The organism is Massilia agrisoli (genome assembly GCF_020831365.1).
Taxonomy (GTDB): Bacteria; Pseudomonadota; Gammaproteobacteria; order Burkholderiales; family Burkholderiaceae_D; genus Telluria_A; species Telluria_A agrisoli.
The window spans coordinates 225830-283500 of record NZ_JAJHPV010000004.1; the positions used below are offsets into that span (position 1 = coordinate 225830).

General features: G+C 63.0%; 50 protein-coding genes, 1 tRNA gene and 1 riboswitch (2 of these 52 running past the window's edge). Of the genes, 28 read left to right on the forward strand and 23 right to left on the reverse strand.

Annotated elements, in window-relative coordinates; all coding sequences use genetic code 11:
* The 8 genes from aptA to LMJ30_RS02480 all read left to right on the forward strand — a co-directional run.
* Nucleotides 1-1141: the 3' portion of an omega-aminotransferase AptA gene (aptA, locus tag LMJ30_RS02445; RefSeq protein ID WP_229430749.1), read on the forward strand. The gene continues 176 nt to the left of window position 1, outside the view; the window shows 1141 of its 1317 coding nt (coding positions 177-1317); its start codon lies beyond the left edge, outside the window; it ends in the stop codon at nt 1139-1141.
* Between the two features lie 2 nt (nt 1142-1143).
* Nucleotides 1144-2646, forward strand: coding sequence for a CoA-acylating methylmalonate-semialdehyde dehydrogenase (locus tag LMJ30_RS02450; RefSeq protein ID WP_229430750.1), 1503 nt, complete (start codon nt 1144-1146; stop codon nt 2644-2646).
* 145 nt (nt 2647-2791) lie between these two features.
* On the forward strand, nt 2792-4159 hold the full coding sequence (locus tag LMJ30_RS02455) for an NAD(P)-dependent oxidoreductase (protein ID WP_229430751.1): 1368 nt from the start codon (nt 2792-2794) through the stop codon (nt 4157-4159).
* Nucleotides 4159-5460, forward strand: coding sequence for an NAD-dependent dihydropyrimidine dehydrogenase subunit PreA (preA, locus tag LMJ30_RS02460; RefSeq protein ID WP_229430752.1), 1302 nt, complete (start codon nt 4159-4161; stop codon nt 5458-5460). Before LMJ30_RS02455 ends, preA begins: the two co-directional genes overlap by 1 nt.
* A gap of 158 nt (nt 5461-5618) precedes the next feature.
* Entirely contained in the window at nt 5619-7103 is a 1485-nt protein-coding gene (locus LMJ30_RS02465; protein WP_229430753.1) for an NCS1 family nucleobase:cation symporter-1, read from the forward strand.
* 23 nt (nt 7104-7126) lie between these two features.
* Nucleotides 7127-8518: a dihydropyrimidinase gene (gene hydA, locus LMJ30_RS02470; RefSeq protein ID WP_229430754.1), complete on the forward strand. Its 1392-nt coding sequence runs from the start codon at nt 7127-7129 to the stop codon at nt 8516-8518.
* Nucleotides 8519-8534: 16 nt separating this feature from the next.
* Nucleotides 8535-9776, forward strand: a complete 1242-nt coding sequence (locus tag LMJ30_RS02475; protein ID WP_229430755.1) for a Zn-dependent hydrolase — start codon at nt 8535-8537, stop codon at nt 9774-9776.
* A gap of 109 nt (nt 9777-9885) precedes the next feature.
* Nucleotides 9886-11046 (forward strand): zinc-dependent alcohol dehydrogenase, encoded by a 1161-nt coding sequence (locus LMJ30_RS02480; protein ID WP_229430756.1) that lies wholly within the window; start codon nt 9886-9888, stop codon nt 11044-11046.
* Between the two features lie 52 nt (nt 11047-11098).
* Here LMJ30_RS02480 and LMJ30_RS02485 read toward each other — a convergent pair whose 3' ends face one another.
* From LMJ30_RS02485 to LMJ30_RS02495, 3 genes are all read right to left on the reverse strand, one after another.
* Nucleotides 11099-12376 carry an MFS transporter gene (locus LMJ30_RS02485; protein WP_229430757.1) on the reverse strand — a complete coding sequence of 426 codons (1278 nt, stop codon included), beginning with the start codon at nt 12374-12376 and terminating at the stop codon, nt 11099-11101.
* Nucleotides 12377-12453: 77 nt separating this feature from the next.
* On the reverse strand, nt 12454-14205 hold the full coding sequence (locus LMJ30_RS02490; protein ID WP_229430758.1) for an allantoate amidohydrolase: 1752 nt from the start codon (nt 14203-14205) through the stop codon (nt 12454-12456).
* 91 nt (nt 14206-14296) lie between these two features.
* Entirely contained in the window at nt 14297-15235 is a 939-nt protein-coding gene (locus LMJ30_RS02495) for a LysR substrate-binding domain-containing protein (RefSeq protein WP_229430759.1), read from the reverse strand.
* A 124-nt stretch (nt 15236-15359) separates the two neighbouring features.
* Here LMJ30_RS02495 and LMJ30_RS02500 point away from each other — a divergent pair, with 124 nt between their 5' ends.
* Nucleotides 15360-16577: a urate hydroxylase PuuD gene (locus LMJ30_RS02500; protein WP_229430760.1), complete on the forward strand. Its 1218-nt coding sequence runs from the start codon at nt 15360-15362 to the stop codon at nt 16575-16577.
* 8 nt (nt 16578-16585) lie between these two features.
* The gene (locus LMJ30_RS02505; RefSeq protein ID WP_229430761.1) at nt 16586-17815 is read left to right on the forward strand and encodes an ArgE/DapE family deacylase; all 1230 of its coding nucleotides are present in this window, start codon (nt 16586-16588) and stop codon (nt 17813-17815) included.
* Nucleotides 17816-17965: 150 nt separating this feature from the next.
* On the opposite strand, the gene LMJ30_RS02510 is transcribed toward LMJ30_RS02505, so the two are convergent.
* The 3 genes from LMJ30_RS02510 to LMJ30_RS02520 all read right to left on the reverse strand — a co-directional run bounded on the left by LMJ30_RS02510 (nt 17966) and on the right by LMJ30_RS02520 (nt 21928).
* On the reverse strand, nt 17966-20236 hold the full coding sequence (locus LMJ30_RS02510) for a S9 family peptidase (RefSeq protein WP_371872962.1): 2271 nt from the start codon (nt 20234-20236) through the stop codon (nt 17966-17968).
* 254 nt (nt 20237-20490) lie between these two features.
* Nucleotides 20491-21171: a PEP-CTERM sorting domain-containing protein gene (locus LMJ30_RS02515; protein ID WP_229430763.1), complete on the reverse strand. Its 681-nt coding sequence runs from the start codon at nt 21169-21171 to the stop codon at nt 20491-20493.
* Between the two features lie 157 nt (nt 21172-21328).
* Complete coding sequence (locus tag LMJ30_RS02520) at nt 21329-21928, reverse strand: PEP-CTERM sorting domain-containing protein (protein ID WP_229430764.1); 600 nt, start codon at nt 21926-21928, stop codon at nt 21329-21331.
* Between the two features lie 252 nt (nt 21929-22180).
* A riboswitch (cyclic di-GMP riboswitch) is annotated at nt 22181-22269 on the forward strand.
* Between the two features lie 220 nt (nt 22270-22489).
* Between LMJ30_RS02520 and LMJ30_RS02525 the strand changes: the two genes are divergently transcribed.
* A complete protein-coding gene (locus LMJ30_RS02525; RefSeq protein WP_229430765.1) occupies nt 22490-24190 on the forward strand; it encodes a S8 family serine peptidase in 1701 nt (566 codons plus the stop codon).
* 335 nt (nt 24191-24525) lie between these two features.
* Here the strand turns inward: LMJ30_RS02525 and LMJ30_RS02530 are convergent, their stop codons facing one another.
* The 3 genes from LMJ30_RS02530 to LMJ30_RS02540 all read right to left on the reverse strand — a co-directional run bounded on the left by LMJ30_RS02530 (nt 24526) and on the right by LMJ30_RS02540 (nt 26735).
* A complete protein-coding gene (locus tag LMJ30_RS02530) occupies nt 24526-24786 on the reverse strand; it encodes a hypothetical protein (RefSeq protein WP_229430766.1) in 261 nt (86 codons plus the stop codon).
* A gap of 248 nt (nt 24787-25034) precedes the next feature.
* Entirely contained in the window at nt 25035-25982 is a 948-nt protein-coding gene (locus LMJ30_RS02535) for a hypothetical protein (RefSeq protein WP_229430767.1), read from the reverse strand.
* A gap of 3 nt (nt 25983-25985) precedes the next feature.
* Complete coding sequence (locus tag LMJ30_RS02540) at nt 25986-26735, reverse strand: DUF6345 domain-containing protein (RefSeq protein WP_229430768.1); 750 nt, start codon at nt 26733-26735, stop codon at nt 25986-25988.
* A 579-nt stretch (nt 26736-27314) separates the two neighbouring features.
* On the opposite strand from LMJ30_RS02540, the gene LMJ30_RS02545 reads away from it, so the two are divergent.
* Nucleotides 27315-28196, forward strand: a complete 882-nt coding sequence (locus LMJ30_RS02545) for an OST-HTH/LOTUS domain-containing protein (RefSeq protein ID WP_229430769.1) — start codon at nt 27315-27317, stop codon at nt 28194-28196.
* Nucleotides 28197-28981: 785 nt separating this feature from the next.
* Here the strand turns inward: LMJ30_RS02545 and LMJ30_RS02550 are convergent.
* Nucleotides 28982-29058: transfer RNA gene (locus LMJ30_RS02550), tRNA-Pro, on the reverse strand.
* Between the two features lie 46 nt (nt 29059-29104).
* Nucleotides 29105-30088, reverse strand: a complete 984-nt coding sequence (gene ispB / locus LMJ30_RS02555; RefSeq protein ID WP_267869516.1) for an octaprenyl diphosphate synthase — start codon at nt 30086-30088, stop codon at nt 29105-29107.
* Nucleotides 30089-30317: 229 nt separating this feature from the next.
* Here ispB and rplU point away from each other — a divergent pair, with 229 nt between their 5' ends.
* From rplU to LMJ30_RS02585, 6 genes are all read left to right on the forward strand, one after another.
* On the forward strand, nt 30318-30629 hold the full coding sequence (gene rplU / locus LMJ30_RS02560) for a 50S ribosomal protein L21 (protein WP_026172134.1): 312 nt from the start codon (nt 30318-30320) through the stop codon (nt 30627-30629).
* 42 nt (nt 30630-30671) lie between these two features.
* On the forward strand, nt 30672-30944 hold the full coding sequence (gene rpmA / locus LMJ30_RS02565; RefSeq protein ID WP_229430770.1) for a 50S ribosomal protein L27: 273 nt from the start codon (nt 30672-30674) through the stop codon (nt 30942-30944).
* A gap of 102 nt (nt 30945-31046) precedes the next feature.
* Nucleotides 31047-32156, forward strand: coding sequence for a GTPase ObgE (gene obgE, locus LMJ30_RS02570; RefSeq protein WP_229430771.1), 1110 nt, complete (start codon nt 31047-31049; stop codon nt 32154-32156).
* A 2-nt stretch (nt 32157-32158) separates the two neighbouring features.
* Nucleotides 32159-32590 (forward strand): DUF4345 family protein, encoded by a 432-nt coding sequence (locus LMJ30_RS02575; protein ID WP_229430772.1) that lies wholly within the window; start codon nt 32159-32161, stop codon nt 32588-32590.
* Nucleotides 32565-33683, forward strand: coding sequence for a glutamate 5-kinase (gene proB, locus LMJ30_RS02580; protein ID WP_229430773.1), 1119 nt, complete (start codon nt 32565-32567; stop codon nt 33681-33683). Before LMJ30_RS02575 ends, proB begins: the two co-directional genes overlap by 26 nt.
* A gap of 2 nt (nt 33684-33685) precedes the next feature.
* Nucleotides 33686-34762, forward strand: a complete 1077-nt coding sequence (locus LMJ30_RS02585; protein WP_229430774.1) for a DUF4272 domain-containing protein — start codon at nt 33686-33688, stop codon at nt 34760-34762.
* 15 nt (nt 34763-34777) lie between these two features.
* Here the strand turns inward: LMJ30_RS02585 and LMJ30_RS02590 are convergent, their stop codons facing one another.
* From LMJ30_RS02590 to LMJ30_RS02630, 9 genes are all read right to left on the reverse strand, one after another.
* Nucleotides 34778-35797 carry an MYG1 family protein gene (locus LMJ30_RS02590; RefSeq protein WP_229430775.1) on the reverse strand — a complete coding sequence of 340 codons (1020 nt, stop codon included), beginning with the start codon at nt 35795-35797 and terminating at the stop codon, nt 34778-34780.
* The gene (gene nth, locus LMJ30_RS02595; protein WP_229430776.1) at nt 35794-36459 is read right to left on the reverse strand and encodes an endonuclease III; all 666 of its coding nucleotides are present in this window, start codon (nt 36457-36459) and stop codon (nt 35794-35796) included. The genes LMJ30_RS02590 and nth overlap by 4 nt, the downstream gene beginning before the upstream one ends.
* Nucleotides 36456-37163, reverse strand: a complete 708-nt coding sequence (gene rsxB, locus LMJ30_RS02600; RefSeq protein WP_229430777.1) for an electron transport complex subunit RsxB — start codon at nt 37161-37163, stop codon at nt 36456-36458. The genes nth and rsxB overlap by 4 nt, the downstream gene beginning before the upstream one ends.
* 134 nt (nt 37164-37297) lie before the next feature.
* Nucleotides 37298-38533 carry a polyhydroxyalkanoate depolymerase gene (locus LMJ30_RS02605; RefSeq protein ID WP_229430778.1) on the reverse strand — a complete coding sequence of 412 codons (1236 nt, stop codon included), beginning with the start codon at nt 38531-38533 and terminating at the stop codon, nt 37298-37300.
* A gap of 258 nt (nt 38534-38791) precedes the next feature.
* Nucleotides 38792-39889, reverse strand: coding sequence for an NAD(P)/FAD-dependent oxidoreductase (locus LMJ30_RS02610; RefSeq protein WP_229430779.1), 1098 nt, complete (start codon nt 39887-39889; stop codon nt 38792-38794).
* A gap of 114 nt (nt 39890-40003) precedes the next feature.
* On the reverse strand, nt 40004-40327 hold the full coding sequence (gene fdxA / locus LMJ30_RS02615) for a ferredoxin FdxA (protein WP_229430780.1): 324 nt from the start codon (nt 40325-40327) through the stop codon (nt 40004-40006).
* A 200-nt stretch (nt 40328-40527) separates the two neighbouring features.
* Nucleotides 40528-40812, reverse strand: a complete 285-nt coding sequence (locus LMJ30_RS02620; RefSeq protein ID WP_229430781.1) for a protealysin inhibitor emfourin — start codon at nt 40810-40812, stop codon at nt 40528-40530.
* Nucleotides 40809-42290 (reverse strand): gluzincin family metallopeptidase, encoded by a 1482-nt coding sequence (locus LMJ30_RS02625; RefSeq protein WP_229430782.1) that lies wholly within the window; start codon nt 42288-42290, stop codon nt 40809-40811. Before LMJ30_RS02625 ends, LMJ30_RS02620 begins: the two co-directional genes overlap by 4 nt.
* Before the next feature lie 138 nt (nt 42291-42428).
* Complete coding sequence (locus LMJ30_RS02630; protein WP_229430783.1) at nt 42429-43670, reverse strand: putative Na+/H+ antiporter; 1242 nt, start codon at nt 43668-43670, stop codon at nt 42429-42431.
* Nucleotides 43671-43796: 126 nt separating this feature from the next.
* Between LMJ30_RS02630 and LMJ30_RS02635 the strand changes: the two genes are divergently transcribed.
* A complete protein-coding gene (locus LMJ30_RS02635) occupies nt 43797-44078 on the forward strand; it encodes a polyhydroxyalkanoic acid system family protein (protein WP_229430784.1) in 282 nt (93 codons plus the stop codon).
* A gap of 77 nt (nt 44079-44155) precedes the next feature.
* On the opposite strand, the gene LMJ30_RS02640 is transcribed toward LMJ30_RS02635, so the two are convergent.
* Together LMJ30_RS02640 and LMJ30_RS02645 are read right to left on the reverse strand one after the other, a co-directional pair.
* On the reverse strand, nt 44156-44410 hold the full coding sequence (locus tag LMJ30_RS02640; protein ID WP_229430785.1) for an acyl-CoA-binding protein: 255 nt from the start codon (nt 44408-44410) through the stop codon (nt 44156-44158).
* A 9-nt stretch (nt 44411-44419) separates the two neighbouring features.
* On the reverse strand, nt 44420-44776 hold the full coding sequence (locus LMJ30_RS02645; protein WP_229430786.1) for an FKBP-type peptidyl-prolyl cis-trans isomerase: 357 nt from the start codon (nt 44774-44776) through the stop codon (nt 44420-44422).
* Nucleotides 44777-44913: 137 nt separating this feature from the next.
* Between LMJ30_RS02645 and LMJ30_RS02650 the strand changes: the two genes are divergently transcribed.
* The 3 genes from LMJ30_RS02650 (at nt 44914) to LMJ30_RS02660 (ending at nt 50939) form a co-directional block, all read left to right on the forward strand.
* Nucleotides 44914-45759, forward strand: coding sequence for an EI24 domain-containing protein (locus tag LMJ30_RS02650; protein WP_229430787.1), 846 nt, complete (start codon nt 44914-44916; stop codon nt 45757-45759).
* A gap of 575 nt (nt 45760-46334) precedes the next feature.
* Nucleotides 46335-49394, forward strand: coding sequence for a transglycosylase domain-containing protein (locus tag LMJ30_RS02655; protein WP_229431051.1), 3060 nt, complete (start codon nt 46335-46337; stop codon nt 49392-49394).
* 168 nt (nt 49395-49562) lie between these two features.
* A complete protein-coding gene (locus tag LMJ30_RS02660; RefSeq protein WP_229430788.1) occupies nt 49563-50939 on the forward strand; it encodes a TAXI family TRAP transporter solute-binding subunit in 1377 nt (458 codons plus the stop codon).
* 8 nt (nt 50940-50947) lie between these two features.
* Here LMJ30_RS02660 and LMJ30_RS02665 read toward each other — a convergent pair whose 3' ends face one another.
* Nucleotides 50948-51406 carry a rhodanese-like domain-containing protein gene (locus LMJ30_RS02665; protein ID WP_229430789.1) on the reverse strand — a complete coding sequence of 153 codons (459 nt, stop codon included), beginning with the start codon at nt 51404-51406 and terminating at the stop codon, nt 50948-50950.
* 300 nt (nt 51407-51706) lie between these two features.
* On the opposite strand from LMJ30_RS02665, the gene glnA reads away from it, so the two are divergent.
* The 6 genes from glnA to LMJ30_RS02695 form a co-directional block, all read left to right on the forward strand.
* Entirely contained in the window at nt 51707-53122 is a 1416-nt protein-coding gene (glnA, locus tag LMJ30_RS02670) for a type I glutamate--ammonia ligase (RefSeq protein WP_229430790.1), read from the forward strand.
* A gap of 174 nt (nt 53123-53296) precedes the next feature.
* Entirely contained in the window at nt 53297-53782 is a 486-nt protein-coding gene (locus LMJ30_RS02675) for a DUF4124 domain-containing protein (RefSeq protein WP_229430791.1), read from the forward strand.
* Nucleotides 53779-54840, forward strand: a complete 1062-nt coding sequence (gene glnL / locus LMJ30_RS02680) for a nitrogen regulation protein NR(II) (RefSeq protein WP_229430792.1) — start codon at nt 53779-53781, stop codon at nt 54838-54840. The genes LMJ30_RS02675 and glnL overlap by 4 nt, the downstream gene beginning before the upstream one ends.
* A 67-nt stretch (nt 54841-54907) precedes the next feature.
* The gene (gene ntrC / locus LMJ30_RS02685; RefSeq protein ID WP_229430793.1) at nt 54908-56383 is read left to right on the forward strand and encodes a nitrogen regulation protein NR(I); all 1476 of its coding nucleotides are present in this window, start codon (nt 54908-54910) and stop codon (nt 56381-56383) included.
* Nucleotides 56384-56437: 54 nt separating this feature from the next.
* Entirely contained in the window at nt 56438-57406 is a 969-nt protein-coding gene (corA, locus tag LMJ30_RS02690; RefSeq protein ID WP_229430794.1) for a magnesium/cobalt transporter CorA, read from the forward strand.
* 256 nt (nt 57407-57662) lie between these two features.
* On the forward strand, nt 57663-57671 hold the 5' end (the start) of the coding sequence (locus LMJ30_RS02695) for a TonB-dependent receptor domain-containing protein (RefSeq protein WP_229430795.1). It continues 2913 nt past the right edge of the window; only the first 9 of its 2922 coding nucleotides appear in the window; its start codon is at nt 57663-57665; its stop codon lies off the right edge, out of view.

Genomic DNA, 57671 nt, shown 5'->3' on the forward strand with positions numbered 1-57671 from the left:
CGCCCAGCCGAAGATCGTTGCCGCGGTGCGCGAAATGGTCGGCCAGCTCGACTTCGCGCCGACCTTCCAGATGGGCCACCCGGCCGCGTTCGACCTCGCCGAAAAGCTGATGGACTACACCGGGCGCCGCTTCGGCCACGTGTTCTACACGAACTCGGGTTCCGAAGCGGTCGATACCGCGCTGAAGATCGCGCTGGCCTACCACCGCGCACGCGGCGAGGGCGCCCGCACCCGCCTGATCGGCCGAGAGCGCGGCTACCACGGCGTCGGTTTCGGCGGCATCTCGGTCGGCGGCATCGGCGGCAACCGTCGAACCTTCGGCCCGCTGCTGCCCGGCGTCGACCACCTGCCGCACACCCACAACCTGGAGAAGAACGCCTACAGCCGCTGCGAGCCGGAACACGGCGCCAACCTGGCTGATGAACTGGAGCGCATCGTCGCGCTGCACGATGCGTCGACCATCGCCGCCGTCATCGTCGAACCGGTTGCCGGTTCCACCGGCGTGCTGATTCCGCCGAAGGGCTACCTGAAGCGCCTGCGCGAGCTGTGCACCAAGCACGGCATCCTGCTGATCTTCGACGAAGTGATCACCGGCTTCGGCCGCCTGACCACGCCATTCGCGTTCGATTACTTTGACGTCGAGCCGGACCTCGTCACCTGCGCCAAGGGCCTGACCAACGGCGTTGTGCCGATGGGCGCGGTGTTCAGCAAAAAGCATATCCACGACGCGTTCATGGATTGCCCGGCCGGCATCGAGCTGTTCCACGGCTACACCTACTCGGGCCACCCGCTGGCCTGCGCCGCTTCGCTGGCGACGCTGGAAGTATTCGAAGAACAGAAGATCCTCGATAACGCCAAGGGCGTGCTGGACTACTGGACCGACGCGGTGCATTCGCTCAAGGGCCTGCCGCACGTGATCGACATCCGCACCATCGGCCTGGTGGCCGGTATCGAACTCGAACCGATCGCGGGCAAGCCGGGTGCGCGCGCCTTCGCGGCATTCAAGAAGGCCTTCGCCGAAGGGATCCTGATCCGCACCACCGGCGACATCATCGCGCTGTCGCCACCGCTCGTGATCGAAAAGAAGCATATCGACGAATTGTTCGGCAAGCTTGCCGCTGTACTCAAGAACCTGGATTAATCATGACCGACCTCGACACCATTACCCATTACATCAACGGCGCCAAGGTGGACGCCGCCAGCGGCCGCCATGCCGACGTATTCAATCCCGCGATGGGCGAGCCCTGCGCGCGCGTGGCCCTCGGCACCAAAGAGGACGTTGACGCCGCCGTCGCCGCAGCTTCAAACGCATTTCCATCGTGGGCGGCCACGCCGGCGCTGACCCGCGCCCGCGTGCTGTTCAAGTACCTGCAGCTGTGCCAGGAGCACACCGACGAATTCGCCGCGATGCTCACGCGCGAGCACGGCAAGACCTTCCCGGACGCCAAGGGCGAAGTCGCGCGCGGCATCGAGATGGTCGAATTCGCGGTCGGCATTCCGCAGCTGCTCAAAGGCGAATTCACCGACCAGATCGCGCGCGGCATCGACGCCTGGTCGATGCGCCAGCCGCTTGGCGTAGTCGCCGGCATCACGCCATTTAACTTCCCGGTCATGGTGCCGATGTGGATGTTCCCGGTGGCGATCGCATGCGGGAATACCTTCGTGCTCAAGCCGTCCGAACGCGACCCATCGCCTTCGCTGCTGCACGCAAAGCTGCTCAAGGAAGCGGGCCTGCCCGATGGCGTATTCAACGTCATCCAGGGCGACAAGGTGACCGTCGATGCGCTGCTCGACCATCCTGAAGTACAGGCGATCAGCTTCGTCGGCTCGACCCCGATTGCCGAATACATCTACTCGCGCGGCAGCGCCGCCGGCAAGCGCGTGCAAGCGCTGGGCGGCGCCAAGAACCATATGGTGGTGATGCCGGACGCCGACATGGACATGGCGGTCGACGCCCTGGTCGGCGCGGCATACGGTTCGGCCGGCGAGCGCTGCATGGCGATCTCGGTAGTCGTGGCTGTTGGCGACGCCGGCGACAAGCTGGCCAGCGCAATGGCTGAACGTACCGCCGCACTGAAGATCGGCGACGGCATGGCGCACGATTCCGAAATGGGTCCGGTCGTCACGGCAGCTGCAAAGCAGCGCATCGAAAAGCTGATTGGCGAAGGCGTGGAGCAGGGCGCGACGTTGCTGGTAGATGGGCGCGGCTGCAAGGTGGCCGAGCGCGAAAACGGCTTCTTTGTGGGTGGCACGCTGTTCGACCACGTGACCCCGGACATGACCATCTACAAGGAAGAGATCTTCGGGCCGGTGCTGTGCATCGTGCGTTCCCCGGACGTGGCCACCGCGGTCAACCTGATCAACGCCAACGAATACGGCAACGGCGTGGCGATCTTCACGCGCGACGGCGGCACCGCACGCGAATTCGTGCGCCAGATCCAGGTCGGCATGGTGGGCGTCAATGTACCGCTGCCGGTGCCGATGGCGTTCAACAGCTTCGGCGGATGGAAGCGCAGCCTGTTTGGCGACCATCACGCATACGGTCCGGAAGGCGTGCGTTTCTACACGCGCCACAAGGCAGTGATGCAGCGCTGGCCAAACACGGCGAGCGCCGGCGCCGAGTTTTCGTTCCCGCAGATGAAATAAACAAGCCGCGTCACCGTTAGTGTGGAGCGTCGTTCCCGCGAAGGCGGGAACCTATAACCCAGACGATAGACCAGCATTTATTGGGTATGGATTCCCGCTTTCGCGGGAACGACGTGCTGGAATCAACTCCGAGACAGGGTGGAACATGATTGAATCTCTCAAGCACCTGCCGCTAGCCGCGGCGCCCGACAGCGAGCTGTCGGCGCAGTTCACCGACCTGGCGCCGCCGCTGACACAGCGGCAGGCAGCGATAGAAGCCGCGCGCTGCCTGTACTGTTACGACGCACCGTGCATGCGCGCGTGCCCGACCGAGATCGATGTCGCGAGCTTCATCCGCAATATCCATGACGGGAATATCAATGGCGCCGCCGCCGGCATCCTGAAGCAGAACATCATGGGCGGCGCCTGCGCGCGGGTCTGCCCCACCGAAATCCTGTGCGAGCAGGCGTGCGTGCGCAACCACGACGACGAGCAGCGTCCCGTCGCCATTGGCCTGCTGCAGCGCCACGCGCTTGATAACGCCACCTTTGTTTCGCATCCCTTCCAACGCGCACCGTCCACCGGCAGGACCATCGCGGTGGTCGGCGCCGGCCCGGCCGGCTTGTCGTGCGCGCACCGCCTGGCCATGCTGGGCAACGACGTCGTCGTATTCGAGGCGCGTGAAAAGGCAGGCGGCCTGAATGAATACGGCATCGCCAAATACAAACTGACCGATAGCTTCGCCCAGAAGGAAGTCGAGTTCCTGCTCCAGATCGGCGGCATTGAAGTGCGCCATGGCTTCCGGCTTGGCGACAACCTCCAGTTGCGGGACCTGCACGCGCAGTACGACGCCGTCTTCCTTGGCATCGGGCTGAACGCCAGCCGCCAGCTCGGGCTGACGGGCGAGGACGCTCCCGGCCTGACCGCCGCGGTCGAATACATTGCCGCGCTGCGCCAGGCCGAGGATCTGTCGACGCTGCCGGTGCCTAAGCGCGCCATCGTTATCGGCGCCGGTAACACCGCCATCGACATGGCCGTGCAAATCCAGCGCATGGGCGCCGAAGACGTAACCCTGGTGTACCGGCGCGGTGCGGAGGCGATGAGCGCGACGCACCACGAGCAGGAGATCGCCAAGGCCAACTTCGTGCGCATCAAGACCTGGGCGGCTCCCGATGCGGTGCTGCTGGACGAAGACGGCCGCGTGCGCGGCATGCGCTTCGAACGCACGCGCATGGAAGGCGACAAGCTGATAGGCACCAGCGCCTTCCTTGAAATTGCAGCCGACGCGGTGTTCAAGGCGATCGGGCAAAGCATGGAACCTGCCGCCTTGTCGGACCAGATGGCGCAGCAGCTCTCGCGCGACGGCGACAAGATCCGCGTCGATGGGCTGTTTCGCACATCGGTGCCTGGCGTGTACGCGGGCGGCGATTGCGTGGCGCCAGGGCAGGACCTGACGGTGCAGGCGGTCCAGCATGGAAAGCTGGCGGCAATCGTCATCCACAACGACATCCAATCCCGACTGGAGGCTGCATAATGGCTGACCTGAGCATCGAATTTTGCGGCATCAAGGCGCCGAACCCATTCTGGCTGGCCTCCGCGCCACCAACCGACAAAGCCTACAACGTGGTGCGCGCCTTCGAAGCGGGGTGGGGCGGCGTGGTGTGGAAGACGTTGGGCGAAGACCCGGCGGCCGTCAACGTTTCGTCGCGCTACTCGGCCCACTACGGGAAGAACCGGGAAGTCCTTGGCTTTAACAATATCGAGCTGATCACCGACCGCAGCCTGGAGATCAACCTGCGCGAAATCACGCAAGTGAAGAAGGACTGGCCGGACCGCGCGATGATCGTGTCGCTGATGCTGCCTTGCGAAGAATACTATTGGGCCGACATCCTGCCGAAGATCGAAGCGACCGGTGCGGATGGCATTGAACTCAATTTCGGCTGCCCGCATGGCATGCCGGAGCGCGGCATGGGCGCCGCTGTCGGCCAGGTGCCGGAGTACGTCGAGATGGTGACGCGCTGGTGCAAGCAACACACCCGGCTCCCTGTGATCGTCAAGCTGACGCCGAACATTACCGATGTGCGCAAGCCGGCGCGCGCCGCCAAGGCCGGCGGCGCCGACGCCGTGTCGCTGATCAATACGATCAATTCGATCACCCACCTCGACCTTGACCGCATGGTGGCCTTCCCGATCGTGGGCAACGCCAGCACGCATGGCGGCTATTGCGGTTCCGCGGTCAAGCCGATCGCGCTGAACATGGTGGCTGAAATCGCCCGCGATCCCGAGACGCACGGCTTGCCGATTTCCGGCATCGGCGGCATCGGCAACTGGCGCGACGCGGCCGAATTCATCGCGCTTGGCGCCGGCTCGGTGCAGGTCTGTACGGCCGCGATGCTGCACGGCTTCCGCATCGTCGAGGAGATGAAGGACGGCTTGTCGCGCTGGATGGACGAGAAGGGCTATGCCAATATCGCCGCGTTTTCCGGCAAGGCGGTACCGAATACCACCGACTGGAAATACCTGGACATGAACTACGCGGTCATAGCGCAGATCGACCAGGACAAGTGCATCAAGTGCGGCAAGTGCTATGTCGCCTGCGAGGACACGTCGCACCAGGCGATCGCGCGCCTTGTCAGCGAAACCGAGGAGCGGACCTACGAGGTGATCAAGGACGAATGCGTGGGCTGCAACCTGTGCGAGATCACTTGCCCGGTGGAGGCGTGCATCACCATGGTGCCGCAGCAGACCGGCAAGCCATATATGAACTGGACGCAGGACCCGCGCAACCCGCGGGCTGAAGTGGCGCCTGAAGTTCCGGAGCGTGTGCTCATCTGACGTCGTTCCCGCGAAGGCGGGAACCCATAGGGCGCCTGAAGGATGCTCGGCATGGGTTCCCGCCTACGCGGGAACGACGTTTCGGGGTGTCTTTATGACGGCGCTTTGCGTTAAACTGACCCAGCATTTTTGCCTCGACTAAAACGGAGAAAAACACTGTGAGCAAAGACCTGTCAGCGAACACGCAGCTTTGGAACGAAGACCTTGCCCCGACCACCGCGGCGCAGCGCACATGGCGCTGGTATCACTTTGCCGCGCTGTGGGTCGGGATGGTGATGTGCATCCCCGCGTACACGCTGTCCGCAACGCTGATCGAAGGCGGCATGTCCGGCTACCAGGCTGTGCTCACCGTGTTCCTGGCAAACGCCATCGTGCTGATCCCGATGCTTTTGATTGGCCACGCGGGCACCAAGTACGGCATCCCGTACGCCGTGCTGGCGCGGTCATCGTTCGGGACGTCAGGCGCCAAGTTGCCGGCACTGATGCGCGCGATTGTCGCTTGCGGCTGGTACGGCATCCAGACCTGGTTTGGCGGCAGCATGATCTACACGCTGCTCGGCGTGATGCTTGGTTACGAAATCGGCGGCGAAAAAATCGCCGGCCTTGGCATCAACGGCGCCCAGCTGGCCTGCTTCCTCGGCTTCTGGCTGATCCAGCTATACTACGTCGTACACGGCATCGATTCGATCCGCAAGCTCGAAACCTATACCGCACCGCTCAAGATCCTGATCTGCTTCGTGCTGCTTGGCTGGGTCTATAACAAGGCAGGCGGCTTCGGCCCTTTGCTGGACCAGCCGTCGCAGTTTGTCGAAGGCGGCAAAAAAGCTGGCCAGTTCTGGTCAACTTTCTGGCCTTCGCTGACCGCGATGGTCGGCTTCTGGGCTACGCTGGCGCTGAACATCCCAGACTTTACGCGCTTCGCCCGCTCGCAGCGCGACCAGGTCGTGGGCCAGGCTGTCGGCCTTCCTGTGCCGATGGGCCTGCTCGCTGCGCTGGCGGTCATCGTCACCTCGGCGACCGTTGTTTTATATGGCAAAGCGCTGTGGGATCCGGTCGACCTGGCCAGCCGCATGACCGGCATCGCCGTGCTGATTGCACTGATCGTCCTGCTGGTCGATACCGTCAGCGTCAACCTCGCGGCCAACCTGGTCGGGCCCGCGTATGACTTCTCGGCGCTGTCGCCGAAACACGTCTCGTACCGCATGGGCGGCTACATCACGGCTGGCATCGCGCTGGTGATGATGCCTTGGAAAATCCTGGAAACCACGCAGGGGTACATCTTCACCTGGCTGATCGGTTACTCGGCGCTGCTCGGACCGATTGCGGGCATCATGATCATCGACTACTACTTCATCCGCAAAACGACGCTGAACGTCGATGACCTGTACCGCGACAGCGGCGAATACATGTACCGCGGCGGCTGGAACATGGCGGCCATCATCGCGTTCGTGCTGGGCGTGCTGCCGAATATCCCTGGCTTCCTGAACGCCGCCTTCCCGGCAGCGTTCCCTGAAGTTGGCGACGTGTTCAAAACGATTTACACCTACGCCTGGTTTGTTGGCGTCGCAATTGCCGCCGTTGTCTACGGCGTGCTGATGAAAGGGCGTACGCAGCCTGCACTGCGCCCTGCAACCCATACCTAGTACGGATTTTTCCGGGAGATTCAATGACGACCATTATCCGAGGCGGTACCGTTGTCAATGCGGACCGCGCATTCCGCGCCGATGTGCTGTGCTTTGGCGACAAGATCGTCGCGGTCGGTGAAAACCTCGAGCCCCCGCCGCATGCCACGGTGATCGACGCGTCCGGCCAGTACGTCATGCCGGGCGGGATCGACACCCACACGCACATGCAGCTGCCGTTCATGGGCACGGTCACCGCCGACGATTTCTTTACCGGCACGGCTGCCGGGCTGGCGGGCGGCACCACCACGATCATGGATTTCGTCATCCCGGACCCGAAGCAATCGCTGCTGGAGGCGTACCACACGTGGCGCGGCTGGGCGAAGAAGTCTGCGGGCGACTATACCTTCCACGTCGCCGTAACATGGTGGGACGACTCGGTGCATGCGGAGATGGGCACCCTGGTGCGCGAGCATGGCGTCAACAGCTTCAAGCACTTCATGGCGTACAAGAACGCCATCATGGCGGACGATGAAACGCTGGTGAAAAGCTTCACGCGCGCGCTTGAACTTGGCGCCATTCCAACCGTGCACGCCGAGAACGGTGAGCTGGTATTCCAGCTGCAGCAGGATCTTCTGCGCAAAGGGATTACCGGCCCGTCCGCCCATCCGCTCTCGCGGCCTCCCGAAGTGGAAGCGGAGGCTGCCAACCGCGCCATCGCGATTGCCAACGTGCTTGGCACGCCGGTGTACATCGTCCACGTGTCGTGCGCCGAATCGCTGGAAGCCATCACCCGCGCCCGCGCCAAGGGCCAGCGCGTGTACGGCGAGGCGCTGGCGGGCCACCTTGTCATCGACGACAGCGTCTATTACAGCAGCGACCTTGAATTCGCACGCGGCCACGTGATGAGCCCACCGTTTCGCAGCAAGCATCACCAGGGTGCGCTGTGGCAGGGTCTCCAGGGCGGCAACCTGCACACGACAGCGACTGACCACTGCACGTTCTGCGCCGAACAGAAGGCTGCCGGCGCGGACAACTTCACCAAGATCCCTAATGGCTGCGGCGGGGTTGAAGACCGCATGTCGGTGGTCTGGGATGCGGGTGTCGGCACGGGCAAGCTGACGCCGTCCGAGTTCGTCCGCGTGACATCGACCAATGCGGCGCAGATCTTCAATATGTACCCGCGCAAGGGATTGATTGCAGCGGGAGCCGACGCCGATATCGTGGTCTGGGACCCGCAGGGCACGCGCACGATTTCCGCCAAAACCCAGTTCGCCAAAGGCGGCTTCAATGTATTCGAAGGCCGCACTGTGCAGGGCATTCCGACTTATACGCTTTCGGCCGGTAATGTCGTGTTTTCGAAAGGAGAACTGCGTGCGGTTGAAGGCGCGGGCAGGCATATCGACCGCCCGGCGTTCGCGCCGGTGATGGCTTAACCTACTGGAGTTGTACATGAACGAGCTGCGTATTGATGGCGACCGCCTGTGGGCCTCGCTGATGGAGCTGGCGAAAATCGGCGCGACGGCGAAGGGCGGCGTCAAGCGCCTTGCCCTCACGGACCTCGACAAGCAGGGCCGCGACCTGGTGGTCGGCTGGGCCAGGGAAGCCGGCCTGTCGGTCACTGTCGACCAGATCGGCAACGTCTTCATGCGCCGCGAGGGCAGCAACCCGTCGCTGCCGCCGGTGATGACCGGCTCCCACATCGATACGCAACCGACCGGCGGCAAATTCGACGGCAACTACGGGGTGCTGGCAGGCCTTGAAGTGGTGCGTACGCTGAACGACAACGGCATCGTCACCGAAGCGCCGATTGAGGTCGCGTTCTGGACGAATGAGGAAGGCTCGCGCTTCGTGCCGGTGATGATGGGTTCCGGCGTATTCTGCGGCGCCTTCAGCCTCGATACCGCGTATGCGGCCGTGGACACCGAGGGCAAGAGCGTCGGCGCGGAGCTGGAACGCATCGGCTACAAGGGTGACCAGGTGCCGGGGCAGCATCCTATCGGCGCTTATTTTGAAACGCATATCGAGCAGGGCCCGGTGCTGGAAGACGCAGGCAAGGTCATTGGCGTGGTGCCGGCCGTGATGGGGCTGTCGTGGTACGACTGCGTTGTCAGCGGCATGGAAGCGCACGCAGGCCCGACGCCGATGGGCCTGCGCAAAGACGCGCTGCAGGTTGCCACGCGCATCATGCAGGAAGTGGTGCATATCGCGAACCGCTACCCGCCATACGGCCGCGGCACCGTGGGCATGGTGCAGGTATTCCCGAACAGCCGCAACGTGATTCCGGGCGAGGTTAAATTCAGTATCGACCTGCGCAACGTGAACGACGAGCTGCTCAATACGATGCATGAGGAAATGCTGGCCTTCGCCGACAAGACCAGCGCCGATACCGGGCTGTCGATCAAGGTGGAGCGGGTGTCGTACTACCCGCCATGCCCGTTCCATCCCGATTGCGTGGGCGCCGTGCGCACGGCCACCGGGAAGCTCGGCTACTCGACCATGGACGTCGTCTCCGGCGCAGGCCATGACGCGATCTACACGGCCCGTGTGGCGCCTTCCGGCATGATCTTCGTGCCCTGCAAGGACGGCATCAGCCACAACGAGATCGAGGACGCCCAACCCGGCCACCTCGAAGCTGGATGCAACGTGCTGTTGCACGCGATGCTGGACCGGGCCGGCGTCGTGACCGCATAGCTTCCTCGCCGGAAATTTCGTCGGTAATATCCTACTGGCGGTAAAGCGTGTTTCCGATACGTGCGCGCACTCGACCTTGTTACGCTGTCCCTTTAACAAGGAGAATCCAATGCGCGCACTCACTTACCACGGCAGCCATGACGTCCGTGTGGATACGGTCCCTGATCCTATCCTGCAAGATCCCGACGACGCGATCCTGAAGATCACCGCCACGGCGATTTGCGGCTCGGACTTGCACATGTATCGCGGAAAGATTCCTGCTATGAAAAGCGGCGATGTCCTCGGTCACGAATTCATGGGCGAGGTTGTGGATGTGGGGCCGAATGTCACCAATCTGCAGAAGGGCGACCGGGTTGTGGTGCCGTTCGTGATTGCGTGCGGCACTTGTTTCTTCTGCGACATGCAGGCTTACTCCGCATGCGAGACCACCAATCCGGACCGTGGCTCGATCATGAACAAGAAAAGCCTGCGCTCCGGCGCGGCCCTGTTCGGGTTCAGCCACCTGTATGGCGGCATCCCCGGCGGGCAAGCCGAGTATGTGCGCGTGCCGAAGGCCAACGTCGGCCCGATCAAGGTCCCGAGCACGCTGGCCGACGAACAGGTGCTGTTCCTGAGCGATATCCTGCCGACCGGCTACCAGGCGGTGGTCAATACGGGCGTGGGCAAGGGCGGCAGCCTGGCGATTTTCGGCGCTGGCCCGGTAGGCCAGATGGCCGCTGCGAGCGCGCGCATGCTGGGCATTGAAAAAATCTTCATGGTCGACCACCACAATTTCAGGCTTGAGTTTGCGCGCGAGACGTATGGTGTCATCCCGATTAACTTTGACGATGTCGATGCGGCCGAATACATCATCGAGCACACCAATTCACGCGGCGTGGACGGCGTGGTCGATGCGGTAGGCTTCGAGGCCAAGGGCAGCACGATCGAGACTGTGCTGACCAACATGAAGGTGGAAGGCAGCAGCGGCAAGGCGCTGCGGCAGTGTATCGCCGCCTGCCGCCGCGGCGGCACGATCAGCGTACCGGGCGTGTATGCGGGCTTTATCCACGGCTTCCTGTTCGGTGACATTTTCGAAAAGGGACTGACTGTGAAGGCGGGGCAGACCCACGTGCAGAAGTTCATGCCGGAACTGCTGGCCGCGATTGAAGAGGGCAGGCTGCATCCGAATGCGATCATCTCGCACCGCCTCAAGCTGGAACAGGCGGCGGAGGGCTACAAGATGTTCGACAAGAAGGAAGACGATTGCAGGAAGGTTGTGCTGACGCCCTGATGGCCAGCATGGCGGATGCGCGCTGCGCGCTTATCCGCCGTTTTGATCTCACTTACGCATCTTCGGGAATAGGCCGAACCACCAAAAACAGGTACGACATCGCGCCCACGAAGGCGATGCCTGCGCCCGTCAACAAGGCTGGTACGAACGACCATGTCTGCGCGATGTAGCCGGTGAGGATAGGCGCCAGCGCGCCGCCAAGGAAGCCGCCGAAGTTCTGGATTGCGCCGAGCGACGCGATACGGCTCGGCGGCGCGGCCACCGTGGCGAGCGACCAGGCACATGCCGACGAGGCGTTGGCCAAAAAGATGACGATCGAGATGCACGCCACGGCCACGACATTGCTGTCGACCAGCGCAGCCGGAATCGTGAACACCACCATGCCAAGCGTGGCCACCACCACCGCATTGCGGCGGCCGGACAGCGGCGAGGAAGCGCGGCGTGCGACCCGGTCGGAAGCCCAGCCTGCTACGAGCGCGCCAGCGAAGCCGCAGAAGAAGGGGATCGAGGCCGCGATGCCGGCGTACGCAATGTCCATCTGGCGCTCGGTGCGCAGGTAACCCGGCAGCCAGGTCAGGTAGACCCAGTTGAGGTAGACCGAGCCGAAAAAGCCCAGCATCATGCCCCATGTGACGCGGTGTTTGAACAGCGCGCACCAGGCCGCAAAGTCCACCTTTGTCGCGGCCTTTGCCGGCTCATCTTCCTCCAGGTATGCGCGCTCTTGCGCACTCATCGTCCCGCGGTCCGGATCGCGGTACAGGGCGACCCAGACGACCGCCGCCACCAGGCCCATGGCGCCGGTGACGAAGAAGGCCCAGTGCCAACTGGTCGCGATAATCAACGGTGACAGGACCAGGGGCGCGAGCGCGACACCCAGCGGCGACGCCGAATTGTAGATGCCGGTCGGCGTACCGCGCGAGCGTAGCGGGAACCAGTTGCTGACGACCCGTGCCGCAGCCGGGAACTGCGGGGCCTCGCCGATACCGAGCGCGATGCGCGCGACGACGAACCAGCCAAAGGTCGCAACGAGTCCGCCTGCGGCCTGCGCCAGCGACCACACCACCAGGCCGATACCGAGCAGCCAACGTGGCCCCACCTTGTCGACCAGCGCGCCTACCGGGAGCTGGCACAAGGCGTAGCTCCACGAGAATGCAGACAGCAGCAGGCCCATTTGACCGAGCGAGAGCCCGAGGTCGGCGCGGATATACTCGTTGGCCACTGCCAGGGTGGCCCGGTCAAGGTAGTTAATAACGCCGCAGACCACGAGCAGGATAAGCGCCAGGTTCTGGCTGCGGCGGATGCGCGGAGGTGTGGCGTGATTGTTGATCATTTCAGAACGCAGGCTGCGCCGTGGGGAAAATGACGGCGAGTATAGATGACGCCGCGCTCGCGGAAAAGCAAATTGCGTCAGCCGGCCTGAAAGGCGCGGAAGAAGTCGAGCAGTACCTGTCCCGCAACCTCTGCATCATCGGCGGTCATGGTCTCCAGCCGGTTGTGGCTGATCCCCCCGTTGCCACAGCGTGTGAACAGCATCGCCACATCGGTGATCTTCGCCATCGCCATCGCATCGTGACCGGCGCCGGATGGCAGGTCATAGCGCGGCAGCCCCGCGCGCCGGACCGCCGCCCCCAGCTGGTCCATCATCCACGGCGCGCAGGGCGCCGCCGATGCCGACACCACCTGCCTGATCGCTGCCTCAACCTGGCGGCGCGCGCAAATCGCGTCGATCCCTTCAAGAATGTCCCTTACCGCCGCCAGCCGCGTCTCGTCGCTCGCCGCGCGGATATCAAGCGACAGGTTGCAGTGCCCCGGAATGACGTTCACCGAGCCATTAGGAACCTCCAGCTGGCCCACGGTCCCGACCAGCGAATCGCCCTGCTGGCAGCGTGCCTCCACCATCAGCACGATCTCGGCCGCGCAGGCAGCGGCGTCCTTTCGCATGTTCATCGGCGTGGTGCCGGCGTGGCTTGCCAGCCCGGTCAGCCCAACCAGATAGCGGGAACTGCCTGCAATCGCAGTGACCACGCCAACCGGGAGGCCTTTCTCCAGCAGGACCGGGCCTTGTTCGATATGGACTTCGACAAACCCGAGCAGGCTGGCAGGATCGCGCGCAATCGCAGGGATGGCAGTGACATCGTGGCCGCCATCGGCAAGCGCCTGGCGCATGGTGACGCCATCAGCATCCACCTGGTCCAGCTGCGCCATGTCGAAATGCCCGGTAATCGCATTACTGCCCAGGAAGGTACTCTTGAACCGCACACCTTCCTCCTCCGCGAACCCGACGACCTCAAGGTGGAAGGGCAGGCGCTCGCCGCGCGCATGAAGATGGCGCACGATCGCAATCGGCAGCAGTATGCCGAGGCGCCCGTCGTACTTGCCGCCGTCGCGCACCGTGTCGTAATGCGATCCGGTCATCAGCGTCTTTGCCGCAGGATCGGCAGCCTCGTAGCGTCCGACCACGTTGCCGACCGCGTCGACGTGCGCGGTCATGCCGGCTTCGCGCATCCAGTCGGCGATCTGCGCGGCGGTACGGCGGTGGGTCGGCGTCATGTACGAGCAGGTGAGGCCGTCTTCAAGCTCGCTCCAGGTGCCGAGGGTTTCGGACCAGCCCATTACGGTTGCGCCGAAGGCGTGTTCGACCCTCAGCAACTCGTTGAGGCGGATCTCGGCGATGCGGTGGATCTGGCGCAGGCTTTCGGCCATTTCGTCGGCGCGCTGGTTCTTCAGGCGGCGGGCGAATGTTTCGATTACCTGCTGGCGGGTCATCCCATTGCCGGTCGGGCCCTTGACGGCGAGGATGAACGGGAAGCCGAACCTGGCGTTGTAGTCCGCGTTCAGCTTGTGCAGCGTCGCATATTCTTCGGCGCTGCACAGGTTGAGGCCAGACTTGGCCTGTTCGCCGGTCGATTCGGCGGTCAGCTGGCCCGCGATTGCAGCCTTGCCGGCCAGTTCGGGATGGGCGCGGATCAGGCCAAGCTGTTCGTCCATGCTGGCGACTGATACCACGCCTTGCAGCGCCAGCTTCAACGCCGAGGGCGTGGCAAACGGACGCTGCGCGGCAGCCCGCTCGGGAATCCACGGCGAGTGTTCATAGATGCCGCGCAGGGTATCGACGAAGGTCTGCGTGTCGCAGCTGTTCAGTTCTGAAAGTGTGCTCATGGTCTCGGTGTCCGGGCGGGGCTGGCAGTGATGATAAGGCCGGGCAGGCGCCTGCACATACGGCCGGGATGATGAGGCATATAGTACGCGCTTACTTTTGAATCAGCGCCTTTGCCGCAGCGCTCAGCTGGTCGCGCAGCCATTTGTGCTCAGGCGCCTGGTGCACGCGCTCGTGCCACAGCTGGTAGAAGCGCATCGGCGGGAACTTGACCGGCACCGTGAAGGTCTTGAGCGGCAGCGTACGTTCATAGAAGCGGATGAACTGGCGCCCGGTGGTCAGCACCAGGTCGGTCTGCGTCAGCATGTACGGGATCAGGCCGAAGTAGGCCGATTCAACCGCGACGTTGCGGCGCATGCCCTCGCGCTCGAGAAAGGCGTCGATGACGCCGCGGTGGCCCGGCATCATCTGCGAAGGGGCGACGTGCGGCAGGCCGAGGTAGTCTTCGACCGTCATCGCATCGCTCGCGGTGCGCCGCGCGTAGGGAGCGTCGGCGCGCATGGTGCAGATGATCGGGTCCTCGAACAGCTTCGACATGTGCAGGTGCGGCGGCGGCTCGTCCCAGTTGGCGATGACAAGGTCCATGTCGCCGTCCGACAGCATGCGGACGTAGTCGACACCCGGGCCGAGGCTGTGGATCACCACACGGCTGTTGGGCGAGCCGCGCCGTAGCGCCGCCACCACGTTGGGCAGGAACTGGCTGTCCAGGTAGTCCGGCGCGGCGATGTTGAAAGTGCGCGCCTCCTGTTCGGGTATAAAGGGAGACTTCTTGACGAACAGGCTCTCGGTCTCGTCGAGGATGCGCTTGGCCGGCTTAAGCAGGCTCTCGCCGTGCTGGGTCGGGACCATGCCGCGCGCGCCGCGCACCAGCAGCGGGTCGCCGGTCAGTTCGCGCAGCTTGCGCAGCGAGGCCGAGATAGACGGCTGGGGCTGGTTGAGCTTGAGCGCGACCCGGGAAACATTCTTTTCGACCAGCAGCAAGTAGAGGATGCGGATCAGGTGCAAATCAAGGTGCTGGGGGAGGCCTGCCATGGGAAAACGTATATCAAATTGGTTATGTCGAATATACGCGATATTTCATGTGCCGGGAAAGGAAAGCGTTTATCTTCTGTAAATTCGCCGTACTATTGTCGTTGTTCCCGCAACAAGGAAACCCATGGAAGTTTTTGGACACCTGCTCCCCTACGGCCTCGACTGGCTCAACCTGCTGGTCCGGTGGCTGCACGTTATCACCGGCATCGCATGGATCGGCGCCTCCTTTTATTTCGTCTGGCTGGATAACACGATCCGCCCGCCGGCGCCGGGCTCCGAGCTCGCCAACAAGGGCGTGTCGGGCGAGCTGTGGGCGGTCCACGGCGGCGGCTTCTACAACCCGCAAAAATACCTGGTCGCGCCAGCCGAACTGCCGAAGGAACTCCACTGGTTCAAGTGGGAGGCGTATTCGACCTGGCTGTCCGGCTTCGCGCTGCTGACGATTGTTTACTACTTCAATGCGCAGGCAATGATGGTCGATACCGCGGTCGCCAACCTGACCAGCTGGCAGGCGATCGGCATCGGCCTTGGCAGCATTGTGCTGGGCTGGACCGTGTACGACCTGCTGTGCCGCTCGAAGCTTGGCCAGCATGACCTGGCGTTCGGCGTCGTGATCTTCGCGCTGCTGGTCGCGAGCGCGTATGTGCTGACCCATTACCTGAGCGGCCGCGCGGCTTACATCCACGTCGGCGCGATGATAGGCACGATGATGGTCGGGAACGTGCTGATGCTGATTATTCCGGGCCAGCGCAAGATGGTGAATGCGATGATGGCGGGGCAGAAGCCCGACCCGGTCCACGGCCTGAAAGCCAAGCAGCGCAGCGTGCATAACAACTACTTCACGCTGCCGGTATTGTTCATCATGATCAGCAACCACTACGCGATGACCTACCGCCATGAGCATGCCTGGGCGGTGCTTGGCGTGATCATGGCTGCGGGCGTGTTGATCCGCCACTTCTTCAACCTGCGCCACAAGGGACGCGTGGAGTGGAAATATCCGGCGGCCGGCGTGGCTTTGCTGGCCGCGCTGGCCATCGCTATCGCACCGAAAGCACCGGCCGCGCGTGACGCCGCTGCCGATCCGGCAGCGCAGTTTGCGGCTGTCCAGCAGATCATGACGCAGCGTTGCGTGTCGTGCCACTCGGCCGCGCCGACACAGCCCGGCTTTGCATCCGCGCCAGCCGGGGTCATGTTGCACGATGCCGCGCTGATCCGGCAGAACGCGGCCAAGATCTATGAACAGTCGGTGACGCTGAAAGCTATGCCGATCGGGAACCTCACCAACATGACGGACGCCGAACGCGCGCAGGTAGCGGCGTGGTTCGAAGCGGGCGCCAAATAGGAATCGATATGACGACACAAGAACAACTGACAGCATGGATCGACGAACACTTCGACGAAGAAGTGGCTTTCCTCCAGCAGGTGATTCGCGTTCCCACCGACACCCCGCCCGGCAACAACGCACCGCACGCGGACGCGGTGGCTGACATGGTGCAGGCGTTCGGATGGAACGCCGAGAAGCACGTGGTGCCTGCGCAGCTGGTGCGCGATTACGGCATGGAGAGCATCACCAACCTGATTGTACGCCGGCCGTACGATGAAGGGGGGCCGACCATCGCGCTCAACGCGCACGGCGACGTGGTGCCCCCGGGCGAAGGCTGGACCAAGCCGCCATATGGCGGCGTGGTGGAAGACGGCTACATCTACGGCCGCGCGGCGGCGGTGTCGAAGTGCGATTTCGCGACTTACATTTTCGCCGTGCGCGCGCTGGAAGCGCTGGGCGTCCCGCTGAAAGGCGGGGTGGAACTTCACTTCACGTATGACGAGGAGTTCGGCGGTTTGCTGGGGCCGGGCTGGCTGCTGGAGCAGAAGCTGACCAGGCCTGATTTCGTGATCGCGGCGGGGTTCAGCTATAACATCGTCACCGCGCATAACGCCTGCCTTCAGCTGGAGATTACCGTGCATGGCAAATCGGGCCACGGCGCGATGCCGGAAACCGGGCATGATGCGCTGCAGGCCGCGACGAAGATCCTGAATGCGATTTACGGGCAGCTGCCGGAGCTGAAGAAGATCAAATCGAAGGTGCCGGGTATCGATTCGCCAACCATGCTGGTGGGGCGCATCGATGGCGGCACCAACACCAACGTCGTGCCGGGCAAGGTGGTGATGAAGATGGACCGCCGCATGATCCCGGACGAAGATCCGGCCGCGGTTGAGGCGCAGGTGGTGGCCTTGATCGAGGATGCGGTGAAGGGCGAGCCGGGGATCCGCGTCGAGATTCGGCGCCTGCTGCTGTCGAATGCCCTGCGGCCCCTGCCGGAGGGCGAAAAGCTGGTGGCGGCGCTGCAGAAGCACGGCAGGGAAGTGATCGGCGAAGAGATCACGGCGCAGGGCACGCCGCTGTATGCGGACGCTCGCCTGTATGGCGAACATGGGATTCCGGCGGTGCTTTACGGCGCGGGGCCGCGTACGGTGCCGGAGTCGAATGCGAAGAAGGCTGATGAAAAGCTGGCGCTGGAGGACTTGCGCAAGGCGACGAAGGTGGTTGCGTTGACTCTGCTGGATTTCCTCGCGAAGTAGATTCTCCTGGCGGCGCCGTTCGGCGGATGACGCGCTTGCGCGCTCTTCCGCCCTACGCGTAGATGGCCACGGGAGGGTAGGGCGGATAAGCGTAGCGCATCCGCCGAACACCCCTCAATAAAAAAGGAGCCCTGCAAGGGCTCCTTCGTCTTACTTCTTCAGCGTCCGTTCGAACAGCTGGTAAATCCGGCGATACTGGTCATACCAGCTCTCCGGCTGCACAAACGCGTGCCGCTCCAGCGGGTAGCTGGCCATTTCCCAGTTGTCCTTCTTCAGCTCGATCAGGCGCTGTGCGATACGCACTGAGTCCTGGTAGAACACGTTGTCGTCGACCATGCCGTGCGAGATCAGCAGGTTGCCGCGCAGCTGGTCGGCGTACTCGATTGGCGACGACTTCTTGTACGCTTCAGGGTCCAGGTCCGGCGTATTCAAAATGTTCGACGTGTACTCGTGGTTGTACGTCGTCCAGTCAGTCACAGGCCGCAGCGCGGCGCCAGACTTGAACGAGTCCGGCGCGCGCATCAGCGCCATGAAGGTCATGAAGCCGCCATAGCTGCCGCCGTAAATGCCGACATTCTGCAGGTCGCCCTGGTGGTTCGCCGCCATCCAGTTGACGCCGTCGATGTAGTCTTCCAGCTCCGGATAGCCCATCTGGCGGTAGATCGCCGTGCGCCAGTCGCGTCCATAGCCCTTCGATGCGCGGTAGTCCATGTCCAGCACGATGTAGCCTTTTTCAACCAGCAGGTTGTGGAACATCTGTTCGCGGAAGTAGACCGGATAGCGCTTGCTGACGTTCTGCAGGTAGCCAGCGCCGTGCACGAACATCACGACCGGGTACTTCTTGCCTGGTTCGAGCGTGGCGGGGCGGTACAGCTTGGCCCAGATCGGCCCTGCGCCCTTGGTCGACGGTACGGCCACGTACTGCGGCTCGATCCACTTGCGCGCCTTGAATTCGGCGGTGCGGGTGTCGGTCAGCCTGGTGGCGGCGCCGCCCGAGGCAGGCACGGTGGCCAGCTGGATCGGCATGTAGCTTGACGAGTAACCGACCAGCAGCTTGCGCTGGTCTGGCGACAGCGTGAAATGCTCGACGCCTTCCAGCGAAGTCGCTTCGCGCAGCGCGCCGTCCTTGGCTGACACCGCGCACACTTCGTAGGTGCCCGGGTTCTTCGGATTGCACAGCATGTAGGCGCTGGAACCATCCGAGGTCCACTGCACGCGCGTGGCCTCCCAGTTGCCGCGGGTGAGCGCGCGCACCGCGTTTGCCGCGTTCATCGTGTACAGGTGCGAGTAGCCGGTTTCTTCCGACAGGAACCACAGCGTGCTGTTATCGGCCAGCCAGCCGAAGTCGTTGTTGCCCGAGTTGACCCATGCGGTGTCGCTCTGGCGGTGCACAGGATTGAGCTTGATGCCGGCCAGGTCGACCTTGGCGATCCAGCGGTCCTTGTTGTCGACCGCGCGCAGCATCACGGCGGCCTGCGCGCCGTTGGCGCTCCAGCGGATGCTTTCGCCGTCGTCATCGACACGCACTGTGCGGTTGCCCTTGAGCGGGTCGACCTTTTGCGCCTTGCGCAGCTCGGCCAGGGGATCGGTCGCCACGCCCGGCAGCACGTCGAACGACAGCTCGTGCACCTTGCGGGTCTTCAGGTCGACCAGCTTGAGCGCATGGGCGAGCGGCAGGTTGCGGCCGACGCGCGGGCGCTGGTCGTCGAATTCTTCGTAGCCCGACTCGGTGATATAGCGCGGCATTTTGCCGACGCGGCCCTTGTCGGCGCTTTTTGGCGCGGTCACGGCCAGCAGCCAGCGGCCGTCCGGCGACAGGGCGCTGCCATCGATAACGACCTTATCGCCCAGGTAGACCGGGCCGGGCGCACGCGTCAGGTCGGCGCGGCGTTCTTCTTCGGTGCGGTCGCGCGCGGCGTCGCGGTCGTCCTTCTGGCGCTTGAGGGTCGAGATCAGGCGCAGCTGCATCGCGCGCAGTGCGTCGTCGTCCGGCGCCGCTGCCGGGTCCTTCTCGGCGCGCAGGCGCACCACTGGCGAGACCAGCCGGTCGGCCCGGCTCCAGCTCAGCCATTCATGGCCGACGCGGAATTGCACGCTGGCGCCGTCGGACGAATACTGGGGCGCGGCCAGGCCTGTGCTGCCGCGGGTGATCTGGGTTAGCACGCCGGATTTGAGGTCGCGCTCGAACAAATCGCCGTTGCGCAGCAGGATGGCGCGCGTGCGGTCGCGGTTGTAGGTGACGTTGGGGCCGTCCATGTTCGACAGTTCCGCGTCGCCAATGCGGCGCGGCTTGCCGGGCACGGCCTGGAAGGTGTCGCGCAACTGCGAACCGGTGCGCTTTTGCTTATAGAACACTTGCTTGCCGTCCCAGCTCCACCATGCGTCTTCCGCAGGGGTGCCGATCCAGTCGGGGTGGGACATGGCCTGGTCGAGGCTGATGGGGGTATAGGCTGCGGCGGGGATTGCCCAGACTGCAGCAAGTAAGGGGAGTGCGAAGAGACGCATTTGTCCTGGCTGGTAAGGTTGGGACGGCTTGTGCCGTCGGGGAAGTTGCCGGGGCACATTCTAGCGTACTGCCATGCGCAGCGGGTATGGATGCCGGCGCCCCGGGGGCGCAAACAAAAAGGGCGGGAACCATGCAGGTCCCGCCCTTTGGGTAGCTAAAGTAGGGTGGCTTATTGAACGCGCTTCTTGCGGGCGGCGAAGAGGCCGAGCAGGCCAAGTCCCGCCAGCGCCAGCGAGCCAGGTTCGGGGATATCGGTTTCAGTTGGCGGTACGCCGTCGTCCGGGAGGACCCCGCCGAAGCCGAAATGGCTGAGGCGCGTGATGTTGCAAGACGTTAGGTCAGGCGTCTTCGGGGTCTTCGGCGGGATCGCGTCAGGAATGTAGCAGTTGCCGCCGCCGGTCAGGAAATTGACCTGGGCATCGGTCCAGACGAGCTTTGTGTTGCCGACAGCGCCGTCGTTTTTGAAGAAGAAGTGCGTATGCTGGTTGGTCGTCCCGGTACCGAATTTCAACACGAAGTATCCCGGGGTGGCCAGGCCGACGTCGATAAACCATTGACCGTTGGCGCCGACGGCCACGCCAGCGGCGGAAAGCTGGGTGCGGGTGAGGGTTGCGTCGTCGGCGTAGGCACGCAGCGCCTCGACTTCATCGTCGCCCGAATTAGCCAGCGTAGCCGAACCGAGAAGTGTGTCGACTGAATAGATTGGAGCGGCAAGGGCGAGCGGCGAAACCACGCCTGCAAACGCGAGCAATGCGCCCGCAATGTAACTGCTGATAAATTTGCAAGGTTTTTTGTTGACAGACATGGTGGATCCCCTGTTTGGAATTTTTCGGAATGCGTATGCCTGCAATAAGCAATTCCTATGCCAGCGCTCCCAAGTCATTGATTTAAATCAATTTCAATTTCCCATTTGCATCTTTTACGCGATGACTGTAAAGATTTTCGACAGCAGCAAAAAAAAGCGAGGCTAAAAAGCCTCGCCCTTGCACGACGCGTCAACCCCAACATTACTTCTTGAGGCTCCTGCGGCTAAACCACAGTCCCAGCATGCCCAGGCCGGCAAGTGCGACGGAACCTGGCTCAGGAACTTCAGTCGGAGGCCCGCCACCGTCATCATCCGCAATCAGGAAGTGGCTCAGACGGCCGATGTTGCAGGCGTTCTGATTGTTCGCGCCACAATCGCCGCCGGTCAGGAAATTAACCTGGTCGTTGGTCCAGACGAGCTTGGTCAACTCGGCGATGTTCTCGAAGAAATAGTGGCTATCAGTGACCCCGGTTCCGCCAGTGCCGAATTTGAGCATGAAATAACCTGGCTCATCCGGTGCAACGTCGATGTACCACTGGCCTTCATCGTCGAGGGCGATCAGGGCGGGATTTTCCGTGTCCACCTTCTCGATCAAGTCGAGCTCAGGATCACCGACCAGGTCGCGCAGGTAGTCCATTTCATCGTTAACGCTGGAGTTTCCGAGATTCGCCGAGCCAAGAAGCATGTCCGCCGTATACATCGGTTCAGCAATGGCAGTCGATGAAAACATACTGCCAATAACTAATGCTGTTCCGGCGATAACACTCTTTGTAATTTTGCTAGTGTTAATTAATGAAAACATGATATTTCCCCTAGGGTTGAAATCAAAATAACGGTGAGGCCGTAAATATTAAGCATTTCCTGTTCCATGTCACCTAAGTATTTGATTTTGCTCAAACTTTATTATTAATGTGCCAGATTGCTAATAAAGGCTGTAAAGCCCTTCGACATATTGTTAGCAAATGTAATTAATATGTATCAAGCTGTTGCACGGATATATCATTTCGGTTCCGAAAGTTATTGCCCTAGGTAATTAACTGAGGTACAGTAACTGCTCTGTAAAAGGCAAACCCCTCTAAAGAGGGGGACGCAAAGTCAACGGTCTAAAGGGTCGTTTTTCCCCATGACGGCAGGACTGCCAGGCAAAATCGGGCGCATTCGTTGCGCGGCGGGACCGCATTCGCACGCGGCACGCACTGGTTTGTTTAGCAATCCTGTTCATTAACTATTAGACAGGATTGTTTTCATGTTCTTTACCTCTTCCTTCTCCCTCTTCCCACTACGCGCATCCGTTCTGGCGGTTGCCTGCGCCAGCGCTCTCGCAGCCCAAACCGCGGTTGCCGCGAAGCCTTCTGAACCCGGAGTGGACGATTTCGTACGCGGTCGGATTTTGATCGAAGTCAAGCCAGGGTTGTCGCCCGAGTCGCTCGACAAACTCGTCAAACCACATGGCGGCAAGGCCAAGAAGATCGGTCAGAGTAACCTGCACATCATCGAGCTGCCGGCCAACGCGTCGGAAGTGGCGATCCTCAAACAGCTGGAGCATCGCCCGGAGTTCAAGTTCGCCGAGCTGGACCGCATCGTCGAGAGCGCGATGGCGGTCAATGACCCGTACATCGGCAGCGCATGGCACATCAACAAGATCGGCGCCAATACGGCCTGGGATTCGACCCGCGGCACCGGCGTGACCATCGCCATCCTCGACTCCGGCATGGAGCTGAGCCATCCCGACCTCAAGCCAAACCTGGTCGCCGGCCGCAATATCTATAACAACAATACCGACGTGTCCGACATCTGCGGCCACGGTACGGCGGTGGGCGGCGCCGCCGCTGCGGCGTCGAACAACGGTCTCGGCGTCGCCGGCGTTGCCGGTACCTCGAAAATCATGCCGCTGCGCATCGCGTACTGGAACACGACGTACAACTCCTGCTACGCGTCGTACAGCACGATTGCAAGTGGCATCACCTACGCAGCCGACAACGGCGCGCGGGTGGCCAACGTCAGCTATGCTCGTGTCCACAGCAGCTCGTCAGTATTGAGTGCTTCACGCTATATGAAGAGCAAAGGCGGCCTGGTTTTTGTAGCTGCTGGTAACTCCAACATCGACGAGAAGATTACCGCGGATCCGGCATTGATTGTGGTCTCGTCCACGACGAGCTCCGATACACGGTCGAGCTTCTCCAGCTATGGCTCGGCAGTGTCGCTGGCAGCTCCGGGCAGCGGCATCTGGACCACCGGCACCAACGGTAGCTACCGGACTGCAAACGGTACGTCGTTCGCGGCACCGGTTGCCGCCGGTGTGGCAGCGATGATGATGTCGGCGCGCCCGGATTTGAGCCCTGACACGATCCAGTCCTTGATGTACAAGACTGCGGTTGACCTCGGTTCTGCGGGACGTGATATTTACTACGGCTATGGCCGTGTGAATGCGGCCGCAGCGGTTTACGCAGCGAAGAGCTACGGCGGCACGGCAGACATTACCAAGCCAACGGCATCGATTTCGGCGCCGCTGGGCAGCGCGACGGTATCGGGCAACGTTGCCGTCAACGCGAGTGCTTCCGATAACGTGGGCGTGTCCCGCGTTGAGCTGAAAGCCAACGGCACCGTGGTTGCCGTCGACAGTGCCGCTCCGTACAGCTTCAGCTGGAATTCGACCGGTGTGGCCAACGGCATGGCGAACCTGGTGGCCGTTGCCTACGATGCTGCAGGCAACGCTGGAACCTCGAGCACCGTCGCGGTGAACGTCGCCAACACGACCTCGTCGGGGACGACTACGACCGCCGACACGATCAAGCCGACGGTCACGATCACCAATCCAGTCGCTGGCAATGTCTCGGGTACGGTCACCATCAGTGTCAGTGCCAGCGACAACCGCGACGTGTCCGGCCTTCGCCTGCAGCTGCTGACCGATGGCGTGCTGCGTGCCTACGGCACCGGCGGCTCGCTGTCCTGGCGCTGGGAAGCGCACAAGTACACCGCCGGCGCGCATACGCTGAAGGCGACCGCCAAGGACAAGGCCGGTAACCTGTCCGAGACCACGGTCATTGTCAACGTGGTCAAGTAAGCGGGACCGCAATCGCGCGGCGTAGGCTGCGGTGCTGGGCAGGGGGCAAAAGCCTCCTGCCCATATTTTTTTATCGGCTGTAAACGACAAAACCCGGAACTGGCCTTGTGGACCAGTTCCGGGTTTCTTTTCAACTGCACCTGGCAGCGAACGCTCCCGGCCGTTGAACGCAATCGACAGCGATGGCGCTGCGATCAGCCAGCCCTTGCGGCTGGCCGCTTCCTACGCTGCCGACTTCGCGCCGGACTTGTACTCAAAACGGAAGAACATGACGATGCGCACAACCATCGCGACAGCGGCAATTGCGCCAGGCAGGAAACCGAGCATTTCCATGATCAGCCCCGCCCAGCCAGGTTGCGCAGCTCGGCTGCCAGCGACGGCGAGATGTTTTCGCAGTCGCGTGCCATGGCGAACAGTTGCATGCGGCTCTTTTGCATGGCGCGGGCGGAACTGAGGTCCGGCTGGACGACTTCCTGCGCGACGTATTGACGTTCTTGTGCGGCGAACAGGGCTGCGGCAAAGGCGCGCGCGGCGCGGGCGACATCGGCGAAGTAGTCGCGCAGGCTGTCGTTAGCGTGGAAAGTTGCGGTAGTCATCTGAAACTCCTGTAAATGCATGTGTTGTTGCAGTGCAGTATAAGAGAGTCTGAGCTATAAGGAAAATTTTGATTTCTGATGTGGGCCATTCAAATAGCGAATATCACGCATAATATACGCATGAGCTCATCAGCGATAGTGATGAGGGGTATTTGATTGCCGCATGGAAATAATGGCAAGGCCATGTCCCGCCAGATTGCTGGCGCAGTCCGGCTCCGCCTGTCCCGCGCGGCGCCGGACTGGCCGCGCTAGCGCAACACTTCCTTGCAGTGGCCGCCGTTACTGGCGCGCGAACGGGTGCCCACTGCCTCGTTCCCGAACAGGGGCAGGTCGAGATAGTGGCGTTCGGTTGCCGGGACGGCGATGATGTAGCCCTGGGTTTCAAGCCGGTGGCGCAGCACGACCTGGGCCACGAACACTGGCGCGAGCACCCGTTGCGCCTTGCGCTTGCCCAGGTCGAGGTAGCCGAAGCGCATCGTTTGCGACGCGATCACATCGCCCGGCAGCCTCTCCTTCGCGTTGCCCAGCAAGCTGGCAAGCCTGGCGGCGACCTGCCGCGCGGCCAGTTCCGGCGCGATGATGGCCGCGTTGTCGAGCTTCTCGGACACCGCGGGGCGAATCCGCACGGACAATGCATCGAGCCTGGCGTCGCCGGCGAGCGTCAGGGCGACCGAGGCGCCGCCCAGCACCGGTATGCCGGCGATGGCATGGCGCCATGCCCCGGTGACCCGGAACAGCACCGGTTCGGAAGCGCGCGCGTTGCGGTCCGCTCCCTGTCCCTTGGACTGGAACAGCCGCTCGAAGGCAAGGCTGCCGTTGTCGCCGGCCCAGTCGCGGATGTTCAGCCGCTGCGCCGCTTCGGTGACCAGGCGCGTCAGCTGTTCACGGTCCCTGGCCTGCTCGAACGGCGCCTGCAAAGGCGCGATCCCGGCGCTGAACTGCAGCGCGCCGGAGGCGTGGTAGATGACGGCGCGCGCGCCGCCGGCCAGCTGGACCACCGTGCGGTCGTCACGCGTGACGGGGTGAAGGTGGTCATTCGAGCAGGCGTCGGCCTCGTGGATCAGGGTGATGAAGCGGTTGGCGCGGGTGCGCACCTCGTCCTGGGTGAAGGGACGCAGCGCCAGCACGTCGGCGCGGTTGGGCAGCTGGCCTTCGCAGGCGGAGGCCAGGCTGTCGATCAGGCTTTGCTCGTTCATGATTTAACCCTCCGTCCAGTACCACAGGATGCAGGCCTGCTGGGCCGGCGCCAGGTCGGCATCGACATTGCCATGCCCCCACAGGTGGTCGCGGTTCAGGTACGACAGGTCCCAGCGGATGTTGCCGTTGTTCCAGGTCGCGGCGTTCCCCACGCACACGGTGATCGGATGGTTGTCCACCCACCAGTCGGACACGCCGTTGTGCCAGGCCTGGTGGACGGTGTCGCCGTCGGTCAGGTTGTCGGCCACGTCTTCGCCGCACTCGTCGGTCGTGATGCCGTCCCACATGGTTTCCCACGCGCCGCAGTAGATGTGCATGCGGGCGAAGATGTTCCACAGTCCGGTGACGCGGTTGCGGTTCACGGTCTCGCAGGAGTAGGCCATCACCCATTCGTTGTTCCAGTCCTCGCCCAGCTGCCAGCGGTTCGAGTAGGTGCGCCATTCGGTCTGCGGCGTGTCGTAGAGCATGCGGGCGCGGCCGTCTTCCTCGTGGCCGCCGTGCGTCTCCTGCCAGTACAGGTCGACGTCATCGACCCAGTTGCGGTCGCCGCCACCCTGGTCGGCATCGCGGATGTCGTTCTCCCAACAGTCCGTATTGGCCCAATAGAACGCTCGCGTATGGCCCGCGGACCGCAAGGTTGAATCGAAACCGTTACTCCGGTTGAAGGTATAGGTCAGATCTCCGGCTGTGCTCACGCCTGCGGCGCGCGCATGACTGAAGTATCGGATCGCTTCTACTCCGAACCTTGCCATGGCAATCTCCTTGTCGACGGTGGATGTGCGCCCGTTTCGCGGCGCAGCTGTCCTTACAGTAGCGGCCTCGACAGGGCGGACACTGTCGTAGATCATCTGCTGTGAGATGGCGGCGCCGGAAATTGGAGGCGCCTCAGCCCGGGCCTGTTGGCCAGGCAAGGTAGCACGCTGGCCCGTAGCGGACGCCACGCAAGTTATCGTGCCGGCTACCGCTATTCGATCCAGAAAAGCCGCGACTAGAAGCGCAACGCCAGTGTGATCGTCAAGTAGTCGCAGCCGAACAGGTCGGCAAGTTTCCGGAGAAGCAGGTGGCCGACCGGGAATGGTGGGTACCCGCGGCGGGCGGCGAGGGCAAGTTCGCCCCAATGCGCGTCGGAAAAAACCAATTGTGTTAGCGCGACTTTCCGTACTACAGTTGGTAATTCAATAGGAAAAAGTAACCCTCAACTAGGTGTCAAGAGCGGTAAGCGCGTGGTGACGCGCGATACTCGCGCACGATATCAGGGCGGAAGAATTGGGTAACGGGAGGCATCGTAGCTTGTAACTGATGCCTTATGTAGTGCATGGCGCGCCAAGACAATGAGCTTTTTTGATATGAACAACTCGAGTGAAATTTTTCAGCATGAGGTGCAGCGCAAGCTCGGACGATGCATTCTTCGGCTTCAACAGTACGAGCGTCTCATGAAAGCAATGGTCGCAGGCATGGAAGTGAAAGGTCCGCTTGAACACCTTCAAACCGTTCGCGCCAGGCAGGAGGCCGGCGTCAGCGACAAGAGTCTGGGGACATTGGTGAGGCTGTTCACCAGCGGCCATCTGGCTCCCGCGACGTCAAAACGTGAGGCCAAACCAAGCGAGACCAGCTTTGGCGGCCAATCTGCTGATGTCGCTTCGGCCAGCATGCGCTTCACTATCTCGATGTCGCCCGAGCGCCATGCGCAAACGAAGGAGGGGCTGGCCGAACTGGTTGCGCTGCGCAATGACCTGGTCCACCACCTCATCGAGCGTTTCGACATCTCCGACGAGAAGGGCTGCCGCGCTGCAACCACTCACCTCGAAAGCTGCTACGAGAAAATTGATGGGCACTGCGAACGGCTGAAGTCCTGGGCCACCGGCCTAGCTGAGGACCAAGCGCTGATGTCGTCGTTCATCCAAACAAAGTCCTTCGAGGATGCTTTAGTACACGGTATCAACCATGATGGCACCGTGTGCTGGCCGCGGGCCACGATAGTCGAATGCTTGCGCGAAGCAGAGACGGTTTGCCGGATAGATGGCTGGACCTCCCTTAGTGCTGCGATAGCACTTATATCGACGGAAAATCGAGACCAGATACCCCGCCGATATGGCTGCAAGACATGGCGCCAGATCTTATGGAAATCTGGGCTTTTTGAACTCCGGAGTGTCACCGACCCAACTGGCAAAAGAAGACAGACCTGGTATCGGAGTCCAACGGGGCAACGCTGAGACGAGACGCCCCCCGCTGACGAGTGGATCTGGGGTTGTCTCCGTAGCGGATTGAACGGCTAGCAGGCGTGGGGTGCCCGTCACGTTGCAGAGAATAATGACGTTTTTCTTTGGCTTGAGAACGAGATAACAATGGGTTTTCCAATTTCGAGATGTACGTGTTCCAGCTGTGGCAAGGTAGAACCAGGATGGATTTGGTCACCTCGGCGGATGTATCAGCTCGAGCATGGGGTGCGGATTGCCGTCAACTATTGTTATGGCTGGTGTTCTAGTTGCGATGGAATTCAACATGTTGAAGACTTGACTATGGCCGATGCGATGGCATCACTGCGAAGGCTTTCAACTAGCCTTAGGTCGGCATCAACGCGGCGGGGATGGTTCACAAGAAAAGTTGTTCGCCGCTCCTTTCATAAACTTGATGACGGTTCCTCGATTGCTCATGAGACGAGCACTGCCGACTTGCATGAGATGGGTGAGGTCATCGAATCTGCTTACGAACGGATTAACTTTCTGTTAAGCAGAACCACCCCTCCTCGCTGTCTGAAATGCGGTAGTCAGAATCTAAGCAGGTTAACTGTTGTGGTGGATAGTGAAACCGGCGAAACGCAGGGATGGAAACACCACGGCTGCGATGGAGTATTTCTTATTTCAGTGATTGGCCACTGGAATCTCGGGGCTAGCAAAGTGAGACTTGTATACGACCATGACGGCGTCTTTTCTCATGAAGAACCCGGCGCATCTGAACGGTAACGACATCGACCCGAAAGCTGCGCCCGGGGAGATTCTGGTCGGGGTGAGAGGATTCGAACCTCCGGCCTCTGCGTCCCGAACGCAGCGCTCTACCAGGCTGAGCCACACCCCGACGGGTAGTAGATGTACTGATATGCAACGCTTAAATTCTAAAAACGCTAGTGGTTCCTGTCAACAGCGAAGGCACAGAGCTGGAGCAAGCTTTGTTTATATGGGCTTTCCGGCAGGCTTGAGATAGCGTCTGCCGCGCGCTTGGCGGCAACTTCCGCTTCCCGGCGGGTGTAGTCGAGGGCGCCGCTGGTGGTGATGGCCGACAGGATCGCGTCGAAATGCTGCTCGTCGCCTTGCTCGATGCAATTGCGCACCAGTTCGCGCTGTTCCGGCGTGCCGGTTTCCATCAGGTAGATCAGCGGCAGCGTAGGCTTGCCTTCGCGCAGGTCGTCGCCGACGTTCTTGCCGATTTCCGCGGCATCGCCCGCATAGTCGAGCACGTCGTCGATCAGCTGGAAGGCCGTGCCGAGCGAGCGGCCGTATTCGCCCGCCGCATCGATCTCCGCATCGGTCGCGCCCGAGATCAGCGCGCCCAGCTGGGCCGCCGCCTCGAACAGCTTGGCCGTCTTCGAGCGGATGACTTTCAGGTAGCTTTCCTGGGTGACGTCCGGGTCGTGCATGTTCAGCAGCTGCAACACTTCGCCTTCGGCAATTACGTTGGTAGCGTCCGACAGGATCTGCATCACCCGCATATTGTTCAGGCCGACCATCATCTGGAACGAGCGCGAGTACAAGAAGTCGCCCACCAGCACCGATGCCGCGTTGCCGAACAGCGCGTTGGCCGTCTGGCGCCCACGCCGCATCGACGATTCGTCGACGACGTCGTCATGCAGCAAAGTTGCTGTATGGATAAACTCGACCACGGCCGCCAGCTCATGGTGCGCCGAACCTTTGTAGCCGTAGGCGTTGGCAACGAGCAGCACCAGCACTGGCCTGATGCGCTTGCCGCCGGCACTGATGATGTATTCCGCAATCTGGTTCACCAGGGTGACTTCGGAATGCAGGCGTTCACGGATCACCTTGTTAACCGCCTCCATGTCTGGAGCGATCGAATGGGCAATGTTGTTCTGTTGTGGGGTAGCGGCGGACAAGGCGGACCTGCATTGGACGTTAGGTGTGGGGATTATACGACAAGCACGCGATGCCGTCCCAATGGCAACATTGGCCTTCGTGCAAGGGTAGTGACAGGAAGTTGCTGACATACCACGAACAGACCGGCTTGTGCACGCCTTTTGACGCGAAAACGCATCCCGTGTATAATTCGCGGTTCCCCGGCTTCTGGCCAGGGAAACTTTCTAACATTTGATGAGGTTTCAAATCATGTACGCGGTCATAAAAACCGGTGGCAAACAATACAAAGTTGTCGCTGGCGAAAAACTTAAAGTAGAACAGATACCGGCAGACATTGGTTCCGAAATCACCATCGATCAAGTTCTCGCAGTAGGCGCGGGCGACACCATCAAGTTTGGTGCGCCATTGGTCGAAGGTGCTAAGGTACTGGTAACTGTTGTGGCACACGGTCGTCACGATAAAGTGAAGATTTTCAAGATGCGTCGTCGTAAGCACTACCAGAAGCATCAGGGCCATCGCCAGAATTTCACCGAAATCCAAATCGTATCGATCAACGGCTAATCGCTGTTTGCCCGGTTTAATCAGCTATCAAGGAGCACCTAAATGGCACACAAAAAAGGCGGCGGTACTACCCGCAACGGCCGTGATTCAGAATCAAAGCGCCTTGGCGTGAAGGTTTACGGCGGCCAGGCTATCAATGCAGGCGGCATCATCATTCGCCAGCGCGGCACCCCAGTGCGCGCAGGCACCAACGTCGGTACGGGCAAGGATCACACCCTGTTCGCACTGGTCGACGGTACGGTGAAGTTCGTCAAGAAGGGCATCGGCTCGAAGCAGTTCGTGACCGTAGTTGCCGCTGAAGCGGTAGCAGCGTAATACGCGCTCGCGCCGTTCGCGGTGCAAATCTGTAAGGCGCAAGCCTTCCATCGAAAGGCTCTGCCCAAGGTAGAGCCTTTTTAGTTTTATGGCGGTACAAATATGAAGTTTATCGACGAAGCAAAAATCGAAGTCATCGGCGGCGACGGCGGCAATGGCTGCGCCTCGTTCTGCCGCGAAAAGTTCCGCCCGTTCGGCGGTCCTGACGGCGGCGACGGCGGCAAGGGCGGTTCGATCTGGGCGGTTGCGGATCGCAACATCAACACCCTGGTCGACTTCCGTTACTCCAAGATGCACAAGGCCAAGGACGGTGAAGCCGGCCGCGGTTCCGATTGCTACGGCAAGGGCGCGGACGACATCTACCTGCGCATGCCGGTCGGTACCCTGATCGTCGATAACATCAACGGCGAAATCATCGCCGACCTGACCGAACACGGCCAGACCGAACTGCTCGCCAAGGGCGGCGAGGGCGGCTGGGGCAACATCCACTTCAAGTCCTCGACCAACCGCGCACCGCGCCAGAAGACCGAGGGCAAGGAAGGCGAGCGCCGCGAACTGCGCCTGGAGCTGAAGGTGCTGGCCGACGTCGGCCTGCTCGGCATGCCGAACGCCGGCAAGTCGACCTTCATCACGGCCGTCTCGAACGCCAAGCCGAAGATCGCCGACTATCCGTTCACCACACTGCACCCGAACCTGGGCGTGGTGCGCGTGTCGCACGAAAAGAGCTTCGTCATCGCCGACATCCCCGGCCTGATCGAAGGCGCCTCCGAAGGCGCGGGCCTCGGCCACCAGTTCCTGCGCCACCTGCAGCGTACCGGCCTGCTGCTGCACATCGTCGACCTGGCGCCGTTTGAAACCAATGTCGATCCGGTCAAGGAAGCCAAGGCGCTCGTCAAGGAACTCGAGAAGTACGACGAGTCGCTGCTGAACAAGCCGCGCTGGCTGGTGCTGAACAAACTCGACGTGGTGCCGGAAGCGGACCGCAAGAAGGTCGTCAAGGACTTCGTCAAGCGCATGGGCTGGAAGGGTCCTGTGTTCGAGATCTCGGCACTGAACCGCGAAGGCTGCCAGGAGCTGATCAACGCGATCTACCTGCACCTCGAAGAGAAGCGCAACAGCGAGCACCGTGCGGAAGAGACCCAGATGACCGAAGAAGCGCGCGGTATTGCATCGATCGACCCGGACGATCCACGTTTCAAGATCCTGGATTAAAATTGGCAGTACCCATGCAACGGGCGCGGCTGCGTTATTCGCTGCTCAAGCTCATCGCCATCGCCAGCTCGCTGGCCGCGCTCACGGCTTTGCTCGATCCTGACCGCGTGGCGACCAGCATGGGAATGCTACTCGTTGGCGTAAACGGCTACAGCCAGTTTTTCGCTATCTATGTCGGCGTCAGGCTCGCTACCGCGGCCCTGGCGCTGCTGGCGGCAAGGCACGGCGACCAGCCACTCCTCGGCGATATCACAGCATTATTCCTCCTGGCGCAGCCGGCGGGCCGCTTCATTGCGGCGTTCGCGATCGGACTGCCCCAGGGATTTTTGTTAGTCATATGCGGGATGGAGCTGTTGGGCGGCCTCGGGCTGCTGGCGCTGCGCCCGCGACCTGTTGGAACGCGCGCCGATGAACTCAGTCATACAAAAAGCTAACCGCATCATCATCAAGGTCGGCTCCTCGCTGGTCACCAACGACGGCCGGGGACTCGACCACGCCGCCATCGCGCGCTGGGCCGCGCAAATCTCCGCATTACGCAACCTGGGCAAGGAAGTCGTGCTGGTCAGCTCCGGCGCGATCGCCGAAGGCATGCTGCGCCTGCGCTTCGACCAGCGCCCCACCGACGTCCACGAACTGCAGGCCTGCGCCGCCGTCGGCCAGATGGGCCTCGCGCAAATCTACGAAACCAGCTTCCGCGCGCACGGCCTGGGCACCGCACAGGTGCTGCTGACCCACGCCGACCTGGCCGACCGCGAGCGCTACCTCAACGCCCGCTCGACCCTCACCACCTTGCTGCGCTTTGGCGTGGTCCCGATCATCAACGAGAACGACACCGTGGTTACCGACGAGATCAAGTTCGGCGACAACGACACGCTCGGCGCGCTGGTGGCGAACCTGATCGAAGCCGACGCGCTGGTGATCCTGACCGACCAGAAAGGCCTGTTCAGCGCCGATCCGCGCAAAGATCCCGCAGCCTACCTGATCGCCGAAGGCAAGGCGGGCGACCCGTCGCTCGAAGCGATGGCAGGCGGCGCAGGCAGCAGCCTTGGGCGCGGCGGCATGCTGACCAAGATCCTGGCCGCCAAGCGCGCCGCGCGTTCCGGCGCCGACACCGTGATCGCATGGGGCCGCGAGGACGACGTGCTGACCCGCCTCGCTGGCGGAGAAGCCATCGGTACCCAGCTGCTGGCGCAGACCGGCCGCACGACCGCGCGCAAGCAGTGGATGTCGGACCACCTGCACACCGCAGGGAAGGTGGTGCTGGACGCCGGCGCGGTGGCCAAGCTGTCGAAGGAAGGCAAGTCGCTGCTGCCAATCGGCGTGGTCGAGGTCAGGGGCGAATTCGGACGCGGCGCGGTGATTACCTGCCTGTCTGAAGACGGCACGCCGATCGCACGCGGCATTAGCAACTATACTAGCTCGGAAGCGCGCCGCATCATGCGCAAGCCCTCCACCGACATTGAAACAATCCTCGGCTTCCTCGAAGGGCCTGAGCTTATCCACCGCGACAACATGGTATTGATCTGACGATGCTTGAAAAATTCCGGCGCCTTCTCCCGTCCCGCCAGGCCGCAGCCCCGGCTGCGCCTGTCGGCGAAACGCTGCTGTTCAACGCCTACTGCACCCTGGTGCAGATTCCGAAGCCGCCTTTCGCGCACGTGCTGCACCTGCGCCGCGAACTGTCCGATCCCGAGTTGCTGTCCCACCTGAATGACTTCTGCGGCTATGTGCTCGACCGCGGCGACGGCCAGATGTCGCGCGATAAATACCATGTCATCCTGCACCTGCAGCGCGTGCAGCATCATCTCGCCATCAGCATCGGCGCCGGCGATACCGCCGCGCTGTATGCGTGGGCGAAAGAAGCCAACGCGGTGCTGTTCACCAAGGACGGGCAGGTGATCGACGCCGACGGTCATGTGCTGGTCGACGCCAGCGATGGCAGCACCGATGCGCAGGCGCGCGTGCCTTATCCTGCGAAAGCGTGGGCGCGCAAGGCAGCCAGCGAAGCAGCGCTGGCCGAACGCGGCATACTGATTCCGGATACCTTGCCGCCGCTGGTCAGCGAAGACGAACTGGTGCTGCAGGACCGCGACGATATCGTGGGCCGCGCCCGCGCGCTGCTGCTCATCTCCCTGCGCGCTGAATCCGTTGCGTCGGGCGAGCCGATGAGCGCAGATACCTTGCTCTCAAAAATGCCGCTCGCGGATGACTACCTGTCGCCCGAAGAGCGCACCTTCCTTGAGAAGGACGCCCCGTCGCAGCAGGAGTGCGCACAGTTCATGTGGCGCTACGAAAGCCTCTACCTGCTGGAATGGGCGCTGGGCATGGTGGGCGAACTGCCGTTCCCGGCCGAGCCCTGCGACACCGCCACCACGGTGGCGAAGATGATAGAGATGCGCGGCCCTGCCGTGCGCGAAGGCGCCGCGATCCTCGACGCGCTGGACCTGACCTACCGCCTGCACTGGCACATCCGCCAGCAGCGTCTCAAGAAGCGCGGCGACACGCCGGGCGTGGACGCCGACGTTGTGATGGAGCGCCACCATGCGCTGAACTGGCTGGTGCGCTTCCAGCACGCCGGCTGGGACATGGTCGATACGCCGACCTGATAAGCCGATCCGCTGCTACAGTTTCGGCTGTTCCAGTGCGTCTTCGGCGGCGGTGTCGGAATTGCCCGCGCCCGGTCCTTCAGGCGCTCGCGCATCGTCGACAGCTTGCAACGCCTGCCTTGCCATCGTCTGCGCACTGTCGAACGACTTCGCGGCCGCGATAAACCTGCCGTTGTGGCAGAAGATCGCGTCTGCAACGCCGGTAACGGCGGCAAGCTCCGCATCGCGCAAGCCCGCCCAGGCTTCCGGAAGGTCGGCCCTGGCGTCGAAACTCTCTGGGTTCGCGGGCACCGTGTGCAGCATGTGGCGCTGTTCAGTGATGCTGTGGCTGATCACAAACAGCACTTTCGGCATCTCCTTGCGCACCACGGTCGTCCACGGCAGGGCGCTGTTCTTCAGGAACAGCACCCGGCCATTTTCCAGCGCCTCCGATTGCCGCACCTGTTCCAGCGCCAGCAGCGCGCCCACGCGGTACCTGACCTGGTTGACCATGACGTCGGCAAGATGCGCCATCGCGCGCCGGAACTGGCCGAGGCGGTAGTCTTCGACCGCTTCGCCGTGGCCCAGCCGCTGTTCATCGAGCCAGTTGGGATTGAAGCCCGAGATGACCGCCGACAGGCCATAGCCGCCCGGCGCGTTCCTGGCCGCGCCCACATCGGACAAGTCCAGGTACTGCACCACGTCGTCATCGATCGCGTACGCCAGCTGGCGGGCCGCGTCTTCCGTCAACTGGTGGCCGGTGTGCGCCAGTGCGAGGGCGGTGACGCAGCGCGCACCGTACTCTTTCCACACCAGGCCCGCGCTGGCGTATGGAACGCCGCTCTGGCGCGCCGCCTCGAATCCCTTCTGGTGATGGTCGAAGCGGCCGCCGGCCGGGTCCCATGTGCCGCCGACATCGATCGCGAAGTCGGCGGCGTCGATCAGCGAGGTGTCGCGGGTCCGGATGATGTCACTGCCGGGGAACAGGATGTCCAGTACTGCGACGGCCCAGGCGTCGTCGGCATGGAATTTGCCGCTGTGAGTTGCGATGATCATGTTGGTTCCTTTGGCAGCAGGTTCGCCGGGGCCGGCGTCTTGGCTTTATATTCGCATAAGTCGGCGATAACGCAGTTCCAGCACAATGGCTTACGTGCGATGCAGGTGTAGCGCCCATGCAGGATCAGCCAGTGGTGGGCGTCGAGCAGGAACTCCTTCGGCACGAACTTGAGCAGCTTGTGCTCCACCTCGTCGACGTTCTTCCCGGGCGCGATGTTGGTCCGGTTCGACACGCGGAAGATATGGGTATCGACCGCCATCGCCACTTCGCCGAACGCGGTATTGAGCACCACATTGGCAGTCTTGCGACCGACACCCGGCAGCTCCACCAGCTCTTCGCGCGTGCGCGGCACTTCGCCGCCATGCTTCTCCACCAGCATGCGGCAGGTAGCGATCACGTTCTTCGCCTTGGTGTGATACAGGCCGATGGTGGCGATGTAGGTCTTCAGCTCGTCCTCGCCCATGTCAAGGATCGCCTGCGGCGTGTTAGCCACCGCGTACAGCCTGCGGGTGGCTTTGTTCACGCCGACGTCGGTCGACTGCGCAGACAGCAGCACGGCGATCAGGAGCTCGAACGGGGTCGTGTATTCAAGTTCGGTGACGGGGTTGGGATTGGCAGCGCGCAGGCGCGAGAAAATTTCGTATCGTTTTGCAGCGTTCATTGGTCGGTGTTTTTCTGTTCGTCGGCCTTGAGGCGCGCGCGCTCCATGGCGGCGGCGATGATCGCGCGCTTGCGCTCTTTTTCGGCCAGTTCTTCTGGCGTATTGGTCGTTTCCAGGGTTACCGCTTTCAGCTTCTCGGCCGCCTTGGCGGCCAGGCGCGCATCGTTCTCGGCGCGTTCGCGCTGCAGGCGCATGGCGCGGAAATCGTGGCGCGAGCGCGCGGCGTCGGCGTCCTGCTGCGACCACGCGGACCAGCCGGTGCGCTCGCCTGTTACCGGCATCATCGTGATGCAGTCCACAGGGCAGGGCGCCACGCACAGGTCGCAGCCGGTGCACAGGCTCGGGAGGATCGTGTGCATCTGCTTGGTGGCGCCGAGGATCGCATCGACCGGGCAGGCCTGGATGCACAAGGTGCAGCCGATGCACAGCGCTTCGTCAATGAAGGCGACGGGGCGCGGACGTTCGATGCCGTTGGCCGGGTTGATCGGGATGACCGGCCGGTTCATCAAGCGCGCCAGGCGCGCCACGCCTTCGACGCCGCCGGGCGGGCACTGGTTGATGCCTGCCTCGCCTGCGGACATCGCCTCGGCGTACGGACGGCAGCCGGCATACCCGCACTTGGTGCATTGGGTTTGCGGCAGCAGGTCTTCGAGCTGGTCGGCGAGGGACTTGGTCACGGGTGTGAATATGGCTAAAACCGCCATTATCCACCACCTTCGTCGTTCCCGCGAAGGCGGGAACCTATACGACGCGAGGTCAGCATGGGCTCCCGCCTGTGCGGGAGCGACGGGCGAAAAAAATGCCGCGGGTTAGGCGGCATTTCGCGTTGCGGTGAGGCTTACCCGTGCTTGCGGATAAACTCGCCGATCTTCGGGCAGATCGTCTCGCGCCAGCGGCGGCCCGAGAAGATGCCGTAGTGGCCGGCCTTGGCGGCGACATAGTCCTGCTTCATGTCGGCCGGGATGCTGCTGCACAGGTCGTGGGCAGCTTGCGTCTGGCCGGCGCCGGAGATGTCATCGAGCTCGCCTTCGACCGTCAGCAGCGCCACCGTGGTGATGTCCTGCGGACGCACCAGCTGGCCGCCGACTTTCCAGGTACCCTTCGGCAGCGCGAAGTCCTGGAACACGGTCTTGATCGTGTCGAGATAGTACTCGGCTGGCATGTCCAGCACGGCGTTGTACTCGTTGTAGAACTGGCGGTGGCTTTCGGCCGGCTCGTCGTCGCCCGCAACCAGGTGGTTGTAGAACTCGCGGTGGCTCTGCGCGTGGCGGCCCGGGTTCATCGCGATGAAGCCGGCATGCTGCAGGAAGCCCGGGTACACGCGGCGGCCTACGCCAGGGTAGTTGCCCGGCACAGAATAAATCACCGTGTTCTCGAACCACGAGAACGGCTTTTCGGTGGCCAGGTCGTTGACCGCGGTCGGCGAGCGGCGCGGGTCGATCGGACCGCCCATCATCGTCATCGTCTTCGGCAGCTTCGGGTCTTTAGCGCTGGCCATCAGCGAGATCGCGGCCAGTACCGGCACGGTTGGCTGGCATACCGAAATCACGTGCAGGTCTGGCGCCAGGTGGCGGATGAAGTCCTGGACGTAGAAGATGTAGTCGTCGAGATGGAACGGGCCGGCCGACAGCGGCACCATGCGCGCGTCGGTCCAGTCGGTGATGTAGACGTCGTGGTTCGGCAGCAGCGCGCGAACGGTGTCGCGCAGCAGGGTCGAGTGGTGGCCAGACAGCGGCGCTACCAGCAGCACTTTCGGCTGGTCGAGCGCGGCGAATGCCTCGGCGCTTAAGTCCTTGCGGAAGTGCAGCAGACGGCAGAACGGCTTTTCGACTTCGATGTTCTCGATGATGCGCACGGTGTCGGCGCCAATCGCGACGGTGTCGATGCCAAAGGCCGGTTTTTCGTAATCTTTTCCGAGCCGGTACATCAGTTCGTAGCCGGCGGCGATGCGTTGCGAGAACGGGGTGTGCGCCAGCGGCGACACCGGGTTCGAGAAGAGTTTGGATGACGCATCAGCCCACTGCATCAGCGGCGTCAGGAATGAGCGTTGCATCTCGTGCAAGTGATAAAGCATACAGATTCCTTGGATAAAAGTGCACGGGCGTTCGTTCCTACCCTGCGCGTCAATTATAGGGCATTCGCGAGACTGCAATGCAATTAGTTATGCCCATTGGCAATCTGCCAATGAGGCAGGCAGGAGTAGGGTTCCTTTCATGTCAGGAACAGTTTTATCACGCCAGTGCAGGGTCCGTTTATGAGGCACTTAACACAAAATAAAAATGCCCCGGCTGAGCGGGGCATTTCGGTTGCGTCAAAGTTACGGAACGCTGATTTAGTCGAAAGTCGGGGATTCGACGCCGAGGATCTTGTGCAGTTTCGGCGAGGTCGTCGTGTACTGCATGTGGATCTTTTTGTCCGGGAAGATGTAGGGCGCGGCGCCAAAGGCGGCCAGCGCTGCTTCGTGGAAGCCCGACAGGATCAGCTTCTTCTTGCCCGGGTAGGTGTTGATATCGCCCACCGCAAAGATGCCTGGCACGTTGGTCTCGAACTTTTCGGTGTCCATGACCTTCAGCTGGCGGCGTTCGATGTCGAGGCCCCATTCAGCGATCGGGCCGAGCTTCGGCGACAGGCCGAAGAACACCAGCAGCATGTCGAGCGGCACGCGGCGGGTGACGCCGTCGGCGCCGGTTACTTTCACTTCGGACAGCTTGCCGTCCTTGGCGTCAAAGCCGGTGACCTGGCCGGTGATCAGCTGCATTTCGTACTCGTCGCACAGGGCCTTCATCTTGGCCACCGAGGCAGGCGCGGCGCGGAAGTCTTCGCGGCGGTGCACCAGCACCACCGATTCGGCCTTGCCGACGAAGTTCAGGGCCCAGTCGAGCGCCGAGTCGCCGCCGCCGCAGACCACCAGGTTCTTGCCTTCGAAAATCGAAGGGTCCTTGACGCGGTAGTGCAGCTGGCTGTTTTCGAACGCTTCGATGCCGTCCACCTTCAGGGTGCGCGCCTGGAACGAGCCGACGCCGGCGGCGATGAAGATGGTCTTGGTGATGAAGCGGGTCCCAAGCGAGGTTTCGACGTTGAAGCGGCTGTCTTCGCGGCGCTGCACGCCGGTCACTTCCTGGCCCAGGTGGAAGGTCGGCTCGAACGGCTCGATCTGCTTGAGCAGGTTGTCGGTCAGTTCCTGGCCGGTGCACACCGGCACGGCAGGGATGTCGTAGATCGGCTTGTCCGGATACAGTTCAACGCACTGTCCGCCCACTGCCGGCAGGGAGTCGATCACGTGGGCCTTGATTTCGAGCAGGCCGAGTTCGAACACCTGGAACAGACCGACCGGGCCCGCGCCGATAATGACGGCATCGGTTTCGATTGCGCCGGAAAAGGTACTGTTGGCAGCGACGCTGCCTGCTTCGTGGGTGGCGGAGATTGTCATACGATTACTTCCTGTTGATTTTTGATGGGTGTCGCAGGGGGCGCCAGGGTCGCGCCGCACAGGCGCTTGCGCCGGCTTGCAACAAGCCGGGCCAGGACGCGGCGCCCGGACCGCTTAGCGGATCAGTTTGTCCAGCTTGTCCTTGACGTCCTTCCACTCCTCGGCATCCGGGAGGGGCGGCTTGGTCTTGGTGATCGATGGCCAGGCGCGCGCCAGTTCAACGTTGATCTTGATGAACTGCTGCTGGTCGGACGGCACGTCTTCCTCGGCGTAGATCGCGTTGACGGGACATTCAGCCACGCAGACTGCGCAGTCGATGCACTCGTCCGGATCGATCGTCAGAAAATTCGGGCCTTCCCGGAAACAATCTACCGGGCATACATCGACGCAATCAGTGTAGCGACATGCGATGCACGATTCGGTGACAACGTGGGTCATAACAGTCCTATGAGTAAAATGGGTATTGCGGGTGGCGCTGGGAGTGCCCGCCAACCATAGCAAAGCACTGTATTTTAAGGCAATTCGGTTTTTCCCACAATTCAGGCTTAGACACTATACAAATAAGCAAATGCAGGCCGGGCCTGCAGATTTGCCATAAATTCAACAAGTTGGGCGGCGCGCCAGTGCCGCCAGGCGCCTTATCCGCCACCGCGCAGCCGGTCAATCACCGGTTTCCAGCGCGCGCAGGCCGGGCCGCCGTCCTCCGCGAACTCGACCGTGCGGCACTGCTGGCCGTCGTCGACCGTGATCTCCCAATGCGGGATGTCGGCGCCCACCACCGGCGGCGGCTCGGGCGCATGGAAGAAATCCAGGTTCTGCAACAGCGACTCGATCGCCTCGCCCTGCGCCAGCCGGGCCGTGTCGACCTCGTAGTGTTCCACCGTGCCGGCGAAGCCGCCGCTGCCTTTGACCGAGATTTTCATGGTGCGGGCAGCGCGCTGCGGTTGCCGTCGTTGGCGGTGTCGTCGCGCACCAGGGTCTCGCCGTTGCGGCCATGCTCGGCGCACCAGCGGGCCAGCGCCTGCACTTCGGCGTCGAAGACATGGTCGATGCCGTAGTACTCGGCCAGGTTCATGGTGCCGCAGCAGGCGCGCCGGTCCTGCAGCGCGCCGGGGGCGTCCTGCACGGCTGGCGCCAGCAGGGTCCCGGGCGGCAGGTCCTCGGTCAGCGCCACCGGCGACTCGACCACCTCGCGCGCGACAAAGCGGTTGCGGATGAAGTTGCGGTATTCGGCCGGACGGCCATCCTCGGTGGTGATGCGCACCATCTCGTTGACCACGTCGACATAGGTCGCCGCGCGGTCGGGCGCGCCGATCATCGCGCGCAGCACCAGGCCGCGCAGGTAGTCGCCGACCCGGTGCAGCACCGCGGCGTCGTCCAGCATGCCGGGGTCGCGCTCGTGGTTGAACATGTCGGCCAAAATGTCGTACACGGCGCCGGTGAACACCTGCGAAATCGCATGCACCTCGCTGCCGGCCTGCGACAGGGTGATGTCGTTGTCGGCGTTGCGCAGGCCGTTCGAGCGGCCCAGCGCCAGCCCGAACTGCTCGGCGATGTCGGCCAAAAAGGTCTTGTCGTGCAGGCGCGCCTTGGTCTGGGCGATGATTGCCTCGCACTGGTCGAGCTGCGACAGCGCCAGGAAGATCGCGGTCAGGTCGCCGAAGGCTTCGTGCAGGCCGCCGGTCTGGGGCGGATTGTCGGCCAGCAGCCAGTCAGGCTTGAGGCCATCGAGCACCGCGTGGCCGGTTTCGTGCGAGACGATGTCGAACGAGCGGCAGGTGTACACGCGCTCGACCGCGTCGGAGGGGATGAAGTCGCCAAACTTCAGGCAGCACTGCGAGCGGCTGTAGAAGGCGTTCATCGTATTGGGCAGGCCGTGCGGGAAGATTTGCAGCGGCGCCGTGTCGATGCTGCTGTTCCACTGCCACGGCAGCGGGGTTTCGCCGTCGCCGCCGGCCAGCGCGCGCTGGTACATGGTCAGGGTCTGGCGCACCACCGCGAAGGTATGCACCGCGTCGAACTGCGGCGTGTCGGGCGCGGTGACAAAGTCGCCGAAGGCATTCGGGCTGACCGGGGCGATGCCCGGCTCGCCGTACATGATGCGGGCGTCGCGCGGGCCGGCCAGCACAATCCCGGGCAAGAACACCTTGCGCGTGCCGATCTCGCTGACCGACGGGTCCTGCTTCCACATCAGCACGCGCGCGCCGAAGGCGTAGGGCAGGGGAACCGGCTCGGGCGCCGGCTGGTCGGCCAGGCCGATGCGCGGCTTGCCCGGCTCGAGCACCAGGGCAGCGGCCTTGCGGTGCTGGCGGTACGACGCCGTCGGCGTCGGCACGAAGCTGACGGGCGCCTGCTCGCGGTCGGGCAGGGCGGCAAGGGGCTGGTTTTCGCGATCATCCATTGTTATTTCTCCGCAAGTAGCGTGCACCAATGATGGCTGGCGGCAACGTTCACAGGGAAATAGTGGCGCTTCGCGGTCAAACTTCGTTTGATGACGCGCAAGCGCCCGGCGAAAGCGGGGTGAAATCGTGAAGCCGTGTTAAATCAGGAACATCACCACGGCCATCGCGGTCGGCAGCAGGGCGCCCAGCAGCAGGCCGCCCAGCCCGATCGATTCGTCGTTGAAGCCGTCGCGCAGCAGGGCCACGCCGGCCGGGTTGGGCGCGTTGGCGATCACCGTCAGGCCGCCGCCGGCCACGGCGCCCGCCACCAGCATGTACTTGGCGTGGTCGGACAGGCCGACGATCAGCGAGCCGAGGTAGGTCAGGGCGGCATTGTCGGTGACGGCGGTCAGGGCGACGGCGCTGAAGAACAGCGCGGTCGGTTCCAGGCTGGCGACGATCGGCTGCAGCCACCATTGCTGCATGCCGCCCAGTACCACCAGCCCGGCCAGGAAGAAGCCGACCAGCAGGCCTTCGCGCAGGATCAGCGGCGACTGGTATTTTTCGTATGCCTGGGTGAAGCCGAGGAACAGCAGGAACAGGCCGATGAAGATCACCGGATGGTGGGCGAATGCGACCACGCCGGCCAGGAACGCCAGGTGGATGGCGCGCACTGCCAGCGGGGCAGGCGTGTCGGCCGAAGTCGCCACCTCGTCGGTGATGTAGCGCTGCAGCAGGTAGGTGACGACGGTGGCGTTGACCAGCACCGCGACGGCGGCGCGCCAGCCGAAGGTGGCGGCCATGAAGGCCGAGTCCCAGCCCCAGGTCGAGGCGACCATCAGCACCGGCGGCGCGGCGAAGGAGGTCAGTGTGCCGCCGATCGAGATGTTCACGAACAGCACGCCGAGGGCCGCATACTTCAGCCATTCCGGCTTGTTCTTGGTGAACACGGTAGGCGCCAGCATCAGCGCGGCCAAGGTCATGGCGGCCGGCTCGGTAATCAGGGAGCCGATCAGCGGCACCGCCGCCAGGCACAGCCACACGCGCGCCACCGCGGTGCGGACCGGGAGCATTTTTGCGACGATCGAAATCATCCCGCGCACGGTCTCGAGCACCGGGCGCGAGGCCGCCACCACCATGATGACGAACACGAACAGGGGCTCGGTGAAGGTGCGCGATTCGGCGTACTCCACTGCCGCGGCGCCGCCTGACACGATCGCCATCGTCACGATCAGCACGAAGGCCCACAGCCCGAACACGACTTCGATTTCACCGAAGAAGTGCAGCAGCCCGGCGTGGCGGGGATACTTGTCGGCCAGGCGTTCGAAAGACTTGGCGGCGAAGGTGTGGGCAAGCGCCAGTCCGAAGATGATGGCTGCGATCAGCTGGATGTTTGTCATGGTCGGCAAGGTAAAGAATGATCCGTATTATTGCCGATTTCACTACCCAGCTGGCAAGTGATGCGCGGCCGGCCGGGCCCGGCTTTGGTATCATGCGCGCTTTTGTTTTGATTTGGGAAGAGCCTCATGGCTGACATCAGCATCGTCCAGGCCCACAGCCTGACGCCGGAACGAGCGCGCGCGGCGGCGCAAGAAGTGGCCGACAAGATCGCCCGCGAATATGGCCTGGCCTGCAAGTGGGAGGGCGACGTCCTGCGTTTCGAACGCAGCGGCGTGCATGGCGCGCTGACCCTGGGCGCGCAACAGGCGGCAATGGAAATTAACCTGGGATTCCTGATGGGCGCGTTTGCGCCATCGATCCGCGCGAAGGTGGCGGAGAAGATGCAGAAGGTGTTTGCAGCCGCATAACGTCGTTCCCGCGGATGCGGGAACCCATGGCATGCTTGCCCAGCATGGGTTCCCGCCTGCGCGGGAACGACATGTCATCAGCCCTTCAATTCCTCGATCAGGTCGATGTACTGCTGCATCGCCTCATCTTGCGACGTGCCCTTGAGCGCATCCCATGCGTCGAACTTGGCGCGGTTGACGAAGTCGGTCATGCCCGGGCGCTCGCCCTGCACGTCGCCGCTCGATCCCTGCTTGTACAGCGCATAGATCTTCAGCAAGGTCATGTTGTCCGGACGCTCCGGCAAGTTCTTCGAATCGGCCTGGGCCTGGGCGAATTGTTCCTGCAAGCTCATGACGGCTCCTTAAACGGCCAGCAGTTCGACGTCGAAGATCAGCGTGGCGTTTGGCGGGATCACGCCGCCGGCGCCGCGCGCGCCATAGCCCAGTGCCGCCGGGATGGTCAGGCGGCGCTTGCCGCCGACCTTCATGCCCTGCACGCCTTCGTCCCAGCCGCGGATGACCTGGCCGGCGCCGAGGTTGAACTGGAACGGGTCGTTGCGGTCCTTGCTCGAATCGAATTTCGCGCCCTGGCTGCCGTCGTCGTTGCGCAGCCAGCCGGTGTAGTGCACGGTGACCTTCTGGCCGGCTTTCGCTTCGGCGCCTTCGCCAACGGTGCTGTCTTCGTACTGCAGGCCGGATTCAGTAGTGGTGGTGGACATGGTGTTTTCCTTAATGTGTGCGGGTGACCGGGAATTGTAGTCCATGGCGTAGCAATCCGCCAATTGAGCACATGGCAACGCGGACCCGTCGTTTCGATTATGCTTTGCCTGCACCGACCAACCAATCACCCGAGCCCATGAACCAGAACCTGCTGCGTCCCGTCCTCACCGCTTACGGCCGCGCGCTGCTGTCGCAGCTGACCGGAAAAATGCTGCTGCTGTCGGTGATCCCCTTCCTGCTGTCGCTGCTGCTGTGGGGCGCGCTGCTGTGGACCGGCCTGCAGCCGATGCTCGACACCATGCATGCGCTGTTTGCCGACTACGGCCTGTTCAGCACCAGCGGCAACGTGCTGTCCACGTTTGGGCTGGGCTTCCTGAAAACCGTCATCGTGCCGCTGCTGGCGCTGTTGATGCTGCTGCCGCTGATGGTGGTGACCGCGCTGCTGTTCATGGGCGTGGTGGCGATGCCGGCGATCGTGCGCCATGTCAGCCAGCGCCAGTTCCCGCAGCTGGAAAAGAAGCATGGCGGCAGCTTTGCCGGCAGCCTGGCGGTGAACCTGACCGGCTTCCTGATCTTCGTGCCGCTGTGGCTGTTCTCCCTGCCGCTGTACGCGCTGGCGCCGGTGGCGATCATCGCGCAGGCCGTGCTGTGGGGGTGGCTGACCCAGCGCGTGATGAGCTACGACGCGCTGTCGGAACACGCCAGCGAAGAAGAGCGGGCCACCCTCATCGCCAGGCACAAGCGCCAGCTGATGCTGATCGGGATCTTCTCCGGCGCGGCCGGCGCCTTGCCGGGCATCGTGTGGATCGGCGGGACGATCGTCGCGGTGTTCCTGTTCCCGTTTTTGGCGGCGCTGTCGATCTGGCTGTATGTCGTGATCTTCATTTTCACCGGCCTGTGGTTCCAGTATTACTGCCTGCAGGCCTTGTCGGACCTGCGCGCCGAACGCGCTGCGGGCGGCGCCGTGCAGGCGGTGTCATGAAGCCGATGCGTTATGAATTTTGTATGGAGTGTGAATCTTCGTGCATGAGCAATTTTGCGTGAGCTGTGTACGCTGCCGCACCGACGTGCGTTAACGCTTGGGCAAGGCAAATGCGGCCTTTTGTCGCGGCGTTTTTTGCCACCTAACTCAGCCGTTGTTTTTTTGCGAAAATCAAACGCCGAAATCAAACTTTTCTTGAACACGCCTTCGTACACAGGGGGTGATGTGGTGGAATGACAGACATGGCGAGACGAAATCTAGAGTGGGATTTCGGGTGTTATCTCGCTAACCACAGTCACTTCAATCACTCGTACAGACCAGTTGCAAAGATGGCGAAGGTTGAACGGGTATTCGAAGTAAAATTGATTCAAACCGGTTGAGCCATCATGGAAAGTAATCGTCGTTTTCGACGGCCCCGCATCATCGTTGACCGCGCAGTGCGCAAAATGCGCGCCCGAGCAGCGTTGAACGCATCGACTAACAGCGCCACAGACAATGTGCCGCACCTGAACTACCCGCATCCGCATTTGTCGCTCGTTCCCGATCCTGCGCCAGTGCCGGAAGGGGAAGGCGACATGCCAGAGCCGCAAACAGATAAAAAACCGCCACGCCGTTTCAAGCTTGTACTGATCCTCGTTTCGCTGCTGCTGCTGGCGCTTGTCGCCGCGCTTGCCGCTTACGAAATGCGCACGTCCACGATGCAGGCCGAGTTCTTCTCGCGCCTGGCGTCCAAACTCGACTACAAGGTCGGTCCGGGACCGAGCAGCACCATCCGCTTCCCGTCCGACAGCCCGTACGACGCGCGCCTTGGCTACGCCAACCTGCCCGATTACCTGGGCAAGCTGCAGACCCGTAACTACGTGATCGAAGCGCAGGCGCGCCTGTCGCCGAAGATGGTCGAGATGGCCGACATGGGCCTGTTCGCCACCTTCCAGGAAAAGACCAAGGTCGGCCTGTCGATCCTCGACTGCCGCGGCGCGCCGCTGTTCTCGTCGCAGTTCCCGGAACGCTATTACGACGGCTTCGACAAGGCGCCTGCGCTGCTGGTCAAGAGCTTGCTGTTCATCGAAAACCGCGAACTGCTCGACACCAAATACCCGAAGCGCAATCCGGCGGTGGAGTGGGACCGCTTCAGCAAGGCCGTGCTCGACAAATCGCTCAGCGTTTTCACCGGCGGCGACAAGCGCTCGGCCGGCGGCAGCACCCTGGCGACCCAGATTGAAAAGTACCGCCATTCGCCGGACGGGCGTACCAGCTCGCTGTCGGAAAAGCTGGTGCAGATGGCCTCGGCCACCTTGCGCGCCTACCAGTACGGTGAAGACACCACCCGTGCGCGCCGCCAGATCGTGGTCGACTACCTCAACACCGTGCCGCTGTCGGCCAAGCTTGGCTACGGCGAAGTGAACGGCATCGGCGACGGCATGTGGGTCTGGTACGGCCGCAAGTTCGAGGACGTCAACCGCGCCCTGAACGGCCGCATCGACACGCCGCAGGCTGCCCAGATCTACAAGGAAGCACTGAGCCTGATGATCGCCCAGCGCCGTCCGGCCCACTACCTGGGCGCCGGCGACGACGACCTCGAACAGCTGACCAACACCCACCTGCGCGTGCTGGCCCAGGCCGGCGTGATTCCGCCGGCGCTGCGCGACGCCGCGCTGCGCATGCCGCTCAACCCGTCCGCCTCGTCGGGCGTGGCGCAGCCGGCCGCCAACACCTTCGTCACGCGCAAGGCGTCGAACGCGGTGCGCACCCACCTCGGCGGACTGCTGGGCGACTCGCGCCTGTACAACCTCGACCGCCTCGACCTGTCGGTCGTCAGCACGCTCGACTCGAACGCGCAGAACGCCGTCACCGCGGTGCTGCGCGAGCTGCGCGACGCCGAGAAGGCAGCCGCCGCCGGCCTCACCGGCAAGGGCATGCTCGGCAACGGCGACCCGTCCAAAGTGGTCTACAGCTTCACCCTGCTCGAACGCGGCGACAAGGCCAACTACCTGCGCGTGCAGACCGATAACTACGACCAGCCGCTCGACATCAACGAAGGCGCCAAGCTGGACCTCGGCTCGACCGCCAAGCTGCGCACCCTGGTGACCTACATGGACATCGTCGACCAGCTGCACAAGCGCTTTGCCGGCATGGACGCCAAGGCCCTGCGCGCCACTGTCATCGATCCGAAAGACCGCATGTCGCTGTGGGCGGTGGAGTACTTCACGCTGAACCAGAAGCCGGAAGCGCGCACCCTGCCGGCCATGCTGGAAGCGGCGCTCGAGCGCAAGTACTCGGCCAGCCCGTACGAAGGCTTCTTCACCGGCGGCGGCCTGCACACCTTCGGCAACTTCAGCAAGCTGGACGACCGCAAGATCATGACGGTGCGCGAAGCGCTGCGCAGCTCGACCAACCTGGTGTTCGTGCGCATGATGCGCGACGTGGTCCGCTACTACATGTTCCAGCTGCCTGGATCGTCGGCGGCGCTGCTGGCCGATTCGACCGACCCGCGCCGCGCCGAATACCTGGCCCGCTTCGCCGACCGCGAAGGCCGGGAGTTCCTGACCCGCTTCTATAACAAGTACCGCGGCAAGAGCCTGGCCGAAGCCGAGAAAGTCCTGCTGGCCAGCCTGCGCCCGACGCCGACCCGCCTGGCCAACGTGCACCGCACGATCGCGCCGGAAGCGTCCGTCGCGCAGTTCGGCAAGTTCTTGAACGATAACCTGGTGTCGGCCAATGAAGTCGACCAGGAGCGCATCGAGCGCATGTACGTGCAGTACTCGCCGGCCAACATGTCGCTGGCCGACCGCGGCTACCTCGCCACCATCCACCCGCTCGAGCTGTGGCTGGTCGGCTATATGCGCACCCATCCGGGCGCCAAGTTCGCCGAGATCGCCGACGCCAGCGTGCGCGAACGCCAGCTGGTGTATGCGTGGCTGTTCAACACCCACCGCAAGCACGCGCAGGACCGCCGCATCGCCGGCCTGCTCGAAGTCGAGGCCTTCCTCAAGATCCATGCGCAGTGGAAGAAGATGGGCTACCCGTTCGACTCGCTGACGCCGTCGTACGCGACCACGCTGGGCGCGTCGGCCGACCGTCCGGCATCGCTGGCGGAAATGATGGGCATCATCGTCAACGGCGGCGTGCGCAAGCCGACCCAGCGCATCGACTCGCTGCACTTCGCCAAGGGCACGCCGTACGAAACGCTGGTCAAGCCGGGCAAGGAAGTGCAGGGCGAACAGGTGCTGGCGCCGGAAGTGGCGGCAGCGGTGGCCGAAGCGATCCGCGGCGTGGTGTCGGACGGCACCGCCAAGCGGGTCAAGACGGCGTTTGCGATGGCGGACGGGCAGGTGATTGCCGTCGGCGGCAAGACCGGTACCGGCGACCAGCGCTTTGAGGTGTATGGCGCCGGCGGCAGGCTGATCGAGTCGCGTTATGTGAACCGCTCGGCGACCTTCGTGTTCAACATCGGCGAGCGCTTCTACGGCAGCATGACGGCGTATGTGGCCGGGCCGAGCGCGGCCGATTACGACTTCACCAGCGCCTTGCCGGTGCAGTTGCTGGCCACGCTGGCGCCAAGCCTGATGCCGATGATCGAGCCGCCGAAAGCGGCGGTGGCGGGGGCGCCCGCAATCAAGGCCTGCGGCGGATAACCCAATGGCGGATTACGGGCTTCGCCCTTTTCCGCCCTACGAAAACCATGATACGTAGGGCGGAAAAGGGCGTAGCCCGTAATCCGCCGAATTCGCGTGAATCACCCCAACTTGCATTGTTGTTAAATTGTTGGCATCGTACCGTGCATGAAACCCATGCGCAGAGTAATGTCCAACATCCGTAAATTCACCCGGTTCTCCTTCGGCGACCTGGTCGCCACCGCCGGCCCGACGGTCATCGTCATCGCCGTGCTGTGCGCGGTCGCCTACCTGGTGGTCGATCCGGCACCGCCGCGCCAGGTCCTGCTTGCCACCGGCCAGGAAAACAGCGCCTACGAAGAATTCGGCAAGCAGTACGCCGCCGCCCTCGCCAAACACGACATCAAGGTCACCCTGCAGCGCTCGCTCGGCTCGCAGGAAAACCTCCAGCGCCTCAACGATGGCAAGGTCGACATCGCCTTCGTGCAAAGCGGCTCCACCGAAGAAGCCGAGGCGCGCCGCAAAGGACTGGTCTCGCTGGGCAGCCTGTTTACCGAACCGGTCTGGCTGTTCATGCGCGAACCTGTCGCGGTGACGAAGCTGTCCGACCTGAAGGGCAAGAAGATCAACCTCGGCCCCGAAGGCACCGGCGTGCCCAAACTGCTGCGCAAGGTGCTGGAGCTGAACGGGGTCGAGCCGTCCGAGCTGACCATCGGCACGCTGGAAAACACCCCCGCCACAGTCGAGCTGCTGGAGGGGCGCATCGATGCGCTGGTGTTCAGCTCCGGCCCGGAAGCGCCGCTGGTGCAGATGCTGCTGCAGACCCCGGGCATCAGGCTGTTCGATTTCACCCAGGCCGAAGCCTACGCGCGGCGCCTGCCGTTCGTGACCCACGTGGTGCTGCCGCGCGGGATCGTCGACGTCGGCCGCGACATCCCGTCGCAGGACTATCACCTGATCGCGCCGACCGCCACGCTGGTGGCGCGCGACGACCTGCATCCGGCGCTGGTCGACCTGTTCGTCCAGGCGGCCAGCCAGATCCATGGCGGTACCGGCTGGTTCCAGACCCAGGGCCAGTTCCCGTCCGCGCGCTTTACCGAGATCCCGGTGGCGCGCGAGGCGCAGAAGTTCTACAAGGACGGTCCGCCGCTGCTGCAGCGCTATATGAGCTTCTGGCTGGCCAACCTGCTCGACCGGATGTGGGTGGTGGTGGTGGCGCTGGCGGCGCTGTGGATTCCGCTGTCAAAAGTGGTGCCGCCGCTGTACGTGTGGCGCATCAAGTCGCGGGTGTACCGCTGGTACGGCCAGTTGCGCACGGTGGAGCAGGAGCTCGATGCCGCGCCTGCCAAAGACCGCGCCGAGGTGTGCGCCGGCCTGCTGAAACGCCTCGACGAAATCGAGGCGATGGTGAACCGCATTTCGATTCCGCTGGCCTTTGCCGACGCCTTGTACGGCCTGCGCAGCCACATCAACTTCGTGCGCCAGCGGGTGCGCGCGGCGGCGCCAGGCCAGCCCGAAGCGCCAGCCGCGGCGGCCGCCGAAGCCGAAGCGAGCCAGGCGGTGTAAGCGCGCGCTTACGCGCCGATCCAGGGCAGGCCGGCCTTGCACCAGCCGTTCACGTTCTTGCGGTGGCCTTCGCTGTCCTTGTCGCCCTCGAAGCCTTCGAGGATGTCGAAAGCCTGCGTGTAGCCGCGCTCGGTGGCGGCTTTGGCGCTGTGGCGCGAACGCACGCCCGAGCGGCACAGGAACAGCAGCACGTCGTCCTTGCCGGCGGCCTGGTCCAGCTGCGCCGCGAACTGCGGGTTCTGGGCGCCGGCCGGCCAGGTGTTCCATTCGATGGCGATATGCTGGGCTTCGGGAATGGCGACCTTGCCCACCCAGGCGCGCTCGGCGTTGGTGCGCACGTCGACCAGCTTGACCCGCGGGTCCATCCCCAGCAGTTCGTAAGCCAGTTGCGGGGTGACCGCGCCGGCATAAGGCTGGCCGGGGGCGGCGCTGCGTGCTTGCGCGAGGATGTCGTCGATGGTGGTCATGGATTCTTCCAGGTAGGATGTTTCGGACTATTATAGAAGCTGGCGCACCAGCCCGGGGCGGCTCGCCATTTGGGTGCGCCGTGCTTCATCGCGGTGCAAAACCGGGTTGATGCACTAAAATGGTGCCCTTGCCGCGCTGGCGCCAGGGTCGCTTTAGAAGCTTTTCATGCCGCATTCACAGCCTGGAGGCGGGGCCGGCCGTTTTGAGCGGCTGGCATGCTTCCTGCTAATATCCCGGTAAGATTTGTCGCGTCGCGCTCACCCGCCCGGCAACCCCCCATTTCATTTAGGAGATCCAGAATGGCAAGAACAGCCGCAGAAGTCTTGAAGATGGTCAAGGACAACGAAGTCAAGTTCGTTGATTTTCGTTTCGCCGACACCCGCGGCAAGGAGCAGCACGTCACCGTTCCTGTTTCGCACTTCGACCTCGACAAGTTTGAATCGGGCCACGCGTTCGACGGCTCCTCGATCGCCGGCTGGAAGGGTATCGAAGCATCGGACATGATCCTGATGCCTGACCCAAACACCGCCAACATCGACCCGTTCATGGAAGAGACCACGCTGTTCATGCAGTGCGACGTCATCGAGCCATCCGACGGCAAGGGCTACGACCGCGACCCGCGCTCGATCGCCAAGCGCGCCGAAGCCTACCTGAAGTCGACCGGCATCGGCGACACCGCCTTCTTCGGTCCCGAGCCGGAATTCTTCATCTTCGACAGCGTGCGCTGGAAGATCGACATGTCGGGCTGCTTCGTGAAGATCGATTCGGACGAATCGTCGTGGGCGACCGACAAGGAAATCGAAGGCGGCAACAGCGGCCACCGTCCTACCGTCAAGGGCGGCTACTTCCCGGTTCCTCCGGTGGACAGCTTCCAGGACATGCGTTCGGAAATGTGCCTGATCCTCGAGGCGCTGGGCATCCCGGTTGAAGTGCACCACCACGAAGTGGCCGGCGCCGGCCAGAACGAAATCGGCACCAAGTTCTCGACCCTGGTCGAGCGCGCCGACTGGACCCAGAACATGAAGTACGTGATCTGGAACGTCGCCCACAGCTACGGCAAGACCGCGACCTTCATGCCGAAGCCTATCGTCGGCGACAACGGTTCGGGCATGCACGTGCACCAGTCGATCTGGAAAGAAGGCAAGAACCTGTTCGCAGGCGACGGCTATGCCGGCCTGTCGGACGACGCGCTGTTCTACATCGGCGGCATCATCAAGCACGCCAAGGCGCTCAACGCGATCACCAACCCAGGCACCAACTCGTACAAGCGCCTGGTGCCAGGCTACGAAGCGCCGGTCAAGCTGGCTTACTCGGCACGCAACCGTTCGGCATCGATCCGCATCCCGCACGTGGCGAACCCGAAGGGCCGCCGTATCGAGACCCGCTTCCCGGATCCGCTGGCCAACGTCTACCTGTGCTTTGCAGCACTGCTGATGGCTGGCCTGGACGGCATCCAGAACAAGATCCATCCGGGCGAAGCAGCGTCGAAAGACCTGTACCACCTGCCGCCGGAAGAAGACGCGCTGATCCCGACCGTCTGCGCTTCGCTGGAAGAAGCACTCGACGCGCTCAACAAGGACCGCGAGTTCCTGACCCGTGGCGGCGTCTTCAGCGACAGCATGATCGACGCGTACATCGAACTGAAGATGACCGAAGTGCAACGCATGCGCATGACCACGCACCCGGTCGAATTCGATATGTACTACTCCTGCTAACACCTTTCGTTGCCGGTCTTTCAGCTTGTGTGGACAGGCTGGCATCGAATGTGTCAATGAGCTGTAAAAAACGCGCGGAAAGCCACGGCTTTCCCCGCGTTTTTTTTCGGATGTTGTATATTCGGGGTGACTTTAATTTCCGCACGGATTCATGTGCCCGCTAAGCTGATGGTAATGACAACGAGGTTTTTCCCTGCCGTTCTGGGCTTTGCACTGATGGGCGCGGCGCCGCTGGCGGCGGCCGACATCTTCCTGTGCACGGACAAGGACGGACGGCGGCTGCTGACCGATACCGGCGGGCCTGGTTGCAGGACGCTGGAGGTGTCGAGCGCGATCCCGGCGCCGGCGGCGCGCAGGGCCGCGCCGGCGCCGCGCGCGGCCAGCCCGGCGGTCACGCCGACCGACTTCCCGCGCGTTGACAACGCCCAGCAAAAGGCGCGCGACGACGACCGCCGCGCCATCCTCTCCGACGAGCTGCGCAGCGAAGAGCGCCGCCTGGCCGAGCTGCGCCGCGAGTTCAATGGCGGCGAGCCTGAGCGTCAGGGCAACGAGAAGAATTACGCCAAGTACCAGGCAAGGGTGGCCGACATGCGCGACAACATCTTCCGCTCCGAAAAGAATGTCGAAGCCCTGAAACGCGAACTCGCCAACATCCGATGAAACCCGAAGCCCTTGCCGGCCTCGACCTGCTGGCCTCGGCGGTCTTGATCGCCAACGCCGCCGGGCGCATCGACTATGCCAATGCGGCCGCCGAGAACCTGCTCGACAGCTCGCTGAAGGCGCTGTCGCAGAAGACCATCGCCACCCTGTTTGCCAACGGCGACGAGCTGGCCGCGCTGTACGAGCAGGCCAAGGCCCACAAGTACGCCGACATGCGCCAGGACCTGAGCCTGGAGCGGGCAGGGCGCGAGAGCCTGCATGTGCACTGCATCGTCAGCGCCCTCGATGACGGCGCGATCCTGATCGAGCTGCGCGAGAACGTGCAGCAGCTCAAGCTCGACCGCGAGGAGCGCATCCTCGACCAGAGCCAGGCCAACAAGGAGCTGATCCGCAACCTGGCCCACGAAATCAAGAACCCGCTGGGCGGCATCCGCGGCGCCGCCCAGCTGCTGGAACTGGAGCTGCCGCCGCTGCACCTGGCCGAGCTGCGCGAGTACACCCAGGTCATCATCAAGGAAGCGGATCGCCTGCAGACCCTGGTCGACCGCCTGCTGGCCCCGCACCGGCGCCCGCACATCGTCGGCGACGTCAACATCCACGAAGTGCTGGAACGGGTGCGCAGCCTGATCCTGGCCGAGTTTCCCACTGGCCTGGCGATCCGGCGCGACTACGACGCCTCGATCCCGGAGTTCCGGGGCGACAAGGAGCAGCTGATCCAGACCGTGCTCAACATCGCCCACAACGCCGCCCAGGCCTTGCAGGGGCGCATTGCGCTAGGGGACGCCGAGATCGTTTTCAAGACGCGGGTGGCGCGCCAGGTCACGTTGGCGAAGGTCCGCTACGCGCTGGCATTAGACTTGCATATCATCGACAATGGACCGGGCATCGCGCCCCAGATCCGCGACCGTATCTTCTACCCGCTGGTGTCGGGCAGGGATGGCGGCAGCGGCCTGGGACTGACACTGGCGCAGACCTTCGTGCAGCAGCACATGGGTGTGATCGAGTGCGAGAGCCGGCCCGGCCTGACCGACTTCCGCATCCTGCTGCCGCTCCCTTGAGGCGCGGCCCGGCATGGGTGCGCAGGCGGTCCCATTGCAGATCGATTTAGCGGGAAAGCGCGAATACATGAAACCAATCTGGATAGTCGACGACGATGCCTCGATCCGCTGGGTGCTCGAAAAAGCCCTGGCGCGCGAAAACCTGGCCACGCGCAGCTTTGCCAACGCCCACGACGCCAAAGCCGCGCTTGAACTTGAAACACCGCAGGTGCTGGTGTCCGATATCCGCATGCCGGGCGAATCCGGCCTGGCGCTGCTGCAGGCGGTCAAGGAGAAGTGCCCCGGCTTGCCGGTCATCATCATCACTGCCTATTCCGACCTCGACTCGGCCGTGGCGGCCTTCCAGGGCGGCGCCTTCGAATACCTGGCCAAGCCCTTCGACATCGACAAGGCGGTGGCGCTGATCCGCCGCGCGCAGGAAGAAAGCCTGCGCGAGGCCAGCGTCGAATCGGGCCCGCAGGGCAGCCCGGAAATCCTCGGCCAGGCGCCGGCGATGCAGGAAGTGTTCCGCGCCATCGGGCGCCTGTCGCAGTCGAACGTCACGGTGCTGATTACCGGCGAATCGGGCACCGGCAAGGAGCTGGTGGCGCGCGCCCTGCACAAGCACAGCCCGCGCGCCAGCCAGCCCTTCATCGCGCTCAATACCGCCGCGATCCCGAAAGACCTGCTCGAGTCCGAGCTGTTCGGCCACGAACGCGGCGCCTTTACCGGCGCCCAGGCCACCCGGCGCGGGCGCTTCGAGCAGGCCGAGAACGGCACCCTGTTCCTCGATGAAATCGGCGACATGCCGTTTGATTTGCAGACCCGCCTGCTTCGGGTGCTGTCGGACGGCCACTTTTACCGGGTCGGCGGCCACCAGCCGCTCAAGGCCAACGTGCGGGTAATTACCGCCACCCACCAGAACCTGGAACAGCGCGTGCGCGACGGCTTGTTCCGCGAAGACTTGTTCCACCGCCTGAACGTGATCCGCTTGCGCCTGCCGAGCCTGCGCGAGCGGCGCGAGGATATCCCGCTGCTGGCGCGCCACTTTTTGGTGCAGAGTGCACGCCAGCTGGGCGTCGACACCAAGCGGATGAGCGATGCGGCGATGCAATTCCTCAGCAGCCTGGAATTGCCCGGCAATGTGCGCCAGCTGGAAAACCTGTGCAACTGGATTACCGTGATGGCCCCCGGGCAGACGGTCGAAGTCAAGGACCTGCCGCCCGAACTCATGCATGGCAATGGCGGCGGCTGGGACAGCGTGGCCCAGGCGCCGCTGGACGTGCCGGCGCCGCCCCATGCGCACGCCGCTGGCGCGCCGGGTGCGGCCGGGCAGGGCGACTGGGCCAGCCTGCTCGAGCTGCAGGCTGCCCGGATGCTGGGCGCCGGCCAGCTGGAGGTGATGGACGTACTGGGACGGCAGTTCGAGTCGACCCTGATCCGCGCCGCGCTCAAGTACACGCACGGCCGCAAGAACGACGCGGCGGTGCGCCTCGGTATCGGCCGCAACACCATTACCCGCAAGATCGCGGAGCTGGGCATCGGCGGCGCAAAGGACGAATAGGCCGCGGCGTCTTATAGTAAGCTGTTGTTCATTTGCACAGCTTACAGGACCACCATGCTGATTAACTGCGTCGCCTACCAGGAAGGCAAGAAACTCAGCGACATTTCCGTCGAGGCGATCAGCGACTACCTTGCCCAGCCGGGCTGCTTCGTGTGGGTGGCGCTGGCCGACCCCCAGCCGGAAGAACTTGCCACCATGCAGGAGGAGTTCGGCCTGCACGAACTGGCGGTCGAAGACGCCCTGCGCGGCAACCAGCGCCCCAAGGTGGAGGAATACGGCGATTCGCTGTTCGCGGTGGTGCGGATGGTCGAACTGAACGGCGACGAGCTGGTGGTGGGCGAGCTCGACGTGTTCGTCGGGCCCAACTACGTGCTGTCGGCGCGCAACAACGCCACCCGCGGCTTCCTGGGCGTGCGTGCCCGCGCCGAGCGCGAACCCCACCTGCTGACCATGGGCGCCGCCTTCGTGCTGTACGCGCTGATGGACGCCGTGGTCGACCGTTATTTCCCGGTGGTCGACATGCTGCAGTCCGAGCTGGAGAAAATCGAGGACCGCATTTTTACCGCGGGGTCGCAGTCGCGCGACAATATCGAGCGGCTGTACGAACTCAAGCGCAAGGTCATGCTGTTGCGCCATGCCGTGGCGCCGCTGGCCGACCAGGTCGGCAAGCTGTATGGGGGCCGGATTCCGTCCGGATTCCAACAAACCCAAGATTATTTCCGGGACGTCCACGATCACCTGTACCGCATCCAGTCCACCCTCGACACCATGCGCGACACCATCGCCACCGCCATCCAGGTCCACCTGTCGATGGTGGCCATCGAGGCGGGGGACGTCAACAAGCGCCTGGCCGCCTGGGCCGCTATCTTCGCGGTACTGACGGCATTTGCCGGCATCTGGGGCATGAATTTTGAGTTTATGCCTGAACTCAAATGGCGCTTCGGTTACCCGGTGGCGATCGCGGCGATGGTTGCCGTGTGCGGCTACCTCTACTACCGTTTCAAAAAATCCGGCTGGTTGTGAGCTAATGCCGCCGTTTACGGCACAGATTTGCCTCCTTATGTGTTGTTTATGAACACATGCATGTCTTTACTGATTTGACAAAAAACAATCATTTATGGTTCCATGCGTCACAACCTTCTTCATCGTCGAAGACGAAGGTGGCGGCGTTTTTCGCCGTGGTTGACGTTTATTTTCCTTCGGGAATTTAACTACGGGCCATGAAGACACGCTCCGTCCACAAGGCGGGGTATCAATAATTACATTCGAGGGACTTTTAATGATCACG

What these genes read in the sequence shown, in the direction of transcription:
- rplU (WP_026172134.1), top strand. Translation starts at nt 30,318, where the DNA reads ATGTACGCGGTCATAAAAACCGGTGGCAAACAATACAAAGTTGTCGCT.
- LMJ30_RS02480 (WP_229430756.1), top strand. Translation starts at nt 9,886, where the DNA reads ATGCGCGCACTCACTTACCACGGCAGCCATGACGTCCGTGTGGATACG.
- preA (WP_229430752.1), top strand. Translation starts at nt 4,159, where the DNA reads ATGGCTGACCTGAGCATCGAATTTTGCGGCATCAAGGCGCCGAACCCA.
- LMJ30_RS02475 (WP_229430755.1), top strand. Translation starts at nt 8,535, where the DNA reads ATGAACGAGCTGCGTATTGATGGCGACCGCCTGTGGGCCTCGCTGATG.
- corA (WP_229430794.1), top strand. Translation starts at nt 56,438, where the DNA reads ATGCTGATTAACTGCGTCGCCTACCAGGAAGGCAAGAAACTCAGCGAC.
- LMJ30_RS02590 (WP_229430775.1), bottom strand. Translation starts at nt 35,797, where the DNA reads ATGATCATCGCAACTCACAGCGGCAAATTCCATGCCGACGACGCCTGG.
- LMJ30_RS02490 (WP_229430758.1), bottom strand. Translation starts at nt 14,205, where the DNA reads ATGAGCACACTTTCAGAACTGAACAGCTGCGACACGCAGACCTTCGTC.
- LMJ30_RS02585 (WP_229430774.1), top strand. Translation starts at nt 33,686, where the DNA reads ATGCTTGAAAAATTCCGGCGCCTTCTCCCGTCCCGCCAGGCCGCAGCC.
- LMJ30_RS02540 (WP_229430768.1), bottom strand. Translation starts at nt 26,735, where the DNA reads ATGGCAAGGTTCGGAGTAGAAGCGATCCGATACTTCAGTCATGCGCGC.
- LMJ30_RS02610 (WP_229430779.1), bottom strand. Translation starts at nt 39,889, where the DNA reads ATGACAATCTCCGCCACCCACGAAGCAGGCAGCGTCGCTGCCAACAGT.
- LMJ30_RS02495 (WP_229430759.1), bottom strand. Translation starts at nt 15,235, where the DNA reads ATGGCAGGCCTCCCCCAGCACCTTGATTTGCACCTGATCCGCATCCTC.
- LMJ30_RS02655 (WP_229431051.1), top strand. Translation starts at nt 46,335, where the DNA reads ATGCCAGAGCCGCAAACAGATAAAAAACCGCCACGCCGTTTCAAGCTT.
- LMJ30_RS02660 (WP_229430788.1), top strand. Translation starts at nt 49,563, where the DNA reads ATGTCCAACATCCGTAAATTCACCCGGTTCTCCTTCGGCGACCTGGTC.
- LMJ30_RS02665 (WP_229430789.1), bottom strand. Translation starts at nt 51,406, where the DNA reads ATGACCACCATCGACGACATCCTCGCGCAAGCACGCAGCGCCGCCCCC.
- LMJ30_RS02530 (WP_229430766.1), bottom strand. Translation starts at nt 24,786, where the DNA reads ATGACTACCGCAACTTTCCACGCTAACGACAGCCTGCGCGACTACTTC.
- LMJ30_RS02500 (WP_229430760.1), top strand. Translation starts at nt 15,360, where the DNA reads ATGGAAGTTTTTGGACACCTGCTCCCCTACGGCCTCGACTGGCTCAAC.
- nth (WP_229430776.1), bottom strand. Translation starts at nt 36,459, where the DNA reads ATGAACGCTGCAAAACGATACGAAATTTTCTCGCGCCTGCGCGCTGCC.
- LMJ30_RS02510 (WP_371872962.1), bottom strand. Translation starts at nt 20,236, where the DNA reads ATGTCCCACCCCGACTGGATCGGCACCCCTGCGGAAGACGCATGGTGG.
- LMJ30_RS02505 (WP_229430761.1), top strand. Translation starts at nt 16,586, where the DNA reads ATGACGACACAAGAACAACTGACAGCATGGATCGACGAACACTTCGAC.
- LMJ30_RS02640 (WP_229430785.1), bottom strand. Translation starts at nt 44,410, where the DNA reads ATGAGCTTGCAGGAACAATTCGCCCAGGCCCAGGCCGATTCGAAGAAC.
- LMJ30_RS02485 (WP_229430757.1), bottom strand. Translation starts at nt 12,376, where the DNA reads ATGATCAACAATCACGCCACACCTCCGCGCATCCGCCGCAGCCAGAAC.
- LMJ30_RS02630 (WP_229430783.1), bottom strand. Translation starts at nt 43,670, where the DNA reads ATGACAAACATCCAGCTGATCGCAGCCATCATCTTCGGACTGGCGCTT.
- LMJ30_RS02450 (WP_229430750.1), top strand. Translation starts at nt 1,144, where the DNA reads ATGACCGACCTCGACACCATTACCCATTACATCAACGGCGCCAAGGTG.
- LMJ30_RS02635 (WP_229430784.1), top strand. Translation starts at nt 43,797, where the DNA reads ATGGCTGACATCAGCATCGTCCAGGCCCACAGCCTGACGCCGGAACGA.
- glnA (WP_229430790.1), top strand. Translation starts at nt 51,707, where the DNA reads ATGGCAAGAACAGCCGCAGAAGTCTTGAAGATGGTCAAGGACAACGAA.
- LMJ30_RS02455 (WP_229430751.1), top strand. Translation starts at nt 2,792, where the DNA reads ATGATTGAATCTCTCAAGCACCTGCCGCTAGCCGCGGCGCCCGACAGC.
- glnL (WP_229430792.1), top strand. Translation starts at nt 53,779, where the DNA reads ATGAAACCCGAAGCCCTTGCCGGCCTCGACCTGCTGGCCTCGGCGGTC.
- hydA (WP_229430754.1), top strand. Translation starts at nt 7,127, where the DNA reads ATGACGACCATTATCCGAGGCGGTACCGTTGTCAATGCGGACCGCGCA.
- LMJ30_RS02650 (WP_229430787.1), top strand. Translation starts at nt 44,914, where the DNA reads ATGAACCAGAACCTGCTGCGTCCCGTCCTCACCGCTTACGGCCGCGCG.
- rsxB (WP_229430777.1), bottom strand. Translation starts at nt 37,163, where the DNA reads ATGGCGGTTTTAGCCATATTCACACCCGTGACCAAGTCCCTCGCCGAC.
- LMJ30_RS02605 (WP_229430778.1), bottom strand. Translation starts at nt 38,533, where the DNA reads ATGCTTTATCACTTGCACGAGATGCAACGCTCATTCCTGACGCCGCTG.
- obgE (WP_229430771.1), top strand. Translation starts at nt 31,047, where the DNA reads ATGAAGTTTATCGACGAAGCAAAAATCGAAGTCATCGGCGGCGACGGC.
- proB (WP_229430773.1), top strand. Translation starts at nt 32,565, where the DNA reads ATGAACTCAGTCATACAAAAAGCTAACCGCATCATCATCAAGGTCGGC.
- LMJ30_RS02545 (WP_229430769.1), top strand. Translation starts at nt 27,315, where the DNA reads ATGAGCTTTTTTGATATGAACAACTCGAGTGAAATTTTTCAGCATGAG.
- LMJ30_RS02675 (WP_229430791.1), top strand. Translation starts at nt 53,297, where the DNA reads ATGACAACGAGGTTTTTCCCTGCCGTTCTGGGCTTTGCACTGATGGGC.
- fdxA (WP_229430780.1), bottom strand. Translation starts at nt 40,327, where the DNA reads ATGACCCACGTTGTCACCGAATCGTGCATCGCATGTCGCTACACTGAT.
- rpmA (WP_229430770.1), top strand. Translation starts at nt 30,672, where the DNA reads ATGGCACACAAAAAAGGCGGCGGTACTACCCGCAACGGCCGTGATTCA.
- ntrC (WP_229430793.1), top strand. Translation starts at nt 54,908, where the DNA reads ATGAAACCAATCTGGATAGTCGACGACGATGCCTCGATCCGCTGGGTG.
- LMJ30_RS02535 (WP_229430767.1), bottom strand. Translation starts at nt 25,982, where the DNA reads ATGAACGAGCAAAGCCTGATCGACAGCCTGGCCTCCGCCTGCGAAGGC.
- LMJ30_RS02520 (WP_229430764.1), bottom strand. Translation starts at nt 21,928, where the DNA reads ATGTTTTCATTAATTAACACTAGCAAAATTACAAAGAGTGTTATCGCC.
- LMJ30_RS02625 (WP_229430782.1), bottom strand. Translation starts at nt 42,290, where the DNA reads ATGGATGATCGCGAAAACCAGCCCCTTGCCGCCCTGCCCGACCGCGAG.
- LMJ30_RS02620 (WP_229430781.1), bottom strand. Translation starts at nt 40,812, where the DNA reads ATGAAAATCTCGGTCAAAGGCAGCGGCGGCTTCGCCGGCACGGTGGAA.
- LMJ30_RS02645 (WP_229430786.1), bottom strand. Translation starts at nt 44,776, where the DNA reads ATGTCCACCACCACTACTGAATCCGGCCTGCAGTACGAAGACAGCACC.